52 protein-coding genes and 4 pseudogenes (2 of these 56 cut by a window edge) are annotated in these 57,671 nt (G+C 70.5%); 31 read left to right on the top strand and 25 right to left on the bottom strand.

From position 1 onward, the window contains the following. The 11 genes from LN251_RS11030 to LN251_RS10980 all read left to right on the top strand — a co-directional run. Positions 1-1,445, top strand: partial view of an MMPL family transporter gene (locus tag LN251_RS11030; RefSeq protein WP_458244274.1) — the 3' portion only. Its footprint begins 775 nt before the window's first position; only the last 1,445 of its 2,220 coding nucleotides appear in the window; its start codon lies beyond the left edge, outside the window; it ends in the stop codon at positions 1,443-1,445. Positions 1,446-1,531: 86 nt separating this feature from the next. Continuing rightward, positions 1,532-2,086 carry an isochorismatase family protein gene (locus LN251_RS11025; protein WP_458244273.1) on the top strand — a complete coding sequence of 185 codons (555 nt, stop codon included), beginning with the start codon at positions 1,532-1,534 and terminating at the stop codon, positions 2,084-2,086. Positions 2,087-2,242: 156 nt separating this feature from the next. Continuing rightward, positions 2,243-3,088 carry a helix-turn-helix domain-containing protein gene (locus tag LN251_RS11020; RefSeq protein WP_458244272.1) on the top strand — a complete coding sequence of 282 codons (846 nt, stop codon included), beginning with the start codon at positions 2,243-2,245 and terminating at the stop codon, positions 3,086-3,088. After that, the gene (locus LN251_RS11015) at positions 3,085-3,270 is read left to right on the top strand and encodes a DUF397 domain-containing protein (RefSeq protein WP_458244271.1); all 186 of its coding nucleotides are present in this window, start codon (positions 3,085-3,087) and stop codon (positions 3,268-3,270) included. Before LN251_RS11020 ends, LN251_RS11015 begins: the two co-directional genes overlap by 4 nt. Before the next feature lie 43 nt (positions 3,271-3,313). Continuing rightward, positions 3,314-3,823: a YbaK/EbsC family protein gene (locus tag LN251_RS11010; RefSeq protein WP_383673823.1), complete on the top strand. Its 510-nt coding sequence runs from the start codon at positions 3,314-3,316 to the stop codon at positions 3,821-3,823. Then, positions 3,820-4,665, top strand: coding sequence for an EamA family transporter (locus LN251_RS11005; protein WP_458244270.1), 846 nt, complete (start codon positions 3,820-3,822; stop codon positions 4,663-4,665). Before LN251_RS11010 ends, LN251_RS11005 begins: the two co-directional genes overlap by 4 nt. Before the next feature lie 116 nt (positions 4,666-4,781). Beyond that, the gene (locus LN251_RS11000; protein WP_458244269.1) at positions 4,782-5,633 is read left to right on the top strand and encodes an SCO6745 family protein; all 852 of its coding nucleotides are present in this window, start codon (positions 4,782-4,784) and stop codon (positions 5,631-5,633) included. A gap of 208 nt (positions 5,634-5,841) precedes the next feature. Then, the gene (locus LN251_RS10995; protein WP_458244268.1) at positions 5,842-6,786 is read left to right on the top strand and encodes an ABC transporter ATP-binding protein; all 945 of its coding nucleotides are present in this window, start codon (positions 5,842-5,844) and stop codon (positions 6,784-6,786) included. After that, positions 6,783-8,144, top strand: coding sequence for an ABC transporter permease (locus LN251_RS10990; RefSeq protein ID WP_458244267.1), 1,362 nt, complete (start codon positions 6,783-6,785; stop codon positions 8,142-8,144). The genes LN251_RS10995 and LN251_RS10990 overlap by 4 nt, the downstream gene beginning before the upstream one ends. Positions 8,145-8,148: 4 nt before the next feature. Next, a complete protein-coding gene (locus tag LN251_RS10985; RefSeq protein ID WP_458244266.1) occupies positions 8,149-10,905 on the top strand; it encodes a phosphoesterase in 2,757 nt (918 codons plus the stop codon). A gap of 68 nt (positions 10,906-10,973) precedes the next feature. Beyond that, positions 10,974-11,249 (top strand): DUF1876 domain-containing protein, encoded by a 276-nt coding sequence (locus LN251_RS10980; protein WP_458244265.1) that lies wholly within the window; start codon positions 10,974-10,976, stop codon positions 11,247-11,249. Positions 11,250-11,252: 3 nt separating this feature from the next. Here the strand turns inward: LN251_RS10980 and LN251_RS10975 are convergent, their stop codons facing one another. The 6 genes from LN251_RS10975 to LN251_RS10950 all read right to left on the bottom strand — a co-directional run bounded on the left by LN251_RS10975 (position 11,253) and on the right by LN251_RS10950 (position 16,196). Continuing rightward, the gene (locus LN251_RS10975; RefSeq protein ID WP_458244264.1) at positions 11,253-12,419 is read right to left on the bottom strand and encodes a serine hydrolase domain-containing protein; all 1,167 of its coding nucleotides are present in this window, start codon (positions 12,417-12,419) and stop codon (positions 11,253-11,255) included. 36 nt (positions 12,420-12,455) lie between these two features. Beyond that, a complete protein-coding gene (locus LN251_RS10970) occupies positions 12,456-12,932 on the bottom strand; it encodes an organic hydroperoxide resistance protein (protein ID WP_458246698.1) in 477 nt (158 codons plus the stop codon). Positions 12,933-13,093: 161 nt separating this feature from the next. Next, on the bottom strand, positions 13,094-13,564 hold the full coding sequence (locus LN251_RS10965) for a MarR family winged helix-turn-helix transcriptional regulator (protein ID WP_458244263.1): 471 nt from the start codon (positions 13,562-13,564) through the stop codon (positions 13,094-13,096). A 10-nt stretch (positions 13,565-13,574) separates the two neighbouring features. Beyond that, a complete protein-coding gene (locus LN251_RS10960) occupies positions 13,575-14,351 on the bottom strand; it encodes an energy-coupling factor ABC transporter ATP-binding protein (RefSeq protein WP_458244262.1) in 777 nt (258 codons plus the stop codon). Next, on the bottom strand, positions 14,339-15,109 hold the full coding sequence (gene cbiQ / locus LN251_RS10955; protein ID WP_458244261.1) for a cobalt ECF transporter T component CbiQ: 771 nt from the start codon (positions 15,107-15,109) through the stop codon (positions 14,339-14,341). The genes LN251_RS10960 and cbiQ overlap by 13 nt, the downstream gene beginning before the upstream one ends. Positions 15,110-15,137: 28 nt before the next feature. After that, positions 15,138-16,196 (bottom strand): energy-coupling factor ABC transporter permease, encoded by a 1,059-nt coding sequence (locus tag LN251_RS10950; RefSeq protein ID WP_458244260.1) that lies wholly within the window; start codon positions 16,194-16,196, stop codon positions 15,138-15,140. Between the two features lie 164 nt (positions 16,197-16,360). Here LN251_RS10950 and LN251_RS10945 point away from each other — a divergent pair, with 164 nt between their 5' ends. After that, positions 16,361-16,708 carry an SsgA family sporulation/cell division regulator gene (locus LN251_RS10945; protein ID WP_458244259.1) on the top strand — a complete coding sequence of 116 codons (348 nt, stop codon included), beginning with the start codon at positions 16,361-16,363 and terminating at the stop codon, positions 16,706-16,708. Between the two features lie 40 nt (positions 16,709-16,748). Here the strand turns inward: LN251_RS10945 and LN251_RS10940 are convergent, their stop codons facing one another. The 8 genes and pseudogenes from LN251_RS10940 to LN251_RS10905 form a co-directional block, all read right to left on the bottom strand. Further along, complete coding sequence (locus LN251_RS10940) at positions 16,749-18,419, bottom strand: penicillin-binding transpeptidase domain-containing protein (RefSeq protein ID WP_458244258.1); 1,671 nt, start codon at positions 18,417-18,419, stop codon at positions 16,749-16,751. Between the two features lie 95 nt (positions 18,420-18,514). Beyond that, positions 18,515-20,140, bottom strand: a complete 1,626-nt coding sequence (locus LN251_RS10935; RefSeq protein ID WP_458244257.1) for a penicillin-binding transpeptidase domain-containing protein — start codon at positions 20,138-20,140, stop codon at positions 18,515-18,517. Positions 20,141-20,234: 94 nt separating this feature from the next. Further along, the gene (locus tag LN251_RS10930) at positions 20,235-20,366 is read right to left on the bottom strand and encodes a hypothetical protein (protein WP_458246810.1); all 132 of its coding nucleotides are present in this window, start codon (positions 20,364-20,366) and stop codon (positions 20,235-20,237) included. Positions 20,367-20,679: 313 nt separating this feature from the next. After that, complete coding sequence (locus tag LN251_RS10925; RefSeq protein ID WP_458246809.1) at positions 20,680-20,961, bottom strand: hypothetical protein; 282 nt, start codon at positions 20,959-20,961, stop codon at positions 20,680-20,682. Between the two features lie 179 nt (positions 20,962-21,140). After that, positions 21,141-21,670: pseudogene (locus LN251_RS10920) on the bottom strand (IS5 family transposase); the annotation flags it as partial. A 747-nt stretch (positions 21,671-22,417) separates the two neighbouring features. Further along, a pseudogene (locus LN251_RS10915) lies at positions 22,418-22,693 on the bottom strand (hypothetical protein); the annotation flags it as partial. Between the two features lie 654 nt (positions 22,694-23,347). After that, positions 23,348-23,755 (bottom strand): hypothetical protein, encoded by a 408-nt coding sequence (locus LN251_RS10910; RefSeq protein WP_458244256.1) that lies wholly within the window; start codon positions 23,753-23,755, stop codon positions 23,348-23,350. A 646-nt stretch (positions 23,756-24,401) separates the two neighbouring features. Continuing rightward, on the bottom strand, positions 24,402-26,141 hold the full coding sequence (locus tag LN251_RS10905) for a dolichyl-phosphate-mannose--protein mannosyltransferase (RefSeq protein ID WP_458244255.1): 1,740 nt from the start codon (positions 26,139-26,141) through the stop codon (positions 24,402-24,404). A gap of 96 nt (positions 26,142-26,237) precedes the next feature. Here LN251_RS10905 and rsmI point away from each other — a divergent pair, with 96 nt between their 5' ends. From rsmI to LN251_RS10850, 11 genes and pseudogenes are all read left to right on the top strand, one after another. Beyond that, positions 26,238-27,098, top strand: coding sequence for a 16S rRNA (cytidine(1402)-2'-O)-methyltransferase (gene rsmI / locus LN251_RS10900; RefSeq protein ID WP_458244254.1), 861 nt, complete (start codon positions 26,238-26,240; stop codon positions 27,096-27,098). Between the two features lie 244 nt (positions 27,099-27,342). Next, complete coding sequence (locus tag LN251_RS10895) at positions 27,343-27,756, top strand: hypothetical protein (RefSeq protein WP_458244253.1); 414 nt, start codon at positions 27,343-27,345, stop codon at positions 27,754-27,756. Positions 27,757-27,802: 46 nt separating this feature from the next. Continuing rightward, a complete protein-coding gene (locus LN251_RS10890) occupies positions 27,803-28,690 on the top strand; it encodes a TatD family hydrolase (RefSeq protein WP_458244252.1) in 888 nt (295 codons plus the stop codon). Between the two features lie 117 nt (positions 28,691-28,807). Beyond that, complete coding sequence (locus tag LN251_RS10885; RefSeq protein ID WP_458244251.1) at positions 28,808-30,352, top strand: ubiquitin-like domain-containing protein; 1,545 nt, start codon at positions 28,808-28,810, stop codon at positions 30,350-30,352. Between the two features lie 44 nt (positions 30,353-30,396). Continuing rightward, positions 30,397-31,305, top strand: a complete 909-nt coding sequence (gene rsmA / locus LN251_RS10880; protein ID WP_458244250.1) for a 16S rRNA (adenine(1518)-N(6)/adenine(1519)-N(6))-dimethyltransferase RsmA — start codon at positions 30,397-30,399, stop codon at positions 31,303-31,305. Continuing rightward, complete coding sequence (locus LN251_RS10875) at positions 31,302-32,210, top strand: 4-(cytidine 5'-diphospho)-2-C-methyl-D-erythritol kinase (RefSeq protein WP_458244249.1); 909 nt, start codon at positions 31,302-31,304, stop codon at positions 32,208-32,210. The genes rsmA and LN251_RS10875 overlap by 4 nt, the downstream gene beginning before the upstream one ends. A gap of 184 nt (positions 32,211-32,394) precedes the next feature. After that, entirely contained in the window at positions 32,395-33,540 is a 1,146-nt protein-coding gene (locus tag LN251_RS10870) for a peptidoglycan recognition protein family protein (RefSeq protein WP_458244248.1), read from the top strand. Positions 33,541-33,635: 95 nt separating this feature from the next. Continuing rightward, on the top strand, positions 33,636-35,438 hold the full coding sequence (locus LN251_RS10865; protein WP_458244247.1) for an ABC-F family ATP-binding cassette domain-containing protein: 1,803 nt from the start codon (positions 33,636-33,638) through the stop codon (positions 35,436-35,438). Positions 35,439-35,628: 190 nt separating this feature from the next. Further along, positions 35,629-37,356 carry an outer membrane protein assembly factor BamB family protein gene (locus tag LN251_RS10860; RefSeq protein ID WP_458244246.1) on the top strand — a complete coding sequence of 576 codons (1,728 nt, stop codon included), beginning with the start codon at positions 35,629-35,631 and terminating at the stop codon, positions 37,354-37,356. A 59-nt stretch (positions 37,357-37,415) separates the two neighbouring features. Further along, positions 37,416-39,223 (top strand): annotated as a pseudogene (locus LN251_RS10855) (outer membrane protein assembly factor BamB family protein). Between the two features lie 208 nt (positions 39,224-39,431). After that, positions 39,432-40,142, top strand: a complete 711-nt coding sequence (locus LN251_RS10850; RefSeq protein WP_362986444.1) for a helix-turn-helix transcriptional regulator — start codon at positions 39,432-39,434, stop codon at positions 40,140-40,142. A gap of 19 nt (positions 40,143-40,161) precedes the next feature. On the opposite strand, the gene LN251_RS10845 is transcribed toward LN251_RS10850, so the two are convergent. Both LN251_RS10845 and LN251_RS10840 read right to left on the bottom strand, forming a co-directional pair. After that, a complete protein-coding gene (locus LN251_RS10845) occupies positions 40,162-40,518 on the bottom strand; it encodes a hypothetical protein (RefSeq protein WP_458244245.1) in 357 nt (118 codons plus the stop codon). A gap of 21 nt (positions 40,519-40,539) precedes the next feature. Then, the gene (locus tag LN251_RS10840) at positions 40,540-42,231 is read right to left on the bottom strand and encodes a sodium:solute symporter family protein (RefSeq protein WP_458244244.1); all 1,692 of its coding nucleotides are present in this window, start codon (positions 42,229-42,231) and stop codon (positions 40,540-40,542) included. Positions 42,232-42,421: 190 nt separating this feature from the next. On the opposite strand from LN251_RS10840, the gene galT reads away from it, so the two are divergent. From galT to galK, 3 genes are read left to right on the top strand one after another with little or no spacing between them, the layout of a single operon-like run. Beyond that, positions 42,422-43,480, top strand: a complete 1,059-nt coding sequence (gene galT, locus LN251_RS10835) for a galactose-1-phosphate uridylyltransferase (protein WP_458244243.1) — start codon at positions 42,422-42,424, stop codon at positions 43,478-43,480. Continuing rightward, entirely contained in the window at positions 43,480-44,448 is a 969-nt protein-coding gene (galE, locus tag LN251_RS10830; RefSeq protein WP_458244242.1) for a UDP-glucose 4-epimerase GalE, read from the top strand. The genes galT and galE overlap by 1 nt, the downstream gene beginning before the upstream one ends. Further along, positions 44,448-45,602, top strand: a complete 1,155-nt coding sequence (galK, locus tag LN251_RS10825) for a galactokinase (RefSeq protein ID WP_458244241.1) — start codon at positions 44,448-44,450, stop codon at positions 45,600-45,602. The genes galE and galK overlap by 1 nt, the downstream gene beginning before the upstream one ends. Here the strand turns inward: galK and LN251_RS10820 are convergent. Then, positions 45,595-46,050 carry a GNAT family N-acetyltransferase gene (locus LN251_RS10820; RefSeq protein ID WP_458246697.1) on the bottom strand — a complete coding sequence of 152 codons (456 nt, stop codon included), beginning with the start codon at positions 46,048-46,050 and terminating at the stop codon, positions 45,595-45,597. The genes galK and LN251_RS10820 overlap by 8 nt on opposite strands. Positions 46,051-46,305: 255 nt before the next feature. Between LN251_RS10820 and LN251_RS10815 the strand changes: the two genes are divergently transcribed. Then, entirely contained in the window at positions 46,306-47,073 is a 768-nt protein-coding gene (locus LN251_RS10815) for a LuxR C-terminal-related transcriptional regulator (RefSeq protein ID WP_458244240.1), read from the top strand. Here the strand turns inward: LN251_RS10815 and LN251_RS10810 are convergent. Then, a complete protein-coding gene (locus LN251_RS10810) occupies positions 47,032-47,529 on the bottom strand; it encodes a MarR family winged helix-turn-helix transcriptional regulator (protein ID WP_385240259.1) in 498 nt (165 codons plus the stop codon). The two genes, LN251_RS10815 and LN251_RS10810, sit on opposite strands and share 42 nt — an antisense overlap. Before the next feature lie 89 nt (positions 47,530-47,618). Between LN251_RS10810 and LN251_RS10805 the strand changes: the two genes are divergently transcribed. The 3 genes from LN251_RS10805 to LN251_RS10795 are packed head-to-tail and all read left to right on the top strand — an operon-like array spanning position 47,619 to position 49,039. After that, positions 47,619-48,431, top strand: coding sequence for a trans-aconitate 2-methyltransferase (locus LN251_RS10805; protein ID WP_458244239.1), 813 nt, complete (start codon positions 47,619-47,621; stop codon positions 48,429-48,431). Beyond that, positions 48,431-48,811: a VOC family protein gene (locus LN251_RS10800; protein ID WP_458244238.1), complete on the top strand. Its 381-nt coding sequence runs from the start codon at positions 48,431-48,433 to the stop codon at positions 48,809-48,811. The genes LN251_RS10805 and LN251_RS10800 overlap by 1 nt, the downstream gene beginning before the upstream one ends. A gap of 54 nt (positions 48,812-48,865) precedes the next feature. Beyond that, positions 48,866-49,039 (top strand): CsbD family protein, encoded by a 174-nt coding sequence (locus LN251_RS10795; RefSeq protein ID WP_458244237.1) that lies wholly within the window; start codon positions 48,866-48,868, stop codon positions 49,037-49,039. Positions 49,040-49,098: 59 nt separating this feature from the next. Here LN251_RS10795 and LN251_RS10790 read toward each other — a convergent pair. Further along, positions 49,099-49,777: pseudogene (locus LN251_RS10790) on the bottom strand (TetR family transcriptional regulator). Then, positions 49,774-50,781, bottom strand: a complete 1,008-nt coding sequence (locus LN251_RS10785) for an acyl-CoA desaturase (RefSeq protein ID WP_458244236.1) — start codon at positions 50,779-50,781, stop codon at positions 49,774-49,776. Before LN251_RS10785 ends, LN251_RS10790 begins: the two are co-directional and overlap by 4 nt. Positions 50,782-51,072: 291 nt before the next feature. On the opposite strand from LN251_RS10785, the gene ppc reads away from it, so the two are divergent. Beyond that, positions 51,073-53,805 (top strand): phosphoenolpyruvate carboxylase, encoded by a 2,733-nt coding sequence (ppc, locus tag LN251_RS10780; RefSeq protein WP_458244235.1) that lies wholly within the window; start codon positions 51,073-51,075, stop codon positions 53,803-53,805. 66 nt (positions 53,806-53,871) lie between these two features. Here the strand turns inward: ppc and LN251_RS10775 are convergent, their stop codons facing one another. The 5 genes from LN251_RS10775 to LN251_RS10755 all read right to left on the bottom strand — a co-directional run. Beyond that, positions 53,872-54,564: an LPXTG cell wall anchor domain-containing protein gene (locus tag LN251_RS10775; RefSeq protein ID WP_458244234.1), complete on the bottom strand. Its 693-nt coding sequence runs from the start codon at positions 54,562-54,564 to the stop codon at positions 53,872-53,874. Between the two features lie 136 nt (positions 54,565-54,700). Beyond that, positions 54,701-55,216: a hypothetical protein gene (locus tag LN251_RS10770; RefSeq protein ID WP_458244233.1), complete on the bottom strand. Its 516-nt coding sequence runs from the start codon at positions 55,214-55,216 to the stop codon at positions 54,701-54,703. Between the two features lie 42 nt (positions 55,217-55,258). After that, a complete protein-coding gene (pth, locus tag LN251_RS10765; RefSeq protein ID WP_458244232.1) occupies positions 55,259-55,861 on the bottom strand; it encodes an aminoacyl-tRNA hydrolase in 603 nt (200 codons plus the stop codon). Positions 55,862-55,931: 70 nt separating this feature from the next. Continuing rightward, a complete protein-coding gene (locus LN251_RS10760; protein WP_458244231.1) occupies positions 55,932-56,528 on the bottom strand; it encodes a 50S ribosomal protein L25/general stress protein Ctc in 597 nt (198 codons plus the stop codon). A gap of 193 nt (positions 56,529-56,721) precedes the next feature. Further along, positions 56,722-57,671, bottom strand: the 3' portion of a protein-coding gene (locus LN251_RS10755; protein WP_458244230.1) for a ribose-phosphate diphosphokinase. 31 nt of this gene lie beyond the right edge of the window; the window shows 950 of its 981 coding nt (coding positions 32-981); its start codon lies off the right edge, out of view; it ends in the stop codon at positions 56,722-56,724.

Here is a 57,671-nt window from a genome sequence, read left to right as displayed (position 1 = left end):
CCGAGGGCCGCAGCCGGGAGGAGGCGGTCGGCCGGGCGGCCGGCACGGCCGGCTCCGCGGTGGTCTTCGCCGGCCTGACGGTCATGATCGCCCTGGCGGGCCTGTCGGTCGTCGGCGTCCCGATGCTGACCAAGATGGGTCTCGCGGCGGCCGGAACCGTCCTGGTCGCCGTCCTCATCGCGCTCACCATGATCCCGGCGCTGCTCGGCTACGCGGGCCGCAGGGTCCGGCCGGCGGGCGAGAAGCGCCGCAAGAGCGAGGGCGCCCGCTCCACCAGGGCCGGCCTGGGCGAGCGCTGGGCGAGCTTCGTCGTACGGCGGCCCGCCGCCGTCCTGCTGCTCGGCGTGGTCGGCCTCGGCGCGGTCGCCGTCCCGGCCACCCAGCTCGAACTGGGCCTGCCCGACGACGGATCGCAGCCGACGTCCACCACCCAGCGCCGCGCCTACGACCTGCTGTCGGACGGCTTCGGGCCCGGCTTCAACGGCCCCCTGCTGATCGTCGTCGACGCCAAGGGCAGCGACGACCCCAAGGCGGCGGCGACCCGCGTCGGCGGCGACATCAAGGGCCTGAAGGACGTCGCGACGGTCACCCCGGCGATGTTCAACAAGGCCGGCGACACCGCGATGATCACCGTGGTCCCGGGCTCCAAGCCGTCCTCCACGCAGACCGAGGACCTGGTGCACGCGATCCGCGGCAAGGGCGCGGACGTCCGCGCCGACACCGGCGCGAAGGTCCTGGTCACCGGCACCACGGCCATGAACATCGACTTCTCGCAGAAGCTCAACGACGCGCTGGTCCCGTACCTGGGTCTGGTGGTCGGACTCGCCTTCCTGCTGCTGATCGCGGTGTTCCGCTCGATCCTGGTCCCCCTGAAGGCGGCGCTCGGCTTCCTGCTCAGTGTGCTGGCCGCGCTCGGCGCCGTGGTCGCGGTCTTCCAGTGGGGCTGGCTCGGCGGCCTGCTCGGAGTGGAGCAGACCGGCCCGATCATGTCGATGATGCCGATCTTCATGGTGGGCGTGGTCTTCGGCCTGGCCATGGACTACGAGGTGTTCCTCGTGACCCGGATGCGCGAGGCGTACGTCCACGGCGAGACACCCGGCCAGGCCGTGGTCACCGGATTCCGGCACAGCGCGCGGGTCGTGGCGGCCGCCGCCGTCATCATGATCGCCGTCTTCGGAGGCTTCATCACCTCCGGCGAGTCCATGATCAAGATGATCGGCTTCGGCCTCGCGATCGCCGTCTTCTTCGACGCGTTCGTCGTCCGCATGGCCATCGTCCCCGCGGTCCTGGCGCTGCTCGGCCGCAAGGCCTGGTGGCTGCCGAAGTGGCTGGACCGGGCGCTGCCCGACGTCGACGTCGAGGGCGAGGGACTGAAGACCCTCGATGCCGCCGACGGCGACCGGGACTCCGATCCGGACGAGGACAGGAAGCTGGTGAAGGCCTGAGGGTCCGCTGCGCGGCGGGCGGCGGTCCGCCCGCCGCGCAGCGCAGGTCACAGGCCGTTGTCAGTGGCGCCGCCTAACGTGGCGGCATGACCACACTCTCCGAACGGCCCCACACCGCCCTGCTGGTGATCGACGTCCAGCAGGGCGTCGTCGCGTCCGCCCATGAGCGGGACGCCGTCGTCGCGAACATCGTCTCCCTCGTCGACAGGGCCCGCGCCGAGGACGTCCCGGTCGTCTGGGTCCAGCACTCCGACGAGGGCCTGGAGAAGGGCAGCGACGACTGGCGGTACGTCCCCGAACTGCCGCGCCGCGACTCCGAGCCGCTGGTCCACAAGAACTACGGCGACTCCTTCGAGGCCACCGACCTGGAGCGGGTCCTCGCCGAGGCGGGCGTCGGCCACCTCGTCGTCACGGGCGCGGAGACGGACGCGTGCATCCGGTCCACGATCCACGGCGCGTTCGTACGGGGCTACGACGTCACGCTCGTCGCCGACGCGCACACCGCGAACGACCAGCGGGAGTGGGGCGCCCCGCCGCCGGAGCAGGTCATCGCCCACACGAACCTGTACTGGCGCTGGCAGGGGGCGCCGGGGCGCAGGGCCGCGGTGACGGACACGAAGGATGTGACGTTCGGCGGCTGAGACATCGGTTTCCCGGTTCCCGCAGCCCGGAGCGACCGCTTCCCCCTACCGTGACCGATGACATTGTGTGAACGGCCGGTGACTGTCCGGCGTTTGTCTCGGACTGTCCCGGCTGTCCGCGATGCCGTTCGTGTACGGGGCGCGTTGGAGGTGGTCATGAACGAGGGCGTGGACGAGGCCGGTTGGGATGTGGAACCGGGGGACGAGATCGAGCCGGTCGTGCAGGCCGTGGGGCACCTGCTGAAGGTGTGCCGCGAAGGCGCGGGCATGCGGCCTGCCGAGTTCGGCGAACTCATGGGATACGGCGAGGACATGGTCCGCAAGATGGAGCGGGGCCAGCGGATTCCGCGGCCGGAGTTCCTGGACAGGGCGGACACGGTCCTCAAGGCGCAGGGTCATCTGCGGGCGTTCATGGAGGACATGCGCAGGGCGCGGTATCCGAAGAAGGTGCGGGAGCTGGCCGGCCTGGAGGCTCGGGCGGTGGAGTTGCTGATGTACGGCAACCACAACATCCACGGGTTGTTGCAGACACCGGAGTACGCGACCGCGCTCTTCGAGATGACGCAGCCCCCACTGTCCGCGCACGTGATCGAACGTGAGGTCGCCGCACGCATGGCCCGCAAATCGATCTTCGGGCGGGAGCCCGCCCCGACGCTCAGCTTCGTCATGGAGCAGGTCACGCTGGAGCGTCCCTACGGCGGCGAGGACGTGCTGCGTCGGCAGCTCCAACATCTCCTGGAGGTCTGCCGGTTGCGGAACGTGACGATCCAGGTGATGCCGACCCACCGCAGGGAGCACGCCGGAACCCAGGGCCTGATCCAGATGCTGAAGTTCGCCGACGGCTCGGCCATCGGACGTTCCGACGGCGCATTCAACGGCCGCCCGGTCTCAAGTCCCCGAGACCTTCGTATCCTTGAGCTGCGTTACGGGATGATCCGGGCCCAGGCCCTCCCGCCGGGGGAGTCGTCGGCCTTCATCGAAGAAGTGCTGGGGAGACTATGAGCGCCATCGACCTCCACTGGTTCAAGAGCAGCTACAGCGACAGTGGCGAACCCGGCGACTGCGTCGAAGTCGCCGTCACTCCCGCCACGATCCACATCCGCGACTCCAAGGCCCCGCGGGCCGCGCGGCTCGCCGTCGCCCCCACCACCTGGACCGTCTTCCTCACCCACGTGTCGCGCTGAACTCGGTCGCGTGGCCGGTACACGCGCCGCTAGCGTGCCTTGCATGACGAGCGCTGATGCCACCGACGGTTCCGCAGTCCACCCACGGTTCGCCGACGCCCTGCGCGAGCTGGGCCTCGACGGCCTGCACGGCCGTGTCCGCCGGTTCCCGGACGCGACCCGCACCGCGGCCGAGGCCGCGGCGGCGATCGGCTGCGAGCTGAGCCAGATCTGCAAGTCGCTGATCTTCGCGGCCGACGGGGTGCCGGTGCTGGTGCTGATGGACGGGGCGTCCCGGGTGGACGTCGAGCGGGTGCGGCACGAGCTCGGCGCGGAGAAGGTGACGCGGGCGAAGGCCGACGTCGTCAGGGAGACGACCGGGTACGCCATCGGCGGCGTACCGCCCTTCGGGCACCGCACGAGGACCCGGGTGCTCGCCGACCGGTCGCTGCTCGCGCACGAGGTGGTGTGGGCGGCCGCCGGGACGCCGTACACGGTCTTCCCCATGGAGCCCAAGGAACTGATCGCCCACGCGGGCGCCACGCTGGTGGACGTGCGCGAGCCGGCCTCGTGACCCCGCTGGTCGCCACGGCGGTCCTGTTCGCCGCGGTCACGCACGCCAGCTGGAACGCGATCGCCCACCGGATCACCGACAAGCTGGTCGGGTTCACGTTGATCGCGGGCGGCGGGATGCTGATCGGGCTGGCCATGGTGCCGTTCGTGCCGGTCCCGGCGGCGGCCGCGTGGCCGTACCTGATCTTCTCGGCCGTCATCCACGCCGTGTACTACGTGCTGCTGATGAAGTCCTTCCGGCTCGGTGACTTCGGGCAGGCGTACCCGATCGCACGCGGGACCGCGCCGCTGGTGGTCACCGTCCTCGCCGCGGTCTTCGCGCACGAGGTGCCCGACGGATGGGCGGCGGCCGGGATCGCCCTGTCCTGCGCGGGGCTGACCGGGGTCGCCCTGTGGGGGCTGCGCGGGCGCCGGCCGAACTGGGCGGCGATCGGCGCGGCTCTCGCGACCGGGCTGACCATCGCGGGGTACACGGTCGTGGACGGGCTGGGCGTGCGGGCCTCGGGGTCCTCCCTCGGGTACATCGCCTGGCTGATGGCGGTGGAGGGCGTGGCGATCCCGGCGTACGCGCTGACCCGCCTGCGCGGGGACTTCCTCACCGTCCTGCGGCCGTTCGCCGCCGTGGGCCTGCTGGGCGCCGCCCTGTCCGTCCTGGCCTACGGGCTCGTCCTGTGGGCCCAGACCAAGGCGGAGCTCGCACCGATCGCGGCCCTGCGCGAGTCGTCGATCATCGTCGGCGCGGCGATCGGCGCGGTGTTCTTCAAGGAACGCTTCGGAGCCCCCCGCATCATGGCCGCCGGCCTCCTGGTGGCGGGCATCGGGCTGATGCTGCACGCGAGTTAGGTGACGGCGCAGCTCATACCCGCCCGACACCCATCCGCACCGCTTCCCTTCGGGTGCCGATGAGTTTCGGTCTGCTGGGCGGTCCAAGTCGGCACACCTGACAGAGGGAGAACCCGATGGCCACGTCGCGCCCGGAGCCGAGGACTCACGTCGCCCGCCGCATGTTCGAGCTCCTGGAGCCGATCTGCCTGGTCACCTACTTGGCCGACGAGTGCAACGAGGAAATGGCCGCACTCGGCCACCGCACCTACTGGGACGGCTACTTCGCCGGCCGCGCCGCCCCCCTGGGACGGGTGCCGGCCCAAGTCGTGCACGCGGCCTTCTACAACTTCGCCGACGGGGAAGCCGCACGGCACATCCCCAGCGCCTGGGAGACGATTCCGCCCGCCGCCTCCGTCGCCGCGCGGGAGCGGGGCAGCGCGGCCTCCCTGCGGCGCATCCTCGGCGACGGGCTGGCCGGCTCCTCGGGCCTGGTGCGCGCCGCGGACCTCACCACCAAGGCCGCGACGAGCGCCCCCACCGAAGGCCGGGTGATGTACGCCGGGATGCGCACCCTCGAGGTACCCGGCGACCCCGTCGCCCGGCTGTGGCATTCCGCGACCATGCTGCGCGAGCACCGCGGCGACGGCCACATCGCCGCTCTCGTCGGTGCGCGCATCGGCGGCACGGAGGCCCACGTGCTCTCCGCCCTGGAACAGGGCATCCACCCCCCGGAGTCGTTCGGACGCATCCACCACCTGCCGAAAGAGCGCCTGACCGCGGTCATGGACGGCCTGCGCGAACGCGGACTCGTCGACACCGACGGCCACTTCACCGACGCCGGCCGTGCGACCAAACAACGCATCGAAACGCTCACCGACGAACTCGCCGCCCCGCCCTACGACGCCCTGTCCCCCGCCGAACTCGACGAACTGATCACCGAACTCGAACCCATCACCGCGACCTTGGTGGCCGCAGGCTCGCAGTGACGCCGCCCGCTCCCGCCCTTCTCCGGGACCCGGCAACGTTGTCCGGAACGTATCGCCAAGCGTTGGCCAAGCGCGCCTCCGCATCTGGTTGTCGTGCACACGATTTGTCGATGCCTTGACGATCCGTTCCACCAACGTTCAGCCGGCCGTCTGTGCCTGGGTTGTGTGCCGTCCCTAGGGTCCCGACGGATTCCGGAAGAGGGGACTCATGGACACACTCCACGCGGTCCGGGCCCGCGCGGTCACCAAGTGCTTCGGCGAGGTCGTCGCACTCGACGCCGTCGACCTGGATGTGACGCAGGGCCGAATCCACGGCCTGGTCGGTCCGAACGGCGCCGGCAAGACGACGCTGCTCGGCCTGCTGCTGGGCCTGACCGTCGCCGACGCGGGCGGCCTCGAGATCCTCGGCATGCCGGTCGGACGGGCGTTCGGCGTGCCCGACGGCGTCGCCGGGTTCGTGGACGGGCCCGGCCTCTACCCCTCCCTGACCGCCCGGCAGAACCTCGCCGCTTTGGCCCGGCTGCGCGGCGAGGACACGCCAACGGCCCGCGTCGAGGAAGCTCTCGACCAGGTCGGACTCACCGACGTCGCCGACGACAAGGCCCGCGGCTTCTCCCTCGGCATGCGCCAGCGGCTCGGCCTCGCCGCCGCCCTGCTCACCAGGCCCCGCCTGCTGGTCCTCGACGAGCCCGCCAACGGCCTCGATCCGGCCGGCAAGCGGCATGTGCACGGCGTCCTCACCCGGCTCGCCGCGGACGGCACCGCCGTCGTGCTCTCCAGCCACCGTATGGACGACCTGGAGGCCCTGTGCTCCGAGGTCACCCTCCTCGCCACCGGCCGGGTCGTCTTCTCCGGCCCGCCGGCCAAGCTCGCGGCCGAGGACCGCGAACTCGACTACCGGCTGCGCACCTCCGACCCGCAGGCCGCGCGCCGGCTGGCCGCGGAGACGGCCGGCATCCGGATCGTCGACGAGCCGGGGACGCGGCAGGACACGGACGTGCTCGTCCTGCGCGCGCTCGTACCCGCCCTAGACGAACTCGTGGCCGCGGTCGTCCGCTCGGGCATCGCGGTCCGTGAACTGGCCCCCGTGGTCTCGCCGTTGGAGGCCGCGTTCCTCGCCCTCACCGACCAGCGCGAGGAGGCCGGCCGATGAGCACCGCCACCGTCGCCGACGACAAGGCCGTCGGCGCCGGGCCCGTCGCCGTCGCGCGCGGCTACCGCTTCGAACTGGTCAAACTGGTCTCGCAGTGGCGCATCCGCCTGCTGGTGCTGGCCTGCTGGATCGCGCCGGGCCTCTTCGTGGCCGGAGTCGCCCAGCAGAGCACCCTGCCCTCCGACACCCTCTTCGGCCGCTGGATGCACGCCACCGGCTGGGCCGGGCCGCTGGTGATGCTCGGCTTCGCCGGCACCTGGGCGCTCCCGCTGCTGACCTCCCTGGTCGCGGGCGACGTCTTCGCCTCCGAGGACCGGCTCGGCACCTGGCGGCACCTGCTGGTCGCCGTCCGCTCACCCCGCCGGATCTTCGTCGCGAAGACCCTGGCCAGCCTCACCGTCATCCTGCTCCTGGTGGCCGGGCTGGCCCTCTCCAGCACGGCCGGCGGGCTCGCCGCGGTCGGCGGCCGGCCCCTGGTCGGCCTCGACGGCCACCGGCTGGCGTCCGCCGACGCCGCCGTACGCGTCCTGCTCGCCTGGGCCGCCGCCCTGGCCCCCACCCTGGCCCTCGCCGCCATCGGCCTGCTCGGCTCGGTCGCGCTGGGCAGGTCACCGACCGGCCTGCTGCTGCCTCCGCTCGTCGCCCTCGGCATGCAGGTCGCCCAGATGCTGCCGCTGCCGGTCGCCGTACGCCTCGCCCTGCCCGGCTACGCCTTCCTCTCCTGGAACGGCCTGTTCACCGCCCCGGCCCAGCTCGCCCCGCTCCTGATCGGCGTCACCGTGAGCCTCGTGTGGGCGGTGCTCGCGACCGCGCTGGCGTATCTGCTGTTCCTGCGCCGGGACTTCACCAATGTCGCCTACGACGGCGCCGGGCGCCGCGCGATCACCCTCGGGCTGCTGCCCCTGGCCGGCCTGACCGCCCTCACCGTCGCCGTGGTCGCCGTGTCGACGCCGTCCACCGGCTCGGGCATCACGCAGGACAAGGTGCAGCGGTCGACGGCCACCGCGTTCGCGCACCTTTACCGCCTGCAGACCGAACAGCTCCACCGCCCCGCCGTCACCGAGGCCCGGCTGCGGACCACCGCGGCCTGCACCAAGAGCGACGGCCAGGGCGCGCAGCGCGGCGCGGGCAACGACTGGCGCTGCGTCGTCACCTGGCGTCTGCCCGGCGTGCCGGTGCCGGGCCAGGCCGTCTACCAGCTCGACGTCACCTCGGACGGGCGGTTCGTCGCCGACGGCGACGGGCCGAAGGAGGTCAACGGCTACTTCCTGCTGCGCACCCCGGCAGGCGACACGCCGAACCCGCTGTGGCAGTTCGACGGCAACGTCGAGCTGCTCGACACCACCTCGAAGGGATAGGCCCATGCAGGTAACACGGCAGCGCCGGGTCAACGAGAAGGAGCAGGTCAACCTCTTCGGCAGACGCGTCGGCCGCCGCGCCGCGCTGGTCACGGCGGGCATCGCCGTCGCCCTCGGCGTCACGGGCACGGCGGTCGCCTCGACGTGGCAGTTCGGCAGCCGGCAGGTCGCCGAGGACACCCCGGAGGGACAGGTCGTCTCCAGCGACCAGTTCCTCAAGCCGTACGGCAGCCGCACGGTCGTCGACGACGGCAAGATCATGTCGTCGACGGTCAGCCCCGACGGCGGCCACCTCGCCGCCTCCGTCGCCGACGGCGACGCCTCCCTGGTCATCATGGATCTCAGCACCGGCCAGGTGATCCAGAAGGTCGGCACCAACAAGGCGGACGACCTGCGCATCAAGAGCGCCTCGGTCGGCCAGGAGGGCCCCGTCTACTCGCCCGACGGCACCCAGCTGTGGCTCGGCCAGACCGACGGCTACACCCGGTTCACCGTCGGCTCCGACGGCACCCTGTCCCAGCCCGTGGCCGTCCCGATCCCGGCCGACGGCGCCAAGCACGCCCTCGTGGCCGCCGCCGTGTTCTCCGCCGACGGCTCCACCGTGTACGCGGCCGTCAACGGCCAGAACCGCGTCGTCGCCCTCGACGCGGCCACCGGAACCGTCCAGCACAGCTGGGCCGTCGGCAACGCCCCGCGCGGCCTCGCCCTGGCCGACGGCAAGCTCTACGTCAGCAACGAGGGCGGCCGGCCCGCCAAGGACGGCGACACCACCATCAACTCGTACGGCACCGACGTACCGGCGAACCCCGACACCGGCGCCACCACCACCGGCACCGTCAGCGTCATCGACACCACCGACCCGTCCGCCGCCGTCGGCTCCATCGACGTCGGACTGCACCCCACCGCCGTCCACGCCGCGAAGGGCGCGGTGTTCGTCACCAACACGGCCGACAACAACGTCTCGGTCATCGACACCCGCAAGGACAAGGTCGTCCAGACCATCGCGACCCAGCCCTGGCCGGAGGCGAAGGTCGGCTACGAGCCGAACGCGGTCACCCTCACCGACGACGGCCGCCTGCTGGTCACCCTCGGCCGCGCGAACGCCGTCGCCGTCTACCACTACAAGTCCCCGCAGGAACCCGCCAGTTACGTCGGCCTGCTGCCCACCGACTACTTCCCCTCGCAGATCACCACCGTCGGCGACGACATCGTCGTCTCCAACACCCGCGGCATCGACGCCCGCCGCCCCACCGCCGCCGCCGGCCACGGCACCCACGACACCACGTCCAGCATCACGCGGTTCACGCTGCCCGACGACCACATCGTCCGGGCCCAGACCGCCAAGGTCTTCCGGCAGAACGGCTGGACGCCCGGCTCGGTCGTCACCTCGAACGGCAAGAGCCACGTTCCCGCGCTCCCCGTCCCGCTGCGCCTGGGCGACCCCTCGACGATCAAGCACGTCTTCCTGCTGGTGAAGGAGAACCGCACCTACGACCAGGTCTACGGCGACCTGCCCCAGGGCGACGGCGACTCCTCGCTGACGACGTTCGGCGAGAACGTCACCCCCAACCAGCACGCCATGGCCGACCAGTTCGGGCTCTACGACAACTTCTACGACGTCGGCACGAACTCCGCCGAGGGCCACAACTGGCTGATGCAGTCGGACAACCCGGAGTACACCGAGTCCTCCGCCGGCGAGTACCAGCGCAGCTACGACACTGAGAACGACGCCCTCGGCCACCAGAAGTCCGGCTTCATCTGGAGCGGCGCGCAGGCGGCCGGCAGGTCCGTCAAGGACTTCGGCGAGTTCCAGTCCCTGGAGAGCAAGCCGGCCGGCGCGACCTGGCAGAACCTGTACTGCGACAGCAAGAACATGGAGGCCACCGGCGCGCAGACCCAGTACCCCATCCAGACCGGCTCGGCGATCCCCTCGCTGAACAAGGTGTCCGTGCAGGGCTTCCCGATGTTCGACCTCGACGTCCCGGACATCTACAAGGAACAGATCTGGAAGCAGGACTTCGAGAAGAACGGCCCGGCGAACCTCAACATGTTCTGGTTCTCCAACGACCACACCGGCGGCCCGGCCAACGCCGCCGCCGAGGTCGCCGACAACGACCTCGCCGTCGGCCGCATGGTCGACGAGATCTCCCACAGCAGGTACTGGAAGGACTCGGCGATCTTCATCGTCGAGGACGACTCCCAGAACGGCCTCGACCACGTCGACGGCCACCGCGCCCCGGTCCAGATCATCAGCCCCTGGGCGCAGCGCGACACGGTCGACAGCCACTACTACTCGCAGATCACGATGATGCGCACCATCGAGCAGATCCTCGGGATCCACCCGATGAACCAGAAGGACAGCGCCGCCACCCCGATGTACGGCGCCTTCACCCTGAAGCCCGACGGCACGCCGTTCACGGCCGTCCCCAACCGCACCTCCCTGACCCTCGGCGTCAGCCCCCAGCCGCCCTGCGGCTCCGACACCCCGGCGCCGCAGGACCCCTCGGCCGCCGCCGCCCCGACGTCCGCCGCGGTCCCGGAGGCCAAGCAGGCGCTCGCGGACGCCTGGAAGACCTGGGCCTCCCACCAGCGCCTGACCGGCCCGCACGCCGTGCCCGACTACGCCAACAACGAGCAGATGAACCGCTACACCTGGTACCAGACCCACAACTGGACCAAGCCCTACCCCGGCGACAAGAAGGTCTACACACCGAACGACGTGCCCGGCGCCTACCTCCCGTCGGCGGAGTCCGACGGCTGACCCGGCACCCCTCGCGCGAAACAGCCCCCGGGAGCACTCTGGAAGCAGGTGTTCCGGAGGTGATCGTCATGATGCACACCGCTGTGGGATGGCACGTGGAGATGGAGTTCAGCGAGGACGAGACGCACACACGCGCCGTCGCGATGGTTCGCCTGCCCGACGGGTCCGAGGTACGGGCCCACGGGCACGCGAGCCGCCACCACACCGACTCCAATCAGCCGAGGGTCGGCGAGGAGATCGCCGGCGCGCGGGCGCTGAACGAACTCGCCATGCAACTGCTCACCAAGGCGCACGGCGAGATCGACTCGGCCTCCGGCCGGACCTCCCACCCGATCCACGTCTGAGCGTCAGGCGGATCCTAGGGACACGCGCAGCGCCCGGACGAGGGCCTGCGCCCTCGGGTCCGCCGTCACGCTCTTCCTGAAACCGTTGGTCACATACCCGAAGGCGACGCCCGACTCGGGGTCGGCGAAGCCGAGGGCGCCGCCGCGCCCAGGGTGGCCGAAGGAGGTGGGGGACAGCAGCGGGGAAGCCGCTCCGTGCAGCATGTAGCCCAGGCCGTACCGGGTCGCCACGACCAGCACGCGGTCCGGCCCGGCGCTGCGCTCCGCGCGGGCCAGCTCGACCGTCTCCGGCGTGAACAGGCGGCCGCCGCCGTCCACTTCGCCGATCAGCGAGGCGTAGAAGCGGGCCAGTCCGTCCGCCGTCGCGACGCCGTTGGAGGCGGGCAGGGCCGCGGCCCGGTAGGCGGGGTCGTTCTCGTCGGGCAGCGGCGTGATCGCGGCGAAGGCACGGCGGGTGAGCGAACCGGGGTCGGCGTAGGCGTCGGAGACCTCCCGCTTGGGGCGGAGCCTGAGACCGCGCGGCTCGGCCGGGGGATCGATCTGCGCCACCCGGCCCGCGCGCGCCCGCTCACCCTCGGGCAGCCCGAGCCACAGGTCCGCGCCGACCGGGCCCGCGATCTCCTCGGCGATCCACGCGCCGATCTCCCGCCCGGTCACCCGCCGCACCAGCTCGCCGGTCAGCCAGCTGTACGTCTGCGCGTGGTAGCCGTGGTCCGTCCCCGGCTCCCACACCGGCGCCTGGGCCGCGACCGCCTCGGCGCCGAGGAACGGGTCGGCGGCCTGCTCGGGCGTGAGCGGGGTGTCCAGCACGGGCACGCCGGCCCGGTGCGCGAGCAGGTGCCACACCCGCGTCCGCTCCTTGCCGGCCGCCTTGAACTCCGGCCAGTACGTGCCGACCGGCGCGTCCAGATCCAGCTCTCCGCGCTGGTGCAGCAGCAGGAGTACGGCGGCGGCGACGCCCTTGGTCGCCGAGCGCACGATCTGCGCGGTGCCGCGCCGCCAGGGCTCGGTGCCGTCGACGTCCCTGGTCCCGCCCCACAGGTCCACGACCTTGCGCCCGTCGCGGTAGACGGACACGGCCGCGCCCCGGTCCCCGAGCACCTCGAAGTTCTTCACGAACGCTTCCCTGACCGGCTCGAAGCCCTCGGCCACCGCACCGTTCACGTCCACGTCCGTACTCCTCCTCGCGCCGTTCCGCTCTCCTACTCAACCAAGCAGAATCGTCACGTCGATGTTCCCGCGGGTCGCGTTCGAGTACGGGCACACCTCGTGCGCCGCGTCCACCAGCTTCGCCGCGACGTCGGGGTCCAGGACCGGCAGGGAGACGCTGAGGGCGACCGCCAGGCCGTAGCCGCGGGTCCTGTTCGGGCCGATGCCGACCTTGGCGGCGACGGTCGAGCCGGTCAGGTCGTAGCCCTCGCGGTTGCCGACGAGGATCAGGGCGTTGTGGAAGCAGGAGCTGTAGCCGGCCGCGAAGAGCTGCTCGGGGTTGGTGCCGTCGCCGTCGCCGCCGAGCTGCGGCGGCATCGCCACCTTGAGCTGGATGTGGCCGTCCTGGCTGGTGACGAAGCCGTTCCGGCCGCCGTGCGCGGTCGCCTCGGCGACATACATGATCTTCGTCGGACGGGTGTCCGTGCCGGTGCCCGTGCCGGTCTCGGTGTCGACGGTGAGGTCGTCGCTCATGGCGCTCATGGATGGCCCCCCAGAACGAGTGCGCGCGAGTACATCGTGCACAAGGTACTGGCCGGTAGGTCGGTGTGAGGGGCCGGGGGCCTGCAACCGGGGGTAACGGGAGGTGGGGCGCGTTGTGGAGGTGCGTTGTGGAGGTGTGCGGCGCGCGCCCGTCAGGAGGGGCGCTCGGCCGCACCGTGCGCCCTTTCCGTGAGCCGCCACAACTCGTCGCGCAACCGCGCGACCTCTTCGGCGCCGAGCCCCGTCGCCGTGAGCAGGGCGCCCGGCACGCACGCCGCACGCTCCCGCAGTTCCTCTCCGCGCCCCGTGCACGCGACGAGCACCGAGCGCTCGTCGTGGGCCGCGCGCTCCCGGCGCACCACCCCGGCGCTCTCCAGCCGCTTGAGCAACGGCGACACCGTGCCGTAGTCGAGCCGCAGGGCGGCGGCGAGCTCCTTCACCGTCGTCTCGCCGCGCTCCCACAGGACGAGCAGCACCAGGTACTGGGGGTAGGTGAGGCCGAGTTCCTCCAGCACCGGGCGGTAGGCGGCGGTCACCGCGCGCTGCGCCGCGTACAGCGCGAAGCAGAGCTGGTCGTCGAGCAGGGGCGAGGGCGCGGCCGGCGTGGGGTGCTCGTTCGTCACGCGCCCATTGTCACGGACGGGCCGTGCCCGCCGTCACCGAACGGGGATCGAAGCCGTAGGGAAGCTCCAGCCGGTGGGCGCGCATGAGGGCGTCGTCGGAGAGGAGGTCGCCCGTCGCGCCGTCCGCGGCGATCACCCCGTCGCTGAGGATCAGGGAGCGTGGGCACAGCTCCAGGGCGTACGGCAGGTCATGGGTGACCATCAGGACCGTCACGTCCAGGGAGCGCAGGATGTCGGCCAGTTCGCGGCGCGAGGCCGGGTCGAGGTTGGAGGAGGGCTCGTCCAGGACGAGGATCTCCGGCTCCATGGCGAGGACGGTGGCGACGGCGACGCGGCGCCGCTGCCCGAAGGAGAGGTGGTGCGGGGGACGCTCCTTGAACTCCGCCATGCCGACCTGCGCGAGCGCCCGGTCGACCCGCTCCTCCAGTTCCGCGCCCCTGAGCCCGGCCGCCGCCGGCCCGAACGCCACGTCCTCGCGCACCGTCGGCATGAACAGCTGGTCGTCCGGGTCCTGGAAGACGATCCCGACCCGGCGCCGGATCTCCGCCATGTGCCGCTTGCCTACGGGCAGCCCGGCGACGGTCACCGTCCCCGCGCCGCCGGTCAGGATGCCGTTGAGGTGGAGCACGAGGGTCGTCTTGCCCGCACCGTTCGGGCCGAGCAGCGCGACCCGTTCGCCGCGCTCGATGCGGAAGTCCACGCCGAACAGCGCCTGGTGGCCGTCCGGGTAGGCGAAGGCCAGTCCGGCCACGTCCAGAGAAGGCGTCTCGACAGTCACAGGGTCCATCCCAGCAGGCAGACGACAAAGGCGGTGAGAGGGAGGGCGAGGGCGTACGACCACTGGGCCCGGGACGCGGTCACCTCGTCGATGACCGGCATCGAACCGGCGTACCCGCGGCTGACCATGGCCAGGTGCACGCGCTCCCCGCGCTCGTAGGAGCGGATGAACAGGGCGCCCGCGCTCTTCGCGAGCACCCCCCAGTGCCGCACGCCCCGCGCCTCGAACCCGCGCGACTCCCGCGCGATCCGCATGCGCCGCATCTCGTCGGTGATGACGTCGCCGTAGCGGATCATGAAGGAGGCGATCTGGACGAGCAGCGGCGGGAGCTTCAACCGCTGCAGGCCCAGCAGCAGTTCGCGCAGTTCGGTGGTGGAGGCCAGCAGGACCGAGGTGGCGACGCCGAGCGTGCCCTTGGCGAGCACGTTCCACGCCCCCCACAGGCCGTTGACGCTCAGGGACACCCCCAGGACGTCGACCCGCTCGCCCTCCGCGACGAACGGCATCAGCACCGCGAACGCCACGAACGGCACCTCGATCAGCAGCCGCTTGAGGACGAAGCCCGCGGGCACGCGCGCGCGGTGCGCGACGGCGCCCAGGAGGACGGCGTACAGACCGAACGCCCACATCGCCTCCCGCGGGGTCGAGACGACGACCACCACGAAGGCGAAGGCTGCGGCGAGCTTGGTGTGGGGAGGCAGGGCGTGCACGGGGGAGTGCCCGTGCCGGTAGAGCTTGTGCGCTCCCCCACGCTCGAATTCGCTCACGCGGGAGGTACCCCCATCCGCGCCCATGTCAGGCGGCGCTCGTGCTCGTCGGCGAGACGTCTGGCGTACGCCTGCGGCGCACGACCCAGAACACCGCGCTCCCCGCGACCACCGTCACACCGACGCCGATCACGCCCGCCAGCCCCCCGGACAGGCGGGCGTCCTCGACGTCCTTGACGCCGTAGTCGGCCAGCGGCGAGTCGGCCGAGTGGTGCCGCTGGGCCTTCTTGTCGATGCCCTTGTCGTGCGCGACCTTCTCCAGTCCGTCGGGGCTGGAGGAGGCGTAGAAGCTGACGAAGCCGGCCAGGACCAGGGAGGTCGCGAGACCGGTGATCCACAGCGCGCGGCGGGAGGTGCGCGCCGCGACGGGCGCCGTGCGCGCCTCGTCGGGCGCCGGTACGTCCACGAGCGCGCCGTTCACGCGCAGTTTCAGGCGCTGGCGCAGGCCGCGCGCGCCGTGCACGAGATCCGGGCGCACGGCGATCACCGCGCCCACCGTCAGCGCAGTGATCACCGCCTCCCCGAGCCCGATGAGCACGTGCACGCCGATCATCGCGGTGGCGACCTTGCCGAGGGAGACGTCGGTCGTCCCGCCGACGGCGTAGATGAACGTGAACGCCACCGCGGCGGCCGGCACCGACAGCAGCGCGGCGGCGAAGGAGGCGACGGTGACCGAGCGCCGCCCGCGCGGCAGCGCCTTCACCAGGAGGCGGAAGACGGCGTAGGAGACGACCGTCGTGACGATCGCCATGTCCGTGATGTTCACGCCGAGCGCGGTCAGTCCGCCGTCCGCGAAGAGGATCCCCTGCATGAGCAGGACCACGGAGACGCAGAGCACCCCGGTGTACGGGCCGACGAGGATCGCCGCCAGCGCCCCGCCGAGCAGGTGCCCGCTGGTACCGGCCGCGACGGGGAAGTTGAGCATCTGCACCGCGAAGATGAACGCCGCGACCAGACCGGCCAACGGGGCGGTGCGTTCGTCCAGTTCGCGTCGCGCGCCGCGCAGGCTCACGGCGACGGCGGCGGCGGCGACCACGCCGGTCGCGGCCGAGGTGGGCGCGTTGATGAATCCGTCAGGCACATGCACCGTTCGATGATAGTGCCTTGTTGCGAACCTCTTGCAAGAGCGAGTCAGTCGTATCTCAGCCCGATGCCCATCCGTCAAGAGGCGTGAATCAGAAAATATGGGACATTGGAAAGGGGTGGACGCACAGATTCCACACAGGTCACGCAGCGTGAGAGGGCATCACGATGTCTGTAGTCGAACAGTACGCGCGAGCCCATATCGTCTCCGACGACGCGATACCGATCGACGAGGCGGTCCCCGTCGTCCTGCGCTACGACCCCGAGACCGACCCGCGCACGGTGCGGTTCGACCTGCCGGGCACCCGTGAATGGACCTGCTCCCGCTCACTCCTCGAACAAGGCCTGCGCGCCCCCGTCGGCACCGGACCGGTCCGCGTGTGGCCGTGCGGCCGCGTGCAGGCGGTCGTCGAGTTCCACTCGGCGCAGGGCGTCTCGGTCGTGCAGTTCGAGACGAAGGCACTGCTCAGGTTCCTGCGCCGCACGTACCTGGCGGGGGCGCCCGTCAGCCGCTGACCGGCACCGCCCGCGCCCCCGGCGCCCGGAACGCCGTCGCTCAGCCCATCTTCAGCAGCGCCGCCACGATCGGGCCGGCCGTGTCGCCTCCGTGACCGCCCGCCTGGACCACACCGGCCGCCGCGAGGTCGCCCCGGTAGGCGGTGAACCAGCCGTTCGGCTTCTTCTGGCCGTCGACCTCCGCCGAGCCCGTCTTCGCGCCGACGTCACCGCTCACCCCGGACATCGCCTTGGCCGCCGTACCGTAGCCCGCCGTGTACCGCATGACCTCCTTCAGCCAGCCCTGCGTCTGCGACGACATCGTCCGGGAGGCCTTCGCCAGCGTGCGGTGGTCCACGTCGGGCGAGACCAGGTACGGCTGGCGGAAGACGCCGGACTCCACGGTCGCCGACACCGACGCCATGTTCAGCGGGTTCATGCGCACCCCGCCCTGGCCGATCAGCGAGGCACCCATCTGCGCGCCGCTCTGCACCGGGACCGAGCCGTCGAAGGTCGGGACGCCGATGGCCCAGTTGTTCATGCCGAGGCCGTAGACCTGCTGGGCCTCCGTCGTCAGGTCGCTGTTCGACAGCTTCGGGGCGAAGTTGATGAAGGCGTTGTTGCAGGAGGCGCCGAAGGCCAGCTTGAAGCTGCCGTGCTTGATCTCGGAGTTGTCGTCGTTGTGGAAGGTCCAGCCCGCGAGCTTGTACTTCTTGGGGCAGGGGTGCGACTGGTCCGGTTTGACGAGCCCCTTCTCGAACAGCATCGTCGACGTCACGACCTTCATCGTGGAGCCGGGGGCCAGGGAGCCCTGGAAGGCCACGTTGAAGCCGGGGTTGTGATTCGCCACGGCCAGGATCTCGCCCGTCGACGGACGCACGACCACGACCGAGGACCGGTCCTTCGCGGCGACCTGCCGTTCGGCCGCCGCCTGGAAGGCGGGGTTCAGCGTCGTCGTCACCTTGCCGGGGGTGCCCTTGGTCAGCGTCAGCAGGGTCTTGTCGGACAGCTTGGCCTTCTGCGAGGCCTTGCCGCGCACGACGTCCAGCTCGATCCCCGCCTTGCCGCCGGCGATCTTGCCGTACTTCTCGCGCAGGCCGTCCAGGACCGGGCCGAGCGACGGGTACTTGGCGGTCGTCAGCTCGCCGCCGTCACGGTCGTAGGCCTTGACCGGTGGCGTGCCCGCCTCGCCGGTGACCAGCTTGTCGCCGTCCTTCAGATCCGGGTGGACGACGGAGGAGTGCCAGTCGACCAGCGGCTTGCCGGTCTCCTTGTCGCGTACGACGGTCAGCGAACTGGCGTACGTCAGCGACGTGCTGATGCCCTTGTACGCGACGGTGCCCTTGACCGAGAAGGGGACCTTGTCGCCGGTCCGGGTGCCCGGGGTGAGGGTGACGCCCATGATGTGGGCGTCCTTGGTGTAGCCGGTGAGCAGGGAGCCGGCCGCCGTCGGGTCGTTCGTGACGGCGGCGGCCTGAGCAGCCTTGCCCGCCTTCCACGACGTCAGGAACTTCGTCGCGGCGGTCTGCACCTCGGTGGCCGACAGCGGGCCGGTCTTGACGTGCTTGTGGTCGCCCGCGGACGCCGAGGTGCTCCCGTCGTCGGCCGAGGCCCCGTGGCCGTAGAGCGCGTAGGCGCCGAGGCCGGCGCCGCCGACGACCACGGCGATCATCCCGCCGATGACGGCGGGCCCGCTCTTCCGTCGCTCGGCGACGCGCCTTCTGTTGCCCACAGTTCCCGTTCCTCCGCTGTATCCCCAGGGTCCCCGTTGCCCTCAACCATCCCAACGACTGCAACAGCCTAGAGTCCCCAAGCGGAGGGGAAACTTCAGCCTGCCGTCCGTAGCACAGCTGCGACAATCGGGCCCGCCGCCGTGCCGCCGTGGCCGCCCTCCTCGGTCATGGCCGCGGCCGCCATGTCGTCGCGGAAACCGGTGAACCAGCTGTTGGACACGGCCTGCCCGTCGACCTCCGCCGAACCGGTCTTGGCGCCGATGTCCCCGCGGAGCCCGGCCATGGCGTTCACCGCCGTCCCCTGGGTCGCGGTGAGCCGCATCATCTGCCTCAGCTGGGCGGACGTGCTCGCCGACAGCCCCTTCGCGGTGGCCAGTTCGCGGTCGTCCAGGCTCGGCGGGACCAGGTACGGCTGGCGGAAGCTGCCGGTGATGGCGGTCGCGGTGACCGACGCCATGTTCAGCGGGCTCATCTGCACCTGACCCTGGCCGATCGCGTTGGCGGCGCGGTCCGGGCCGCTGACCGCGGGGACCTTGCCGTCGAAGGAGGTGATGCCGGTCTTCCAGTCGTCCCGGCCGAGCCCGAAGCGGTCCTGGGCCTCCTGTGTGAGCGAGGAGTCGGTGAGCGGCTTCTCGTCGATGAGCTTGATGAAGGCGGTGTTGCAGGAACGCAGGAAGCTGTTGGCGAGCGTGGCGTTCTCGTTGGGCGGCATGTTCTTGAGGTTGGTGAAGGTCTGGCTCTGCCAGGTGGCGCTCGGCGGACAGGGCGCCGGGCCGTTCATCGAGGTCACGCCGTTGTCGATGAGCATCGCGGCAGTGATGATCTTCATCGTCGAGCCGGGCGCGACCTCGCCCTCGAAGGCCGCGTTGAACTGGTCCCTGCGGTTGTTGGCCACCGCCAGCACCTCACCGGTGCTGGGCTTGACGGCCACCACCGACGACTGGTCGAACTTCTTCACCGCCGTCTCGGCCGCCGCCTGCGCGCTCGCGCTGATCGTGGTCCGCAGCCGGCCCGCCTTTCCCTTGGCGAGGGTCACCAGCGAGGTGTCGGCCACCCCCTCCGCCTGGTGGTGGACGGCCAGCTCGATCCCGGGAGTGCCGCCCGCCTGGTCGCCGTAGCGCTGGCGCAGGGTGTCGATGACGGGCCCGAGCGAGGGGTATTTCTCCTTGGTCAGCACGGCCCCGTCGCGGTCCACGGCCTCGATCTCGGGGCTCGCCGACTCCCCGGTGACCAGCGTGTCGCCCGTCTTGAGCTGCGGATGGACGACCGACGGCCGCCAGTCCACCAGCGCCCGCCCGGTGGTCCTGCCCCGCACGACCGTCAACTGGCTCTTGTACGTCAGCGGCTTGGACCTGCCGTCGTACGACACCGTCGCCCTGACCGTGAAGGGCACCGTCGCCCCGCTCGCAGCGCCCGGGGTGATCTTCACCTTCTTGATGTGCGCGCTCTCGCCGTAGGCCGTCAGCAGCGGCTCGGCGCCCGCGTCGTCGTTCGTGTACGTCGCCGCTCTGGCCGCCTCCCCCTTCGACCAGGCGGCCAGGAACTTCGCCGACGTCTCCTCGATCTCGTCCTTGCTCGGCGGCCCCGTCTTCACGGACGCCGCTCCGCCGTCGCCGTCACCGTTCAGCGCCGACACGATGTTGAAGGCGCCGTACCCGGCGCCGCCCACCATCACGGCGAACACGCTGCCTATGACGGCGACCTTGACCCCCTTGGCCATCTCTCTCCCCGTTCCCCATACATCGATCCTCCGCACTGTAGGCGGCGGGAGGGGGAGGGGTGAGGGAAGTTGCCCATGTTGGCGAGGAAACCGGCTACACCCAGGTATCCAGCCACATACGTGAACGCCAGTTGTCGATCGGAATCGCGGTGCCGGTGTACAGGGCCAGAGTAGTTGGATTGACCAGCCCGCCATGCGGGATGCTGCTGAACAGGTCGTATGTCACTGGTAGAAGCTGCGAGGGAGCAGCGGGGCCGTCTGTGGGCCGTGATGTTGAACGGGCGGACGCTCGGGATGGTTGGCCCGCTCGGGAGCTCTCGTTGGGTGGTGTGCCCCTGCGCCTGAGCGCGTGCATGCCGTCCTCGGGGGCCGACGCATACCCTTCGCCGCGCTCAGGCTCCGTGATGACCGCTGCGGCCGCCAGAGCGAGTTTCCAGTGGTGTGCGTTGAAGTTGCTCACGCGGACGTGATTGCCTCCGACCCCGCTGAACAAGAGCACTTCGTCACCGGCGGGCCGTCTGACGTACGCCAGGGAAGTGTCACGTCCATCGGGGCGAATTCCTTGGAGGGTCCTGCAGGGCGGCGGCCGCAGCCTTAGGGAGAGGCACGTCACGGACCTTGCCGCCCTTCGGCAGGGCAAACACGTACTTCCCGCGAATGCGCTTGAGCTGGTGGCCGAGTGTCAACCATCCGCCCTCATAGTTGAGTTCATCGACCGACAGATCGAAGATCTCACCCTGTCGTAGGCCGCATCCTGCTCCGGGGTTCACGGTGGCCCGGAAGCGCGGTTCGAGGGCGGCCCGTACGTTGAATACCTGCACAGCCGTCCAGGGGACCACACGGGGCTTGCCGAGCTTCGGGAGTTGCACCGTGCGGGCCCGGCACGGGTTCTTGCTGAGTAGTCCGTCGTCGACCGCCGCGCTCGGCGCGGCTGAGACGGTGCCGACGACGATGCGACTCTGCAGGCACGGTGGCTTCTAGGGCGGCGATACAGGCCCACGGCGACATGGTCCAGGAGCTGGGTGCCGGAGATGGAGTCCTGCACGCTTGCCGCGGTGACCAGCACGGCGAGCAGAAGACAGATGGTGTCGGTGACGATGCTCCGTTTCCGTCCGACGATCTTCTTGCCGGCGTCGATGCCCTGGCTGGTGGCGAGCACACTGGTGGAGGTTTTCACGCTCTGCGCGTCGATCACGCAGGTTGACGGTTCGGCCTCCCGGCCCTCCCTCTGTCGTAAGAGTTGCCTGAGCAGGCCGTTGAGCTGGGTGAATACGCCTTCCTGCTGCCACCTGGCGAAGTAGCCGTAGACCGTGTTCCAGTGCGGGAAGGCGTGTGGGAGGTGGGCCATTGGACGCCGGTGCGGTCCACATACAAGATCGCGTCCATGATGTCGCGCAGGTCATGCTCGGGCGGCCGGCCGAAGTCCAGAGCTCTGCCACGGCGCTCGAAGCGCCAGGCCGCCAGGACCGGCTCGACCAACTCCCAGCGGGCATCGGACAGATCGCTTGGATAAGGACGTCGACTGGGCATGCCTCCCGCGTACCGCTGCTCAACGAGTGCGCCCAGGCGCACAGCGACAACGACGGAAGCACGCAGCCTGGGAAGCCAGGCATCCTGGGATGAGACAGGAACGAGTAGCACTCCGTCCCAACAGTCACACCTCAAGGCCCATCGACCCCAATCACACCGGCGGCCTCCTTCGCATCGCATCCTCAGCCATCGAGAATCCGTCGATAAACAGGCAAGAGAGATGAAAACGACCTCTGAGTCGGCGGTAGCCGGACAGCCACGAGGTTGGGTCGGCCGCGCGGCCATGTGGCTGCCGTGGCAACTCCTTTTTCTCGCGTCCTCCCGCCGAACCGGGCTTGACGCTTTCGCTATCACTCGGCTCTCCAGTGATCACGGCGTGAATGATCTGGCCGCCTGTGCATCGTGGATGCGGTCGTGGCAGGTGTCGCAGGCCACGACTGTTTTGGGGCGCCGGTCGAGCATGACGCGCCCGGTCGGACGGCGGCCATCCGGCGTGAGCGAGGTCGGTAAGGGCGCGGATGTGATGCACCGTGACATCACCAGCGCTCCCGCAGATCTCGCAGGTGCCGCCGAGAGCCGCGTGATCAGCTCTCTGTGCGGGATAGTCTACCCAGACAGGCCGGCGGTCCAAAATCTTCGCCAGACCGCTGTCGATAGAGGGAGTCCTCCGAAACGTGCCACCAGCGGCTTCCTATGCTCCCGCTCGATTCGGGCCTTGAAACAAATTCGGAGACCGTGGTCCATGTCTCCCAATCCTTCGCTTGACTCGATACCTTTGCGGGCGATACGCACGCCGATACGTTTGCGATCGAGTCGGTTTACCCCGCCTCACGCAGTCGGCCCACACTCCAGACCGCGACCAGATCAGGAACCGGCGCAGCGCATAGATGATCACCGCGAACAGCGTCTTATCAGGCTTGTCCTGCGTTCCGCTTCCTGGTGGCCGCACCTGTGACGGGAGATCAGCGCCTCGGAGATCTCCCGCAATCCGTGCGGAACAATCCAACTCCACGCGCCCCCCATATCGCGTCAACGTTCGACTCGCCACGTAGGACACGGTCTTAGTGCGCATCCAGAACAGGCTGGCGATCCCGGGCCGGCTGAGCCCCAGGCCCAGATTGCCGACACAAAAGCTCTTTGGGTGCTCGCAGAAGAACGGACGGGGCGGGTAACCATAAGGGCGCCCGCAAACTCCACGAAGCAGCGGCCGATGCCGGCAGCTTCCCAGCTCTCTTCGCTTGATGCGGGTCCGCGAAAGGTTGGTGACCTCGCCGGTGCGGAGGCGTTCGCCCCGCGCGCCGGCGACGCCGACGGCGGACAGAGCGCGTAGATAGGGGCAAGAGCGTCGGTGTGGGACGCTCCATCGTCCGTGCAGTGGTGCGCGCCCATGACGGAAGAGCGACGGTTGTGCCACGCGCGGCGGCGGCCTGGAAGTCGCGGTCCGGTTGCCGGCCTCACACAACGCGACCCTCGACCGGGAGGATTATTAAGGCTGGCGTTGAGCGAAGACCGCGCCCGCGGGATGGGTTCACAAACAGCGATACGTTCCTTGCGCTGCGAGGCGGAGGAGAAAGGGCGGAGGCTCCTGGCCGGGGGGATTCGGTGCTGAGCGGCCAGAAGTCTCTCTGCCTGGTGGAGGCGAACTGAGCGCCTAAGACACCCTGCTCTCCTTAAGGCTTAGCATTGGTTCAGCGTGCCGCTATCCCAGGAGACATCCGGGTCGTATACCCAGCCCTTAGTTTGCGTGCCCGCGATCCGGCCGAAAATCCATTTATTTCCGTAGTTGTTGATGACGTAGCACCAGTAGTAGAACTTTGTTCCCGAGACGAAGGTTCCCTCGTTGCCGCACGCAGCGTACGGCTTGACTCGAAGGTTAGTGGCTCCTTGGAAGGTGCCTTCGCCACTCGAGTTGTTTCGGATTATGTATGTGATGTCGCAGTTGTCAATGGCGCTAGCGCTTGTTGAGGTGACCCCGACGAGTGACCCCGCCAGGAGTGCGGCGGCCCCAAGTAACGATGCGACGCCCTTCTTGAACTTCACGTCTTTCCCTCCAGGAATGGCAGAACGCGCGAACGACGCGCGCATGACATCTACGATTCTTACGGATCTCCTCTAGACCTTGTGGATCACTAGCTGGTCCTGTTATCGGATCGAAACCTTTGAGCTGCGGCGACAGGGGCAGAGATTTCCCGTCCGAACAGAGGAGGGCCAAAGCCTTATGAAGCGGCTGGTCCGTGCTGCGAGCTCGAAGATGAGATGGTCGGAGGAGGTGAGCGGCCGGGCCGCAGGCTCGGAGCGGCATCTTCTGCTCCATCTGTCGAGGTGGAGCAGGCTCGCGGCGATTTTGAGGCCGTCCTCGCCCGCAAGCGTGCCGTCCTCGGCGGGACCCACCCGAGCACTCTCACCCGGCGCAGCCTCGCAGCGTCTCAGTCCTCTGTCACGGTCGACTGATTGGTCAGAGTTGATGCCTGACCGACGCTTGGCGTGGAGGGAGGCAGGGCCGACGTAGAGAACCTCCGGTCCACCAGGTGTTCCCCGACACTGTTGCGGCGTGAAGAAACCGCCGTTGGGGAAAGGTGGACGAAGCCCGCTGTAAATCTGCCGTAGGGCCCCTCTGGGCGTGTCTGGGCGTGTCTGGGCCGTTCGAGGGCGGTCAGCAGTGACCGCTAGCAACCAACAACGACCAAGAGGGCGCGGCCGCCGGCCGGGCCCTCTTGGTATATCCGCCCAGCTACACCCACGTATCCAGCCACATACGTGAACGCCAGTTGTCGATCGGAATCGCGGTGCCGGTGTACAGGGGCCAGAAGTAGATGAAGTTCCAGGCGATCAGCAGCACCAGGACGCCCGCCCCGGTCGCCCCGGCCACCCGCCGCGTGTCGCTGGAGCCGGGCGGGCCGATGACCGCGCCCAGCAGCATCGCCACCGCCAGGCACAGGAACGGCACGAAGACGACGGCGTAGAAGAAGAAGATCGTCCGCTCCTGGTACATGAACCAGGGCAGGTAACCCGCCGCCACACCGCAGGCGATGGCCCCGGCCCGCCAGTCGCGGCGGAACAGCCAGCGCCACAGGACGTACAGGACCGCGAAGCAGGCCACCCACCACAGCAGCGGCGTGCCGATCGCGAGGACCTCCCGGGCGCACTTCTGGCCCGCGTCGGCGGCGCAGCCGTCCGCGCCGGGCGAGGGGGACTCGTAGAAGTACGACACCGGCCGGCCGTCGACGATCCAGCTCCACGGGTTGGACATGTACGTGTGCGGCGAGGACAGGCCGATGTGGAACTTGTACACCTCGTGCTCGTAGTGCCACAGGCTGCGCAGCCAGTCCGGCAGGAAGGTGAAGTGGCCGCCCCGGCCGTCGGTCGCGGCCCAGTTGCGGAAGTAGCCGCCGGTGCCGTCGGCGGGAGAGAGGATCCAGCGGATCCAGGAGAGCAGGTAGACGGTGACCGCGACGACGGACATCACCACCCACGACACGACCGACTCGGCGGCCCAGATCAGCGTGATCCGGTGGCGGGCGCCCGCCGTCCGGCGCGCCCCGACGTCCCACAGCGCGGCCATCAGGGCGAAGGCGGCCAGGAAGTACAGGCCGTTCCACTTCGTGCCGATCGCGAGTCCGAGCAGCACGGCCGCCGCCCAGCGCCAGGGCCGCAGGCCCAGCCAGGTGGTCTCGGCGACGTGCGCGTCGGGCCGCACCAGCCCGTCCGGGCCCGTCGGCAGCGCGGCCGCGAGTCTGGCGCGCGCTCGGTCCCGGTCGATCACCAGGCACCCGAACGCGGCCAGCACGAAGAACATCAGCACGCCGTCCAGCAGCGCGGTGCGGCTCATCACGAAGTGCAGCCCGTCCACCGCCATCAGCGCGCCGGCCAGGCAGCCGAGGAAGGTGGAGCGGAAGATCCGGCGGCCGATACGGCACAGCATCAGCACCGACAGCGTGCCGAGCACGGCGGTCATGAACCGCCAGCCGAACGGGTCGAACCCGAACATCAGCTCGCCCAGCCCGATCACGTACTTGCCGACCGGCGGATGCACGACATAGGCCGCGTCCGACGGGATCTTGACGTGTCCGTGGGAGGAGATGATCAGGTCATTGGCGTTCTTGTCCCAGTTGACCTCGAAGCCGCGGTGGACGATCGCCCAGGCGTCCTTGGCGTAGTACGTCTCGTCGAATATCACCGCCTTCGGGCTGCCCAGGTGCCAGAACCGCATGACGCCCGCCAGCAGCGTCACCAGCAGCGGACCGCCCCAGCCCGACCAGCGCGCGATCCGGGCCGCGAGCGCCGGCCGCACGCCCAGCACCTGCCACAGACGCGGGCTCGGCTCGACGAACGGCGGCACCAGACGCTCACGGACGTCGCTTCTGGACCCGGCCGAGTATCCGAAGCGGCGCAGCCGCAGCTGCCAGGCCGGCCGCTCGTCTTCGGGGGTCTGGCCTTGCCGGGTGTCCGGGGAGGACGCGGTACTGGTCACCGCGCCATCGTAGGGAACGGTTCTGTGTGAGTCCCGTGCATGGCAGGTAAGGGTTCGAATGCGTTCGCTTCCGTCCCTCCCTGGGAGGATGGGGGCGTGACCGGAATCCTCGTACTCGCAGGCACCCCCATCGGCGACGTCGCGGACGCGCCCCCGCGGCTCGCCCAGGAACTCGCCGATGCCGACGTCGTCGCCGCCGAGGACACCCGGCGGCTCCGGCGGCTGACGCAGGCGCTGGGCGTCACCCCCAAGGGGCGCGTGGTGTCCTACTTCGAGGGCAACGAGTCCGCCCGCACCCCCGAACTGGTCGAGGAACTCGTGGGCGGCGCGCGCGTGCTGCTCGTCACGGACGCCGGCATGCCCTCCGTGTCCGACCCCGGCTACCGGCTGGTCGCCGCCGCCGTCGAGAAGGACATCCGGGTCACCGCCGTGCCGGGCCCGTCCGCCGTGCTCACCGCGCTCGCCCTGTCCGGGCTGCCCGTGGACCGGTTCTGCTTCGAGGGGTTCCTGCCCCGCAAGGCGGGGGAGCGGCTGACGCGCCTGAAGGAGGTCGCCGAGGAGCGGCGCACGCTCGTCTACTTCGAGGCCCCGCACCGGCTCGACGACACCCTCGCCGCGATGGCCGAGGCGTTCGGCGCCGACCGGCGGGCGGCCGTGTGCCGGGAGCTGACCAAGACGTACGAGGAGGTCAGGCGCGGTCCTCTGGCGGAGCTCGCGGAGTGGGCGGCCGACGGGGTGCGCGGTGAGATCACCGTGGTCGTGGAGGGGGCGCCCGAGCGGGGCGCGCAGGACCTGAGCGCCGAGGAGCTCGTGCGCCGTGTGCGCCTGCGCGAGGAGGCCGGGGAGCGCCGCAAGGAGGCGATCGCGGCCGTCGCGGTCCAGGCCGGGCTGCCCAAACGCCAGGTCTTCGACGCGGTTGTGGCCGCGAAGAACGCACCTTCGGCGAGTGGTTCGTGAGGCTTTCGTAAACTGCGCCACACCCCCTCTGAGCAGGGCGCATCTCGCCTGAGCGAGCGCCCCACGGACAGGCAAAGGGCTGTCGTCGAAGGCAAAGCCCCAGGGCGTGAGCGGGGGCGCTATGGCAAGGAAAGTCCAAATCGGCTCCAACACTCGACAGCCCTGCTGCAATCGCGCCGCCGGAGGCGTCCACTGGTCGAAGGGACGCACCCGTCCCTTTGTCCAGCGGACAAGAGGAGCTGGCATGAGCGAGATCGAAGGACTGACCGCCCTGCGCGGCGCGGCCACCGCAGTCGTCCACGAGTCGTACTCCTTCGCCTGTATGCGCTGCGGGCACGGCTGGGAGCAGTCCTACGAGATAGAGCACCACAGGGACGGCGACGGCCACGAGTTCGTGATGTACGTGGCGAACGGGCAGATCGTCCCCTCCCCGCTGTCCAGGCCCACGTGCAAGAACTGCGACGCCCACGTCGTGCGGATCATGCGGCCGGGCCGGGTCTCCGCCGCGCACGACGCCGCGCACCGGTCCCACCGGGCCGCCCCGCAGGCCGGGCCCGTTGAGGCGCCGGAGCCGGTCGCCGACGGCGCGGAGCCGAAGGAACACCACCACTGGCATCTGTCCGATCTCCTGCACCCCTTTCAGCGCAAGGCGGGCTGACAGCTCCCTGGGCCGGGAGGGCATGCCCCTTTCGTAGGATCGGGACATGCCTTCCTCCAGCGAGAAGACCGGCGACAAGAGCGCGCCGCCGCTCCCGGCGCCCCTCGGGGTGCCCGTCGCCGACTCCCACACCCACCTCGACATGCAGTCCGGCACGGTGGAGGAGGGGCTCGCCAAGGCCGCGTCGGTGGGCGTGACCACCGTCGTCCAGGTCGGCTGCGACGTACGCGGCTCGCAGTGGGCGGCCGAGACCGCGGCGGCGTACGACGCCGTCCACGCCACCGTCGCCCTGCACCCGAACGAGGCGCCCCGCATCGTGCACGGCGACCCCGACGGCTGGTCCCGCCAGGGCGCGCGCCAACCGGGGGGCGCCACGGCGCTCGACGAGGCGCTCGCCGAGATCGACCGCCTGGCCGCGCTCCCCCACGTCAAGGGCGTCGGCGAGACCGGCCTCGACTACTTCCGCACCGGGCCCGAGGGCAAGGAGGCGCAGGAGCGCTCCTTCCGCGCCCACATCGAGATCGCCAAGCGGCACGGCAAGGCGCTCGTCATCCACGACCGCGACGCCCACGCGGACGTGCTGCGCGTGCTGAAGGAGGAGGGCGCGCCCGAGCGCACCGTCTTCCACTGCTACTCCGGCGACGCCGAGATGGCCGAGGTGTGCGCCGCCGCCGGCTACTTCATGTCCTTCGCCGGCAACGTCACCTTCAAGAACGCCCAGAACCTGCGCGACGCGCTGGCGGTGGCCCCGGCGGAGCTGCTCCTGGTGGAGACCGACGCGCCCTTCCTCACCCCGGTGCCGTACCGCGGACGGCCCAACGCCCCGTATCTCATTCCGGTCACGGTGCGCGCCATGGCCGCCGTCCGGGGTGTCCACGAGGACGTCCTGGCGACGGCACTCGCCTCGAACACGGCCCGCGCCTTCGGTTACTGACCCATAACGCACGACTGTGCGTAGCCGAGTCGCTTTGGAGAGTGACGGTCGCTCCGCTAGGTTCTGTGGGCCCGATCCGGACCCCGCTGGACCCAACGGCCCCTGGAGCGTGTCGGCGTGAGCAACTCGCAGTACGAGACGTATGAGACGTACGGCCCGGCCGCGCCGGCCGAGTCCTACCCACTGCCGGGGTACGACGGCTTCGGCGCCGACTTCGGTGACGGCTTCGGTGACGCCTTCGACGACGGCTTCGGCGACCGCTTCCATGAGGACCTCGGCGGGGACTTCGACCCCGGTTTCGACGTGCACGGCGCGCTGACCCTTCCGGCGGCGCACGTGATGCCGGAGGCGATGGTGGTGTCCGGTTCGCTCGGGGCGTACGGAGACTCGTACGCGCCTGCGTACGAGGTGCACGGAAGCGGTGCCGACGGGGCGCGCGAGCCCTACGAGACGGCGCTGCCGCGCCAGACGGGGCGCGCGGTGAGCGAGGGGGCGCCCGCCGCGGTTGCGCGCGCCGTCGCGGGCGGGCGCGGTGCGCGCCGGCGCAAGGTGCGCTCCATCGAGCGCTCCGACAGCTCCGTGCGCCGCCTGCTGCCGCAAGCCCTGGTCGTCGCCTTCCTTGCCGGCGGCACCTCCGCGTTCGTCGCCAACGACAAGGCGATCGAGCTGACCGTCGACGGCAAGCCCCGCACCCTGCACACCTTCGCCGACGACGTGACGGAACTCCTCGCGCAGGAGGGCGTCGCCGTCGGGGCGCACGACGTGGTCGCGCCCGCCCCCGGCACCGCGCTCGCCAGCGGCGACGAGGTGGCGGTGCACTACGGCCGCCCCGTGCGGCTCACGCTCGACGGCCACCGGCGCGAGGTGTGGACGACGGCGCACACCGTGCAAGGGGCGCTCGACCAACTGGGCGTGCGCGCGAAGGGCGCGTACATGTCCGTCTCGCGCTCCCAGCCCATCGGACGCGCCGGCCTCGCCCTCGACGTCCGCACCGAGCGCGTCGTGACGATCATGGCCGACGGCCGCGCCCGCACCGTCCGCACGAACGCGGCGACCGTGCGCGAGGCGGTCGAGGAGGCCGGCGTCACCCTGCGCGGCGAGGACACGACGTCCGTCCCGGGCGACAGCTTCCCGCGCGACGGGCAGACGGTGACCGTGCTGCGCGTGACGGGGAGCGAGCAGGTCCGCGAGGAGCCGATCCCGTTCGAGACGGAGCGCAGGAACGACCCCACCCTGTTCAAGGGCACGGAGGTCGTCGAGCAGACCGGGCAGCCGGGACTGCGGCGCGACACCTACGCCCTGCGGACCGTCAACGGCGTCCGGCAGAAGCCGCGCAGGACCGACTCCGACGTGGTGCGCGCGCCGCGCAAGCAGATCGTGCGCATGGGCACCAAGCCGCTGCCGGCGTCCGTGCACGGGGCGGACGGCCTCGACTGGCACGGGCTGGCGGCGTGCGAGTCGGGCGGCCGGCCGGACGCGGTCGACCCCTCGGGGACGTACGGGGGCCTGTACCAGTTCGACACCCACACCTGGCACAGCCTCGGCGGCAGCGGGCGGCCGCAGGACGCGACGGCGCAGGAGCAGACGTTCCGGGCGAAGAAGCTGTACGTGCGGCGCGGGACCAGTCCCTGGCCGCACTGCGGGACGCGCCTGCACGGGTGAGCCGCGCGGACGGGGGCGCGGCGGCGCCCCCGTAGTCTTGTCCCGTGAGCAGCAGCCCCGCCCCAGACGCCCTCCTCGGGCCCGCCGACGTACGTGAACTCGCGGCAGCCCTCGGTGTGCGTCCCACCAAGCAGCGCGGTCAGAACTTCGTGATCGACGCGAACACGGTCCGCCGAATCGTCCGCATCGCCGAGGTCCGGCCCGACGACGTGGTGGTGGAGGTCGGCCCCGGGCTCGGCTCGCTCACGCTCGCGCTGCTGGAGGCCGCCGACCACGTCACCGCCGTGGAGATCGACGACGTCCTGGCCGCCGCGCTGCCCGCGACCGTCGCGGCCCGCATGCCGGAGCGCGCCGGCCGTTTCGCGCTGGTCCACTCCGACGCGATGCACGTCGCCGAGCTGCCCGGCCCGGCCCCGACCGCGCTGGTGGCGAACCTGCCGTACAACGTCGCCGTACCGGTCCTGCTGCACATGCTCGACACCTTTCCGAGCATCGAGCGCACCCTGGTCATGGTGCAGTCCGAGGTCGCCGACCGCCTCGCCGCCGGGCCCGGTTCGAAGGTGTACGGCGTGCCGTCCGTGAAGGCCAACTGGTACGCCGACGTGAAGCGGGCCGGGGCCATCGGACGGAACGTCTTCTGGCCCGCGCCGAACGTCGACAGCGGCCTCGTGGCGCTCACCCGGCGCACCGAGCCGGTCAGGACCACCGCCTCCAAGGCCGAGGTGTTCGCCGTGGTCGACGCCGCCTTCGCGCAGCGCCGCAAGACGCTGCGGGCGGCGCTCGCCGGATGGGCCGGGTCGGCCGCGGCGGCGGAGGCGGCACTGGTCGCCGCCGGGGTGTCGCCGCAGGCGCGCGGCGAGGCGCTCACCGTCGAGGAGTTCGCGCGTATCGCAGAGAACAAGGGGGCCGGCGCCGCCGGGCCCTTCGACCACAAGGAGCCCCGTCCCCAGTGAGCGTCACCGTCCGCGTCCCCGCCAAGGTCAACGTGCAGCTCGCGGTGGGTGCCGCCCGACCCGACGGCTTCCACGACCTGGCCAACGTCTTCCTCGCGGTCGGCCTCTACGACGAGGTGACCGTGACGCCGGCCGAGGAACTGCGCGTGACCTGCGAGGGCGCCGACGCCGAGCAGGTCCCGCTGGACCGTACGAACCTCGCCGCGCGGGCCGCGATCGCCCTCGCCGAACGGCGCGGCATCGAGCCGGCCGTGCACCTCCACATCGCCAAGGACATCCCGGTCGCCGGCGGCATGGCGGGCGGCAGCGCGGACGGCGCGGGCGCGCTGCTGGCCTGCGACGCGCTGTGGCGTACGGGCGCCTCGCGGGCGGAACTGCTCGCGATCTGCGCCGAGTTGGGCAGCGATGTGCCGTTCAGCCTGGTCGGCGGGGCGGCGCTGGGCATCGGGCGCGGCGAGCAGCTGACCGCGCTGGAGGTGGGCGGCGTCTTCCACTGGGTGTTCGCGATGGCCGGGCGGGGCCTGTCGACGCCGGCCGTGTTCCGGGAGTTCGACCGGCTCACGGCCGGCCTCGACGTCCCCGAGCCGGTCGCCTCGCAGGAACTGCTCGACGCCCTCGCGAAGGGCGACGCGGACGCGCTCGCCGCCGCCGTCTCCAACGACCTGCAGCCCGCCGCCCTCTCGCTCTTCCCGGAGCTCGCCGACACCCTGGCCACGGGCCGGGCGGCCGGCGCCCTCGCCGCGCTCGTCTCCGGATCGGGGCCGACGACGGCGTTCCTCGCCCGGGACGCCCGGTCGGCGGCGAAGGTGGCCGAGGCGCTGGAGGCCTCGGGCACGTGCCGCACGGTGCGGACGACGTCGGGCCCGGCGCCGGGCGCGACGGTGCTCGGGGGCGCGTCGGCGTAGGGGCGCGGCGGTGTTCAAGGGCGACTCGAGGTAGGGGCGCGCCCGCGCGGCGATCTTCGCCCGATCTCCACAGCGGCCTCCCACGCCCGCGGTACGGGTGGGGTGCGTGCGGCCGATAGGGTCCGTTGACACTTCAAGCGCTGCTGTTGCGCGTCACGACCTCTGCACAGCCGAAGGATCACTCGTGCCCGAGCCCGAACCCCCCACCCCCGCACCCGCCTCGCACCGCCGCAAGCGGTCCCTGTCCCGTCGCGGCGCGCTCGGCGCCGGAGTGGCCGTGGCCGGGGCCGCCGTCCTGACGCCGGCCGTCTTCGCGGCCACCGAGTCCGACCCCGCTTCCGCGCCGGACGCCGGTGCCCGTTCCGGGGCCGCCTCCGGGGGCGCCCCCGCCACCACGCCGCAAAGGTTCCCGGCCACCCGCTCGGCCGCCGCCACCGGTGCCGGCACCGCCACCACCCCCTTCGCCGCCTCCTGGGTCGGCGTGCGCTGGAACGGCGACCCGGGCGGCGCGGACATCCGCTTCCCCGGCCACACCGGGTTCCGGCCGCTCACCGGCGGCTGCGCGACCGTCGACGGCGGCGGCACGGCCCTGGTGGCGGCCGGCGACGCCAGGACGTACGAGGTGCGGGCGGAGGAAGGCACGACGGACGTGCGCTCGCTCGCGATCGACACCGCCCACGGGCCGGCCCGCACCGTCCAGGTGCCCTCGCAGCCCACGCGCGTGCGTGGCGTGCGCTACCTGTCACGGCCGGCGTGGGGCGCCGACGAGTCCAAGCGGTACAAGGACGGGAAGGTCAACTCCCCGGAGAAGTACTACGCGCTGCAGTCGGTCACGGTCCACCACACGGACACCCCGAACGGCGACGCCGACCCGGCGGCGACCGTGCGCGCGATCTACGAGTACCACGCGGTCACCCTGGACTGGGGCGACATCGGCTACCACTTCCTGATCGACGAGGCCGGCGACGTCTACGAGGGCCGCTACTCCGGTGACGACGGCATCCCCGCGTTCAACGCCGACGGAGACCTGGTCACCGCCTTCCACACCGCCGGCTACAACTCCGGCAACCTCGGCATCGCCCTCCTCGGCACCTTGACCGACCAGGGTCCCACCGACGCGGCCAAAGCCTCGCTGACCCGCCTGATCAAGGTGATCGCCCGCTTCAAGGGCCTCGACCCGAAGGCGCAGATCAGCTACACCAACCCGGTCAACGGCGTCACCAAGACGGTCACGACGGTCGGCGGTCACCGCGACTGGCTCCAGACCGAATGCCCCGGCCAGACGATGTACGACCTCCTGACCGAGGTCCGCGCGGCCGCCTCCCGCTGATCCCGGGTTTTCCACAGGCCAACCGGCTCGGGATCGGTCGGCCACCGGCGCGCATTACGCTGGGAGGCTGATCGATCCCCCCGGGCAGGAGAGAAATGGCCGTGAATCTGGTCAATGTCGAGAACGTCAGCAAGGTGTACGGCACTCGTGCCCTCCTCGACGGCGTGTCCCTCGGCGTCTCCGAAGGCGACCGGATCGGGGTCGTGGGGCGCAACGGCGACGGCAAGACCACGCTCATCCGCATGCTGGCCAAGCTGGAGGAGGCCGACACCGGGCGCGTCACCCACTCCGGAGGGCTGCGCCTGGGGGTGCTCACCCAGCACGACTCCCTGGACCCGAACGCCACCGTGCGGCACGAGGTCATCCGGGACATGGCCGACCACGAGTGGGCGGGCAACGCCAAGATCCGCGACGTGCTCACCGGGTTGTTCGGCGGACTGGATCTGCCCGGTTTCCCCCAGGGCCTCGACACCGTCATTGCGCCCCTCTCCGGCGGCGAGCGCCGCCGCATCGCCCTCGCCAAGCTGCTCATCGAGGAACAGGACCTGATCGTCCTCGACGAGCCGACCAACCACCTGGACGTCGAGGGCATCGCCTGGCTCGCCCGCCACCTGCGCGAGCGCCGCTCCGCGCTGGTCTGCGTCACGCACGACCGCTGGTTCCTGGACCAGGTGTGCACGCGCATGTGGGACGTGCAGAAGGGCGACGTCTACGAGTACGAGGGCGGCTACTCCGACTACGTCTTCGCGCGCGCCGAGCGCGAGCGCATCGCCGCCACCGAGGAGGCCAAGCGGCAGAACCTCGTCCGCAAGGAGCTGGCCTGGCTGCGCCGCGGAGCGCCCGCCCGCACCTCCAAGCCGCGCTTCCGCGTCGAGGCGGCCAACGAGCTGATCAGGGACGTGCCGCCGCCCCGGGACAGCTCCGAGCTGATGAAGTTCGCCTCCTCGCGGCTCGGCAAGACGGTCTTCGACCTGGAGGACGTGACCGTCCAGGCCGGCCCCAAGCTGCTGCTCAAGCACGTCACCTGGCAGCTCGGCCCCGGCGACCGCATCGGCCTGGTCGGCGTGAACGGCGCCGGCAAGACCTCCCTGCTGCGGGCGATGGCACAGGCGGCCCGCAGCGAGGGCGAGACCCAGCCCGCCGGCGGCCGGATCGCCGTCGGCAAGACGGTCAAACTCGCCTATCTCTCCCAGGAGGTGGCCGAACTGGACCCGAACCTGCGGGTCTTGGAAGCGGTCCAGGAGGTGCGTGAGCGCGTCGACCTCGGCAAGGGGCGCGAGATGACCGCCGGGCAGCTGTGCGAGACGTTCGGCTTCAACAAGGAGAAGCAGTGGACGCCGGTCGGCGACCTCTCCGGCGGTGAGCGCCGCCGGCTCCAGCTGCTGCGGCTGCTCATGGACGAACCCAACGTCCTCTTCCTCGACGAGCCCACCAACGACCTCGACATCGAGACGCTGACCCAGCTGGAGGACCTCCTCGACGGCTGGCCCGGCTCGATGATCGTCATCTCCCACGACCGGTTCTTCGTCGAGCGCACCACCGACCGCGTCTTCGCGCTGCTGGGCGACGCCACGCTGCGGATGCTGCCGCGCGGCATCGACGAGTACCTGGAGCGGCGCCGGCGGATGGAGGAGGCGGTCGCCGCGGCCGCGCCCGTCGCGGTCAGGCCCGTCGCCGAGAAGAGCTCCGCCGACCAGCGCGCCGCCAAGAAGGAACTGCAGAAGGTCGAGCGGCAGTTGGACAAGATCTCCGAGCGGGAGACCAAGCTGCACGCCCAGATCGCCGAGAACGCCACGGACTTCGCGAAGGTGGCCGAACTGGACGCGGAGCTGCGGGACTTGGCCGGTCAGCGAGAGGAACTGGAGCTGCGCTGGCTCGAACTCGCCGAGGACGCGTGAAGCTCGCGTGAAGGCGTAACAGCGGCATCACGGGCCGGTCGTCCCTTGGGAACAGCGGACGAACCGGCCCGGTGCGTTGTCGGTGCCGAGTGATAGAAAGGGCCGTCTGGGAACTGTCTGCGTACGAATCCGGCTCATCAAGCGCCTCGGGCGTGGCTGGAAATCAGTGATCGAACGGGGGAAAGCGCTGATGACACAGCCACCGCAGGAAGGTTTCGGACCGCCGCAGGACCCGCCGCCCCAGGGCGGCTTCGGGGCCCCGCCGCCTCCGCAGTCCCCGCCGCCCCAGCAGCCCGGCTACGGCTACCCGCAGCCCCCTCAGCAGCCGGCGCAGCCATCCCAGCAGCCGGGCCCGTACGCCCAGCAGCCCGGTCCGTACGCGCAGCCCAACCCGTACGGCCAGCCCGGCCCCTACGGCCAGCCGCAGCAGCCCGGCCCGTACGGAGCGCAGCCCGGCTACGGCTATCCGCAGGCCCCGTACCCGGGCGGTCCCGGCATCCCGCCGACCGGCCCCCGCAAGGGCAGGACCGCGCTGATCGCCGTGGCGGTCGTCGCCGCGCTGGCCGTCATCGGCGGCGTCGCGTACGCGGTGACCCGCGACGACGGCAAGAAGCCGGTCGCCGGGAAGAGCGACGACCCCAAGCCCACCGCGACCGGCACCTCGGGCGGCGCCGGCGGGACGAAGGGCTCCGACCCCGAGGACCTCAACGCGGACCGCCAGGACGGCGAGGCGAAGGTCCTCTGGTACAAGTCGCCGCCGGACGCCCCCGGTTCGGGCGCCGACGCCCCCGGCATGTGGATCACCGGCAAGACGGTGGTGAAGGCGGCGTACAAGCAGGTCTTCGCCTACGGCGTGGCCGACGGCGCGACCGCCTGGGGCCCGCTGGCCTTCCCGGAGAAGATCTGCTCGGTCACCCCGCAGAAGTCCGTCGACGACAAGGTCGTGGTGGCGTACGAGAGCGGCACCGGCGAGCGCGCCAAGTGCAACAAGCTCCAGCAGCTCGACCTGAACACCGGCGCGAAGGGCTGGAGCGGCACGCTCGGCGACGGCGCCCTGTTCGACAACACCATCAACGTCTCGCTGTCCATCACCGGCAAGACGGTGATGGCGGGCCGCGCCCAGTCCGGGGTGGCCTTCGACATCGACAGCGGCAAGAAGCTGTTCGACAAGACGAAGTACGGCAGCGCCTGCTTCCCGACCGCGTTCGCGGGCGGCGCCCGGCTGATCTCCGTCGCCTCCTGCGACGCCTCCGAGGCGAACCAGCACGAGGAGATCCAGGAGCTCGACCCGAAGACCGGCAAGGCCAAGTGGACGCAGAAGTTCGACAAGGGCTGGACCGTCTCCCGGACTTACTCGGTCGACCCGCTCGTCGTCTACAGCACGAACCAGGACAAGAAGGCCTGGAACATCTCCACGTTCGACGCCAAGGGCCGCTTCCGTTCCCAGGTCGGTTTCGACGAGAACTTCGCCCCGCAGTGCGGCTGGCAGATCCTCGACCGCGACCTGCAGGGCTGTGAGGGCGTGGCGGCCGACGCGGACACGCTCTACCTGCCGACCAAGGCGACCACCGGGCCGAACGAGATCGTCGCGATCAACCTCGCCAACGGCAAGGAGAAGTGGCGGGTGAAGTCCCCGGCGGACGAGTCGATGCTGCCGATGAAGGTGGAGAGCGGCAAGCTCATCGCCTACGTCGAGCCGTCGTACGACGCCGGCGGCCAGGTCGTGTCGATCGCGACGGGCGGCTCGGACCACAAGCCGGCGAAGCTGCTGCGCAACCCGGCGGGCACGGCCGACCTGGAGAACGGCTTCTACTCCAAGGCCTACGACTGGGTGGACGGCCGCTTCTACCTCTCCTCGACCCGGCTGACCGGCAACGACGACTCGAAGGGGAAGCTGATTCTCGCCTTCGGCAACTGACGCCGTCCCACGGCCCCCACGTCCCCGTCGCCCTGCCGTCCGCCCCGAGGTAGCCCGCCATGAGCCAGCCCCCGCCCCCGCCGAACCAGCCCCCGAACCAGCCCCCGCAGCAGCCCGGCTTCGGCCCGCCCCAGGGCCAGCAGCCGCCCCAGCCGCCGCAGACACCTCCGCAGCAGCCGGGCTTCGGCGCCCCGCAGACCCCGCCGCAGCCGCAGCCGCCCTACGGCGCCCCGCAGCCACCCACGCAGCCGGGCTACGGCTACCCCAGGCCCCCCAGCCCCCGCAGCAGCCCGGTTACGGCTATCCGACGCAGCCGCAGCCGCCGTACGGCCAGCCGCCCAACCCCTACGGCCGGCAGCCCGGGTACGGCTACCCGCAACAGCCCGTGCCGCCGCACCCGCAGGCCGGCGGGCGGAAGAACAACACGCCGCTGATCGTCGTCGCGGCGGTCGCCGCGCTCGCGCTGGTCGTCGGCGGCATCTGGTACTTCGCGTCCGCCGGTGGCGACGGCAAGAAGGACCAGACCGCGAACTCCACCGGCGGCACCGGCGGCACCGGCGGCGACGGCGGTGGCGGTGACACCGGCAAGGGCGGCGTCGACGGCAAGGGCGAGGAGAAGGTGCCCGCCGACACCGCCTCCAAGCTGCTGTACAAGCTCCCCTCGCCCAAGGTCGACGACACCACCGTGGTGTCCGGCTCCTGGCTGACCGACAAGGCGTACGTCAAGAGCGGTGTCGCCGAGATCAGCGCGTACGACCTCGACAAGGGCACCAAGCAGTGGACGATCAAGCTGCCGGGCCCGGTCTGCACGGTCAGCCAGCACACCACCGACGACCACCGCACGGCCGTCCTCTTCCAGCCGAAGATGCCCGCGAAGAACAGGTCGGCCGGATGCAGCCAGGTCGCGGCGATCGACCTGGACGCCGGCAAGAAGCTGTGGACGAAGTCGGTCGGTGACGGCGCCGGCGGGACGATTACGTTCAGCAACGTCACCGTCAGCGCGAACACGGTCGCCGCGGGCGGCCTGCAGGGAGGCGCCGCCTTCGACGTCGCCGACGGCAAGCCGCTGTGGGCCCCGAAGGCCGACGACACCTGCTACGACGCCGGGTACGGCGGCGGCGAGAAGCTGGTCGCGGTCCTCAAGTGCGGCCAGTACGGCGAGCGCCTGCTGCACATCCAGACCATCGACCCGCGCACGGGGAAGGTGATCTCGGACTACAAGATGGCCAAGGGCATCGAGTACGCCTCCGTCGTGTCGACGAACCCGCTGGTCGTGGCGGCCGACGCGGGCGACAGCGCCGGTGACGGCAGCGAGATCTCGGACTTCTACTCCATCGACAACAAGACCGGCAAGCTCAACAACCGGATCTCGGCGCCGGGCAAGCAGTACGCCGCGCGCTGCGACGGCATCACGAAGATCGAGGGCTGCACCGGCCTCGCCGTCGGCAACGACCGGCTGTACGTCCCCACCGAGGAGCACAGCGGCACCAAGGACTACAGCCAGACCAACGAGATCGTCGCCTTCGACCTCGCCACCGGCAAGCAGACCGGCCAGCGTGCCGACGCCGGCGACGGCTACACGATCACGCCGCTGCGCATGGACAAGGGCAACGTGATCGCGTACAAGCGCCCGCCGTACGACAAGGGCGGCCAGATCGTCAGCATCGACGGCGGCTCCTTCAAGGAGACGACACTGCTGGAGAACCCGGCGGCGGGGGCGGCGCGGTCGGCGGAGTCCACGATGTCACCGGACTACTCCGAGATCCTCTACTCCCAGGGACACCTGTTCATGGCCTCGCAGTTCGCCGACAAGTCCTCGTCGGCGGGGGACAAGTACCTGGCTCTGGCGTTCGGTACGAGTAGCTGAATCACCCATGTATGAGAGAAAAACAAGATATTCCGTCGATCCGGGGTAGTTCTCACCGGTAGGGGGAGCGCAACGTCGAACAAGCGTGTAGCTTCCGGGGGCATGAGGAGCGGGGGAGCCGGAGGGGGGCTCCTGTCCGCGCGGACCGGTGGGCATCCATGGTGGGGCATGCCTGGGGATCCACTGGGGGGAGTGGGGGGTTTGCTCGATGGGAGTGCGGCTCATGGTGGTCGACGACCACCGACTGCTGGCCGAGGCGCTGGCCTCGGCGCTGAAGCTGCGGGGGCACCGGGTGCTGGCGGCGGCGGCGCCGGCCGCGGGCGCGGCGGAGCTGGTGATCACACGCGCGCCGGAGGTGTGCCTGCTGGGGACGGCGACACCGGCGGAGCCGGGCATGTTCGACCCGGTGGTGCGGATCAAGCGGGAGCGTCCGCAGGTGGCGGTGCTGGTGCTGGGTCCGGTGCCCAGTCCGCGCGGGATAGCCGCGGCCTTCGCCGCGGGCGCCTCGGGCTACGTACGCCATGACGAGCGCATCGAGGGCGTCGAGCGGGCGATCATGAAAGCGCGGGCGGGTGAGGCGGCGGTCGCTCCGCAGCTGCTCCAGGGGGCCTTCAGCGAGTTGCTCAACCCGGCCGCCCAGCCCGACGACGAGGGCCAGCGTCTGCTGCAGATGCTCACGCCCAGGGAGGTCGAGGTGCTGGTCCGGGTCGCCGACGGCGAGGACACCCGGCTGATCGCGGCCGGCATGGGCATCGCCCCGTCGACCGCGCGCACCCATGTGCAGCGCGTGCTGATGAAACTGGGCGTCGGCTCCCGTCTGGAGGCGGCGGCCCTGGCGGCCCGCACGGGCCTGCTGGACCGGGCGGGGCCGCTGTCGCATCCGGCGCCGGACGCGGGAGCGGGGCCGGAGGCCTCGTAGCCTCGCGGCCCCGCGGCCGTCATTCGGCGGGCCGGTCCGGCAGGTCCTCGGCCGTGACCTCGGGGACCGTCGGCGGGGTGGGCCGCAGCTTCAGCCAGACCAGGAAGAAGATGCCCAGCAGCAGCATCCCGATCCCGGTCCACAGGTTGATGTTGATGCCCTGGGCCTTGTCGATGGCGGCCTGGTCGTCGGTGATGCCGGCGATGGTGACCATCACGCCGTAGAGGACGAACAGGCCGCCGATGATGCGGCGCAGGTCGAAGATGCGGGCCGCGGTGGCCGACTTCTTCTGCAGTTCGGAGACCTCGCGCTGCACGTCCTGCTCGGAGTACGCGTGCGGCTCGGGGTGCTCGGAGGGGCTGGGAAACTCGGACATGGTCTCTCGATCCTCCCGCGATCAGAACGAGAACGGGATGTAGCAGGCGGCGGCGATGATGACCGCGCCCCAGCCCAGCAGGGCCGGCCTGCGGTACCAGGCGTCGTCGCCGGGGGCGGGGGGCTCGGTCATGCCGGGGGAGGTGGTGCCGTAGACCAGGCCCTGGAGCTCCTCGGCCGGCTTGGGCTTGGTGAACAGGGAGACGGCGACCATCACCACGGCGCCGGCGGCGAAGCCGACCATGGCGGAGACGAAGTTGGCTCCCTGGTCGGAGGGGATGTCGACGACGCCCTGCTTGTAGATCACGAAGTAGTTCACCATCGCGGAGACGGTGCCCGCGAGCAGGCCCCAGAAGCCGGACCTGGTGGAGGCGCGCTTCCAGAACATGCCGATGATGAAGACGACGAACATCGGCACGTTGAAGAAGGAGAACAGCGTCTGCAGGTAGCTCATGATGTTCGAGAAGGACGAGGCCAGGAAGGCCGTGCCGATCGACGCGCAGACCCCGATCACGGTGATCAGCCGGCCGAAGCGGACGTAGTACTCGTCCTCACGGCCCTTGACGACGTACCGGCCCCAGATGTCGTTGGTGAACACCGTGTTGAAGGACGACACGTTGGCCGCCATGCCGGCCATGAAGGCGGCGAGCAGGCCGGTGATCGCGATGCCGAGGACACCGTTGGGCAGCAGCTCGTGCATCAGGTACAGGACGGCGTCGTTGTACTGGTAGCCCGACTTGGCGGTGCCGAAGCCCGGGACCAGGGCCGCGGCGACGAGGCCGGGGATCATCACCAGGAAGACGATGAAGATCTTCGGGTACGCGGCGATCAGCGGGGTGCGCTGGGCGGCGGAGAGGTTCTTCGCGGACAGGGCGCGCTGCACCTCGGCGAAGTTCGTCGTCCAGTAGCCGAAGGAGAGCACGAAGCCGAGGCCCAGGACGATGGTCAGCCAGTTGGCGCCGAGCGGGTTGGAGCTGCCGATGCCGGTGCCGCCCCAGGCGGTGGTGAAGTTGGCGCCGTGCTGCGCGGTGAGCTTGTCGGTCAGGCCGCCCCAGCCGCCGACCTTCTTCAGGCTCAGGATGACGATCGGGATGAGCGCCGCGAGGATCACGAAGAACTGCAGCACCTCGTTGTAGATCGCGGACGACAGACCGCCGAGGGTGATGTAGGCGAGCACGAAGGCGCCGGCGACCACGATGGCGACCCACTGCGGCCAGCCCAGCAGCGCCTCGACGACGAGGGCGAGGGAGTAGAGGTTCACACCGGCGATCAGGATGGCCGCGACGGCGAACAGGATCGAACTCAGCAGATGTGCCCATTTGTCGAAGCGCAGCAGCAGCATCTCGGGAACCGAGCGGACCTTGCTGCCGTAGTAGAAGGGCATCATCACCAGGCCGAGGAAGACCATGGCCGGGATGGCGCCGATCCAGTACCAGTGCACGGTGTACGCGCCGTACTGCGCGCTGTTGGCCGCCATGCCGAGGATCTCGGTGGCGGCCAGGTTGGCGGAGATGAAGGCGAGGCCCGTGATCCAGGCGGGCAGGGAGCGTCCGGAGAGAAAGAAGTCGAGGCTGGTCTTCACCGATCTGCGGGCGGCGAAGCCGATGCCCAGAACGACGACGAAGTAGATGCCGAGGATCGTGTAGTCGAGCCAGGACGTGGGGAGTCGTAGCTCGGCGGCGAGGGGGACAGCCATGTTTGTGGGGGTTTGCATGAGAACTCGCTTCGTTGCGTGAACTGATCCAGACCGGAACCTATGCCTCCGTGTTCAGTGATTGAACACTTCGGTTGATGCTCTTTGTTGGATTGTGATGTTGACGACTCTGGGTGATCGTGTTCCAATGTGTTTGGTTATGTTTGATGGCTGTGCAGCTGAGTGAGTGGCTCGGAATAGGGAGTCCGCAGTGAAGAAGACCTCGACCCGACTGGCCGACGGTCGCGAGCTGATCTACTACGACCTGCGCGACGACGTCGTGCGGGACGCGGTGGACAAGCGACCCCTGGAGCGGACCCACACCACCTCCGAGATCCGCCGCGACCCGCTGCTCGGCGACAGCGTCGCCATCGCCTCGCACCGCCAGGGCCGCACCTACCACCCGCCGGCCGACGAGTGCCCCCTGTGCCCCTCCCAGGACGGACGGCTCAGCGAGATCCCCGACTCGTCGTACGACGTCGTGGTCTTCGAGAACCGTTTCCCCTCGCTCGCCGGGGACTCGGGCCGCTGCGAGGTCGTCTGCTTCACCTCCGACCACAACGCGTCCTTCGCCGACCTCACCGAGGAGCAGGCCGCCCTGGTGCTGGACGCTTGGACGGACCGCACGTCGGAGTTGTCGCATCTGGCCTCCGTGGAGCAGGTGTTCTGCTTCGAGAACAGGGGTGCCGAGATCGGCGTGACTCTGGGTCACCCGCACGGCCAGATCTACGCCTACCCCTTCACCACCCCGCGCACCGCACTGATGCTCCGCCAACTCGCCCAGCACAAGGAGGCGACCGGCGGGGAGAACCTCTTCGATCACGTTCTCGAGCGTGAACTCGCCGGCGAGCGGGTCGTCCTGGAGGGTGAACACTGGGTGGCGTTCGTGCCGTACGCGGCGCACTGGCCGTACGAGGTGCACCTGTATCCCAAGCGACGGGTGCCGGACCTGCTCGGCCTGGACGAGGCGGCGCGCACAGAGTTCCCCAAGGTCTACCTGGAACTGTTGAGGCGCTTCGACCGGATCTTCGGTGAGAACGAGCCGCCGACGCCCTACATCGCGGGCTGGCACCAGGCCCCGTTCGGCCAGCTCGCGGACTTCGAGGGCGTCAACCGCGACGACTTCGCGCTGCACCTCGAGCTTTTCACCATTCGCCGAACCTCCGGCAAGCTGAAGTTCCTCGCGGGTTCCGAGTCCGGCATGAACGTGTTCATCAACGACGTGCCGCCGGAGCGCGCGGCCGAGCGACTGCGAGAGGTAGCGAGTTGATGAGCGGCAAGTATCTGGTCACCGGTGGCGCGGGTTATGTCGGCAGCGTGGTCGCCCAGCACCTGCTGGAGGCGGGTCACGAGGTCACCGTCCTCGACAACCTGACCACCGGGTTCCGCGAGGGGGTCCCGGCGGGCGCCGCCTTCGTCGAGGGCGACATCCGCGACGCCGCCAAGTGGCTGGACTCCTCCTACGAGGCCGTCCTGCACTTCGCCGCCTTCTCGCAGGTCGGCGAGTCGGTCGTGAAGCCCGAGAAGTACTGGGACAACAACGTCGGCGGCACCATGGCGCTGCTCGGCGCGATGCGCGAGGCCGGCGTGCACAAGCTCGTCTTCTCCTCCACCGCGGCCACCTACGGCGAGCCGGAGCAGGTCCCGATCGTGGAGACCGCCCCGACGAAGCCGACCAACCCCTACGGTGCCACCAAGCTCGCCGTCGACCACATGATCACCGGTGAGGCGGCCGCCCACGGCCTGGGCGCGGTCTCCCTGCGCTACTTCAACGTGGCGGGCGCCTACGGCGCGTGCGGAGAGCGGCACGACCCCGAGTCGCACCTGATCCCCCTCGTCCTGCAGGTCGCCCAGGGCCGGCGCGAGGCCATCTCGGTGTACGGCGACGACTACCCGACGCCCGACGGCACCTGCGTGCGCGACTACATCCACGTCGCGGACCTCGCCGAGGCCCACCTGCTCGCGCTGAAGGCCGCCACCTCCGGCGAGCACCTGATCTGCAACCTCGGCAACGGCGAGGGCTTCTCGGTCCGCCAGGTCATCGAGACCGTCCGCCAGGTCACCGGCCACCCGATCCCCGAGGTCGTGGCCCCGCGCCGCGGCGGCGACCCGGCGGTCCTGGTGGCCTCCGCGCGAAGTGCCCGCGAGAAGCTGGGCTGGAACCCGTCCCGCGCGGATCTCGCGGGAATCGTCGCGGACGCGTGGGAGTTCGCGCAGAACATCTCCAGGGAGCAGTAGTGGGTGCACAGCAGGTCCGGGAAGGCTTCGCCGCGCTGTACGGGGCCGCACCGGAGGGTGTCTGGTCGGCGCCGGGCCGCGTCAACCTCATCGGTGAGCACACCGACTACAACGACGGCTTCGTGATGCCCTTCGCGCTGCCGCACACCGCGGTCGCGGCCCTCTCGCGCCGCACCGACGGCGTGCTGCGCCTGCACTCGGCGGACGTCGAGGGCGGCGTGGTGGAGCTGCGGCTGGACGACCTGGCCCCGGAGAGCGACCGGAACTGGACGGCGTACCCGGCGGGTGTCGTCTGGGCGCTGCGCGAGGCCGGTCACGCGGTGACCGGCGCCGACGTGCACCTGGCGTCGACGGTCCCCTCCGGCGCGGGCCTGTCCTCCTCGGCGGCGCTGGAGGTCGTGATCGCCCTGGCGCTCAACGACCTGTTCGCCCTGGGCCTGCAGCGCTGGCAGCTGGCCCGCCTGTGCCAGCGCGCCGAGAACGTCTACGTCGGCGCGCCCACCGGCATCATGGACCAGACGGCCTCGGCCTGCTGCGAGGAGGGGCACGCCCTGTTCCTCGACACCCGGGACCTGTCCCAGCGGCAGATCCCCTTCGACCTCGCGGCCGAGGGCATGCGCCTGCTGGTGGTGGACACCCAGGTCAAGCACGCCCACAGCGAGGGCGAGTACGGCAAGCGCCGTGCGGGCTGCGAGCGGGGAGCGGCGCTGCTCGGCGTCGACGCCCTGCGGGACGTCCCGTACGCCGAACTCGACGACGCGCTCGCGCGGTTGGGCGACGACGAGGAGGCGGTCCGCCTGGTGCGGCACGTCGTCACCGAGGACGAGCGGGTGGAGAAGGTCGTCGCCCTGCTCGAGTCGGGCGACACGCGCGCCATCGGCCCGGTGCTGGTCGCCGGTCACGCGTCCCTGCGCGACGACTTCCGCATCTCCTGCCCGGAGCTGGACCTCGCGGTCGACACGGCGCTCGCGGCCGGCGCCCTGGGCGCGCGGATGACGGGCGGCGGCTTCGGCGGCTCGGCGATCGTCCTGGCGGAGGCCGCAGACGTCGAGACCATCACCAAGGCGGTCGAAGAGGCCTTCGCGACGGCGGAGTTCACCGCCCCGCGGGTCTTCGAGGCGGTCCCGGCGGCCGGCGCCCGCAGGCTCAGCTGAGCCGCTTGGTCAGGGTGTACTCGGTGATCCCCGGCGGATAGTCGGGGATCACGCACACCACGTCGTACCCCTGCTTCCGGTAGAAGTCCGGCGCCTGGAAGTCCCAGGTCTCCAGGCGTGCGGAAGCACAGCCCCGCTCCCGCTTCGCGATGCGCTCCGCCGTCGCGAGCAGTTGCGAACCCAGCCCCGCTCCGCGGTGGCGCGCGTCGACCCACAGATAGGTCACGTGCAGCCAGGTCGTCCAGGTGTGGCCGACCAGTCCGCCCGCGAGCGCGCCGGTGTCGTCCAACGCCCATACGTGGAGCGGAAGTTCCCGTTCACCTGGGGTTCCGCGCAGGGCGCGCAGCACGGGGGAGGACGCCGTGTTGGTCTCGCGCAGGCGGGTTCGGAGAAGATCGCGCCGGGTCCTGTCGACTTCTGTCTCAAGACGAAACATGCGGCTCACGATAAACGCGTCGGACCGCCAGTTCTGCAAATAACCTTCCCCTCCCGGCCCCCAGCCGTACCCTGATGAGCAGCACCGGTGGGGGCCGGTGCCGATCAGGGGGCGAGACAGTCGGGTACGACACCCGAAGTGGGGGTAGCAGTTTCCGCACGGCGGCGGCCGTGCCGGGCCATCGCGCCGGGCGTCGTACCCGCGCCCGTACCGTCTCCCGAACAAAGGGGTCCCCTGCTCTTCAAAGAGCCTGGGGAAGGGGGTTTCGTGGTTCGCATCCGAGTCCTGGTCGTCGACGACCACCGGATCTTCGCCGAGTCGCTCGCCGCAGCCCTTGCGGCCGAGCCCGACGTCGACGTCTCCGCGGCGGGCAGCGGTCCCGCCGCGCTGCGCAGCCTGGAGCGGGCGGCGGCCGAGGGGCGCCGCTTCGACGTGCTGCTCGTCGACGCCGACCTGGGCGGCAACCTGCCCGGCGTGCGGCCCGCCGTGCCCGTGCAGGAGGTGGGGGAGGACGGTCTCGTCGACGGGATCTCGTTGGTCGCCGGGGTGCGCACCGCGCAGCCGGGCGTACGGATCGTCGTCCTCGCCGAGAAGGACGATCCGCGGCGCGCCGCGCTCGCCCTGCAGGCCGGGGCCTCGGGCTGGGTCGCCAAGGACTGCTCGCTGTCGAGACTCCTGAGCGTCATCCGGGGCGTCCTGCGCGACGAGACCCATCTGCCGCCCGCCCTGCTCACGGGCGTGCTCAGGGAGCTGACGGCGGCGCGCAAGCACCGCACCGAGAGCGAGCGGCTGGTGGAGTCCCTCACGCCGAGGGAGCGCGAGGTGCTGCGCTGCATGGTGGCCGGGCTCGGCCGCAAGGCGGTCGCCGAGCGGCTGTTCCTCTCCCCGCACACCGTGCGCACCCATATGCAGAACGTCCTGGGCAAGCTGGGCGTGCACAGCACGCTGGCCGCCGTCGCCCTGGCCCGCCGGGCCGGCGTCGGGCCGGTGGACCTAGCCGGGGATGTTGTCGAACGGGGCGGTCAGCTGGCGTAGCAGCCCGGCGAGTTCACCGCGCTGGGCGCGGGAGAGCTCGGCGAGGATCGCCCGCTCCTGGTCGAGCAGGCCGGCCAGGGCCTGGTCCGCGCGGTCCTGGCCCTCGGCCGTCAGCCGCACCAGCACACCGCGCCGGTCGCTGGGGTCCGGCAACCGCTCCACCAGGCCCTTCTTCGTGAGCCGGTCGATGCGGTTGGTCATCGTGCCGGAGGTGACCAGGGTCTGCGTCAGCAGCTGCCCGGGCGAGAGCTGGTACGGCGTCCCCGCGCGCCGGAGCGCGGTCAGCACGTCGAACTCCCAGGGCTCCAGGCTGTGCTCGGCGAACGCCAGCCTGCGGGCCCGGTCCAGGTGCCTGGCCAGTCTGCTCACCCGGCTGAGCACCTCGAGCGGTTCCACGTCGAGGTCCGGGCGCTCCCGGCGCCACGCAGCGACCAGCCGATCGACCTCGTCCTCCATGGCGATCAGTGTAGTGGTTGTGTCGACGTGAAGTCTCTTGATGTCGAGCCTCTTGACATCAAGAGAAGATGGCGGGGAAGGTGGCATGCATGAGCAGCCCCGCCTGGGATCCCGCCCAGTACCTCCGCCACGCCGGCCACCGCGCCCGCCCCTTCACCGACCTCCTCGCGCGCGTGCCGGACCCGCCGTCCACCGCGCCGGCCGTCGCGGACCTCGGCTGCGGCCCCGGCAACGTCACCGTCCTGCTCGCCGAACGCTGGCCCACCGCGCACATCACCGGCTACGACAACTCGCCCGAGATGCTCGACCGGGCCGTCACCGAGCACGCGGGACCCACACCGGGCGGCGGGCGCCTCGACTTCGCCCCCGCCGACGTCCGCACCTGGGCGCCCGAACGGCCGTACGACCTGATCGTCAGCAACGCCACCCTGCAGTGGGTCCCCGGGCACGCGGAGCGGTTCGGCGAGTGGATCGCGGGGCTCGCCCCGGGCGGCACCTTCGCCTTCCAGGTGCCCGGCAACTTCTCCGCCCCCAGCCACCGGCTGATGCGCGAGATCGCCCGCTCCCCCCGCTTCGAAGACCGCCTCGCCGACCTCCTGCGGCACGACGACGCCGTCCTCGCCCCCGAGACCTACCTGGAGCGGCTGACCTCCCTGGGCTGTGCGGCCGACGTGTGGGAGACGACCTACCTGCATCTGCTGACCGGCGAGGACCCGGTGCTGGACTGGGTGAAGGGGACCGGCCTGCGGCCCGTCCTGACCGCTCTCGCCGACGACCCCGAGGCCCGCGAGGACTTCCTCGCCGAGTACCGCGCGGCCCTGCGCGCGGCCTACCCGGCCACCGCCCACGGCACCCCGTTCCCCTTCCGCCGCATCTTCGCCGTCGCCCGCAAGGAGGCCTGATGCTCACCGCCGTCGACCACGTCCAGCTCGCCGCCCCCGCCGGCTCCGAGGACCTGCTGCGCGCCTACTACACGGACGTCCTCGGCATGACCGAGGTCCCCAAGCCGCCGGTGCTCGCCGCGCGCGGCGGCTGCTGGTTCCAGGCCGGTGCCGTCCAGCTGCACCTGGGGGTGGAGGAGAACTTCCGGCCCGCGAGGAAGGCGCATCCCGGGCTGCGGGTCACCGGCATCGAGGCGTACGCCGCCCGGCTGGAGGCCAAGGGGGCGCAGGTCGTGTGGGACGGGAACCTGCCGGGGCACCGGCGCTTCTACTCCGAGGACCCGGTGGGCAACCGGCTGGAGTTCCTGGAGCCCGACGGGGACGTTTGCCCGGCCCCCTGAGGGTTACCAGGTGTGTCAAGGAATGACGTCTCGCGTCACTGGGAGTGATGACTGATGGCCGGCGATCAGAAGGCCAAGGGCAAGACGGAACAGGCCAAGGGCAAGGTCAAGGAGACGGTGGGCCGCGCCGTCGGCAACGAGAGCATGGAGGCCGAGGGCCGCGCCGAGCAGTCCAAGGGCGACGCCCGCCAGGCCAAGGAGAAGGCCAAGGACGTCTTCAAGCACTGATCAGCGCAGACCTGCGCTGACGCGCACCCGTCGGGAGCGTCGCTCCCGACGGGTGCGCGTCAGCTCTTGCGGTGCCCGATGAGCCGCGGCTTCTGCTCCAGCCCGTCCAGCCCGTGCCACGCCAGGTTCACCAGGTGGGCCGCGACCTCCGCCTTCTTCGGGCGGCGCACGTCCAGCCACCACTGACCGGTCAGCGCCACCATGCCGACCAGGGCCTGCGCGTACAGGGGGGCGAGCTTGGGGTCGAAGCCGCGGCTCTTGAACTCCCGCCCCAGGATGTCCTCCACCTGGGTGGCGATGTCCGAGATCAGCGAGGCGAAGGTGCCCGTCGACTGCGGGATGGGGGAGTCGCGGACCAGGATGCGGAAGCCGTCCGTGTACTCCTCGATGTAGTCCAGCAGCGCGAACGCGGGCCTGCTCGCACAGCTCACGCGGATGACCGGCGGTCAGCGAACCGGTCACCATGTCCAGCAGCCGCCGCATCTCACGGTCCACCACCACCGCGTACAGCCCCTCCTTGCCGCCGAAGTGCTCGTAGACCACCGGCTTGGACACCCCGGCCTTCGCCGCGATCTCCTCCACCGACGTGCCCTCGAAGCCCTTCGCGGCGAACAGGGTGCGTCCGATCTCCAGCAGCTGCTGACGGCGCTCGGCGCCGGTCATGCGGGTGCGCCGCGCGCGCCGCGGCTTGTCGGTGCTCTCGGTGCTGCTGGAGTCGGTCGCCACGGCGTCAATCATGCCGTCTCGGCGGTCGCCTTCCGGCGCCGAGACCCTTCTTCGCCGGTGTTACGGCGTGAATCGATACGTGAGCGTGACGGCCAGCGCACGTCGTACGCCCAGCCGAACGCCTCGAACCAGCGGATCAGACGGGCACTGGAGTCCAGCTGCCCGCGCTGCACACCGTGCCGCGCCGAGGTCGGGTCGGCGTGGTGCAGGTTGTGCCAGGACTCGCCGCACGACAGCACGGCCAGCCACCACACGTTGCCCGAACGGTCCCGCGACTTGAACGGCCGCTTGCCGACCGCGTGACAGATCGAGTTGATCGACCAGGTGACGTGGTGCAGCAGAGCCACCCGAACGAGTGAGCCCCAGAAGAACCCCGTGAACGCGCCCCACCACGACCAGGTGACCAGACCGCCGATCAGCGGCGGCAGGGCCAGCGACAGCATCGTCCAGAACACGAACTGGCGGGAGATCGCGCGGATGGCCGGGTCCTTGATCAGATCCGGCGCGTACTTGTCCTGCGGGGTCTGCTCCTCGTCGAACATCCAGGCGATGTGCGCCCACCACAGGCCCTTGATCAGTGCCGGGAGCGTCTCCCCGAAACGCCACGGGGAGTGCGGGTCGCCCTCCGCGTCGGAGAACTTGTGGTGCTTGCGGTGGTCCGCCACCCAGCGGACCAGCGGGCCCTCGACCGCCATCGACCCCATGATCGCCAGGGCGATCCGCAGGGGCCGCTTGGCCTTGAAGGAACCGTGCGTGAAATAGCGGTGAAAACCGATGGTGATGCCGTGGCAGCCCAGGTAGTAGAAGAAGACCAGCAGACCGAGGTCCAGCCAGCTCACCCCCCAGCCCCACGCCAGCGGAACCGCGGCAAGCAGCGCGAGGAAGGGCACGGTGATGAACAGCAGCAGGGTGATCTGCTCGATCGACCGCTTCTGCTCACCGCCCAGCGTGGCCGAGGGAGTTGCGGTGTCGGTCCCCTTCGGGGCGTCTGGGAGCACATCGGAGCTCGTGGTCATGGGCGTCCCCTGTGGGGTCGAGGGTTGAGAAAGATGCCGGGCGGCGAAAAACGTGCACGCCTTCCTACGGTTCCGTAACCTACGGCGTCGTAAGTATGGCAGCGCGTCGCCCGGCGGCAAGAGCCCGAGAGTCTGCGCGTCCGCATGGACACCTATCCTTGGAGTCGGTCGGACAGCGCGGTCCGCTCTGATTCCTTCCCGGATGTCAGGGCCGTACGCGGCGCCCGCCGCGCGGTCCCGGCCGCCGGGTTCCCTCCCAGACGAGCTTCAACACTGCAAGGAGCCGCACCTGTGAGCAGTGCCGACGACCAGACCACGACGACCAGCACCGAGCTGCGCGCCGACATCCGCCGGCTGGGCGACCTTCTGGGCGAGACCCTCGTCCGCCAGGAGGGCCCCGAGCTTCTGGAACTCGTCGAAAAGGTCCGCCGCCTCACGCGCGAGGACGGAGAGGCCGCCGCCGAACTGCTGCGCGGCACCGAACTGGAGACCGCGGCCAAGCTGGTCCGCGCCTTCTCCACCTACTTCCACCTGGCCAACGTCACCGAACAGGTGCACCGCGGCCGCGAGCTGCGCGCCCGCCGCGCCGCCGAGGGCGGCCTGCTGGCCCGCACCGCCGACCGCCTCAAGGACGCCGACCCCGAGCACCTGCGGCAGACGGTCGCCCACCTCAACGTCCGCCCGGTCTTCACCGCCCACCCCACCGAGGCCGCCCGCCGCTCGGTCCTCAACAAGCTGCGGCGCATCGCCGCACTCCTGGAGACCCCGGTCATCGCCTCCGACCGGCGCCGTCTCGACACCCGGCTGGCCGAGAACATCGACCTGGTGTGGCAGACCGACGAACTGCGCGTCGTACGGCCCGAGCCCGCCGACGAGGCCCGCAACGCCATCTACTACCTCGACGAACTCCACGCCGGCGCCGTCGGCGACGTCCTCGAGGACCTGACGGCCGAGCTGGAACGCGTCGGCCTGAAGCTGCCCGACGACAGCCGGCCCCTGACCTTCGGCACCTGGATCGGCGGCGACCGCGACGGCAACCCGAACGTCACCCCCCAGGTCACCTGGGACGTCCTCATCCTCCAGCACGAGCACGGCATCAACGACGCCCTGGAGATGATCGACGAGCTGCGCGGCTTCCTGTCCAACTCCATCCGCTACACCGGCGCCACCGAGGAACTGCTGCAGTCCCTCCAGGCCGACCTCGACCGCCTCCCCGAGATCAGCCCCCGCTACAAGCGCCTCAACGCCGAGGAGCCCTACCGCCTCAAGGCCACCTGCATCCGGCAGAAGCTGGAGAACACCAAGCAGCGCCTCGCCAAGGGCACCCCGCACGAGGACGGCCGCGACTACCTCGGCACCTCCCAGCTGCTCGCCGACCTCACCCTCGTGCAGAACTCCCTGCGCGCCCACCGCGGCGACCTCTTCGCCGACGGCCGCATGGACCGCACCATCCGCACGCTGGCCGCCTTCGGCCTCCAGCTCGCCACCATGGACGTCCGCGAACACGCCGACGCCCACCACCACGCCCTCGGCCAGCTCTTCGACCGCCTCGGCGAGGAGTCCTGGCGGTACGTCGACATGCCCCGCGAGTACCGCGCCCGGCTGCTCGCCAAGGAACTGCGCTCCAGAAGGCCGCTCGCCCCGACCCCGGCACCCGTCGACGCCGCCGGCGCCAAGACCCTCGGCGTGTTCGAGACGATCAAGCGGGCCCTCGCCGTCTTCGGACCCGAGGTCATCGAGTCGTACATCATCTCCATGTGCCAGGGCGCCGACGACGTCTTCGCCGCCGCCGTCCTCGCCCGCGAGGCCGGCCTGATCGACCTGCACGCCGGCTGGGCGAAGATCGGCATCGTCCCGCTGCTGGAGACCACCGACGAGCTCAAGGCCGCCGACACGATCCTGGAGGACATGCTCTCCGACCCGTCCTACCGGCGCCTGGTGGCGCTGCGCGGCGACGTCCAGGAGGTCATGCTCGGCTACTCCGACTCCTCCAAGTTCGGCGGCATCACCACCTCGCAGTGGGAGATCCACCGCGCCCAGCGCCGGCTGCGCGACGTCGCCCACCGCTACGGCGTGCGCCTGCGCCTCTTCCACGGCCGCGGCGGCACCGTCGGCCGCGGCGGCGGCCCCTCCCACGACGCGATCCTCGCCCAGCCCTGGGGCACCCTGGAGGGCGAGATCAAGGTCACCGAACAGGGCGAGGTCATCTCCGACAAGTACCTCATCCCCTCCCTGGCCCGGGAGAACCTGGAACTGACGGTCGCGGCCACCCTGCAGGCCTCCGCCCTGCACACCGCGCCCCGCCAGTCCGACGAGGCCCTCGCCCGCTGGGACGCGGCCATGGACGTCGTCTCGGACGCCGCCCACGCCGCCTACCGCCGCCTCGTCGAGGACCCGGACCTGCCGACGTACTTCCTCGCGTCGACGCCGGTGGACCAGCTCGCCGACCTGCACCTGGGCTCCCGGCCCTCCCGCCGCCCCGGCTCGGGCGTCTCGCTCGACGGCCTGCGCGCCATCCCGTGGGTCTTCGGCTGGACCCAGTCCCGCCAGATCGTCCCCGGCTGGTTCGGCGTCGGCTCCGGCCTGAAGGCGCTGCGCGAGGCCGGACTGGACACCGTGCTCGACGAGATGCACGAGCAGTGGCACTTCTTCCGCAACTTCATCTCCAACGTCGAGATGACGCTCGCCAAGACCGATCTCAGGATCGCCGCCCACTACGTGGACACCCTCGTCCCGGACGAGCTCAAGCACGTCTTCGACACCATCCGCGCCGAACACGAACTGACCGTCCGCGAGGTCCTGCGGGTGACCGGCGAGAACGAACTCCTCGACGCCACCCCGGTCCTGAAGCAGACCTTCGCCATCCGCGACGCCTACCTGGACCCCATCTCCTACCTCCAGGTGGCCCTCCTCAAGCGGCAGCGTGACGCCGCCGCCGCAGGCGAGGAAGCAGACCCGCTGCTCTCCCGCGCCCTGCTCCTCACCGTCAACGGTGTGGCGGCAGGCCTGCGCAACACCGGCTGAGCCACGCAGAAACGGCGGTGCCCCCGAGTGTCGTACTCGGGGGCACCGCCGTTTCTGCGTGGGACGTCAGGCCCGGCGCCGCCGGACCACCAGGTAACCGCCGGCCGCCACCAGCGCCGCCGCGAGGCCCGACAGCAGCCCGACCGGCGCGCCGTTGCCCGTCTCGGCCAGGTCGCCCGAGCCGCTGCCCTGCGCGGACGGCGACGAGGACGCGGACACGCCCCCGGACGACGACGCGCTCGGGGAGGCGGAGGAGCCGGCCGAGGGCGAGGCGGACGCGGACGCCGAGGCGGAATCCGACGCCGACGGGGATGCCGACGAGGACGGGGTGGAACCGCCGCCGCCGTTGTCCTTGCAGTCCGTCCAGAACACCTTGTGCTTCGCGGCACCCTTCTCGCCGTCGAAGTTCCAGAACAGCTTGTAGTGCCCGTCGGGCAGCGACAGGTCCTCGGTACGGCCGTGGCCCTTCGCGTCGAGCGTGATCGCGCCCGTCTTCACCGTCTCGCCCTTGCTGTTGGCGGTCGGCGCCCAGGCCTCGATGTGCCAGTCGACCTTCTGGACACGGTCGAAACCGAAGGCGTCCAGGTAGAACGTGCAGACGTGCGGCTCGTTGCGGTTGAGCTCCTCGCCGGTCTTGGCGTCGTGGATCTTCACCGTCCCGTTGTCCCCGGGAGCGGTGGCATGGGCGGCGACGGGCGCGGAGAACAGCGCGGCCGCGGCGACGGCGGACAGAGCGCCGGCGCGAGAGAGGGTACGCATGGGGCAAATCCATCTTCGAGTGGTGGACGGGAAGATGTGGAGGGGGCGGCTCAGCATCCAGTCCCACCTGACCCAAGGTCAATCACGAACAGACAACGCTTACGTGCTCCACAGGCATGGAGAACGCGAAAAGACCTCACATCGTCACGAAAGCCGCCGTGAGCAAGGCCACACCCGACCCCGCCAGCACCCACGCCACCCGCGTCCGCCGCAGCCCCCCGGCCACCACCACCGACGCCAGCAACAACGCCCCGCCCAGCGGAACCCACGCGTACAGCACCCCGGCCGGCCCCGACCGCACCACCTCGTCGCCGCCGGGCAGCACCACCACCGTGTACGACCGCCCCTTCCGCACGGCGGCCGTCCTCTCGATGACCATCCGCGGATGCGCCGGCGCACCCTGAGCCAACGGCGTGAACGGCCCCGTACAGGCCCGCCCGTCGCACCGCGTCACCTCGATCGTGCCGCGCTCGCGCCCCTTGGTGAGCATCACGTACGGAGCGGTCCGCCACGACCCCCACACCCCGGCGACGACGATCAGCACCGCCACCACGCCCATCACCGCCACCCGCCCGAACCGCAACGCGGAACCGGAGACCTGACGGGCCTGACGGGAGGACGGGGCGGCAGTGGCGGGCATGGCCGGGATCATTGGCCATGCCTGAACGCCCGGTCAACTCGGACGGGGGACAAGTCAGGAGTTGTACGTGCTTTGCGCCCGCTCCAGCCCCTCGATCACCAGGGCCTCCACCGCGTCCGCCGCCCGGTCCACGAAGTAGTCCAGCTCCTTGCGCTCCGCGGAGGAGAAGTCCTTCAGCACGAAGTCCGCGACCTGCATACGACCCGGCGGCCGCCCGATCCCGAACCGCACCCGGTGATAGTCCGCCCCGAACGCCTTCGTCATCGACTTCAGCCCGTTGTGCCCGTTGTCCCCACCACCGAGCTTCAGCCGCAACGTGCCGTAGTCGATGTCCAGTTCGTCATGGACGGCCACGACGTTCGCGACGGGCACCTTGTAGAAGTCCCGCAGAGCGTTGACCGGACCACCCGACAGATTCATGTACGACGTCGGCTTGACCAGGATCACCCGGCGGCCCGCCGGCCCCGGAGGACCGATCCGCCCCTCCACGACCTGGGCCTGCGCCTTGCCCGCCCGCTTGAACTTCCCCCCGATCCGCTCGGCCAGCAGATCGGCCACCATGAAACCCACGTTGTGCCGGTTGCCGGCGTACTCCGGCCCCGGATTGCCGAGCCCGACGACCAGCCAGGGGGCGTTGGAGGGGGTGGTCACGTCCATGTCTCCTCGATACGCGCCAGCCGCTGCCCCGTACGGGAACAGCGGCTGACGAAACGACGATCCGTTCGGATCAGGCCTCGGCGACGGCCTCTTCGCCCTCGGACTCCTCGCCCTCGGACTCCTCCGCCTGCGCGGCCAGGACCTGAAGGACGACCGCGTCCTCCTCGACGGCCAGCGTGGTGCCGTTCGGCAGCGTGATGTCCTTGGCGAGGACGGAGGCACCGGCCTCCAGGCCCTCGACGGAGACCGTCACGGACTCGGGGATGTGCGTGGCCTCGGCCTCGACCGGCAGCGCGTTCAGGACGTGCTCCAGCAGGTTGCCGCCCGGGGCCAGCTCGCCCTCGGTGTGGACCGGGATCTCGACCGTGACCTTCTCGCCACGCTTGACCAGCTGCAGGTCGACGTGCTCCAGGAAGCCCTTGATCGCGTCACGCTGAACGGCCTTCGGAATCGCCAGCTCGCTGCTCTTGCCGTCGATGTCCAGGGAGATCAGGACGTTCGGCGTACGCAGCGCCAGCAGCAGGTCGTGGCCCGGAAGGGTCAGGTGCAGCGGGTCAGAGCCGTGGCCGTACAGCACACCGGGAACCTTGTTGTCACGGCGGATACGGCGGGCGGCACCCTTGCCGAACTCGGTGCGCGTCTCGACGCTCAGCTTCACCTCGGACATGCGGATCACTCCTCGTACAGGTAGATACGGACGTGGTCACCCGGCCACGAACGGCCTGCTACGAAGAGCGCGTCGATAACGGACCGCCGAACCCCTGGAAAACGGGAACGGCCTCCCTCGCCGAGCAACTGGAGCAGTCTACTCAGCAAGGAAGGCCGGAGAAAAATCGATCATGCAGAAGCGTTTTTACAGCTCACTGCTCGTCGAACAGGCTCGTCACCGAACCGTCCTCGAACACCTCACGCACCGCACTCGCGATCGTCGGCGCGATCGACAGCACCGTGATCTTGTCCAGCTCCCGGTTCAGCTCACCCGGCGTCGGCAGCGTGTTCGTGAACACGAACTCACTCACCCGCGAGTTCTTCAACCGGTCCGCCGCCGGACCCGACAGCACACCGTGCGTCGCCGTCACGATGACGTCCTCCGCACCATGCGCGAACAGGGCGTCCGCCGCCGCGCAGATCGTGCCACCCGTGTCGATCATGTCGTCCACCAGCACACAGACCCGGCCCTTGACCTCACCCACGACCTCGTGGACGGTCACCTGGTTCGCCACGTCCTTGTCACGCCGCTTGTGCACGATCGCCAGCGGCGCACCCAGCCGGTCGCACCAGCGGTCCGCAACCCGCACCCGACCCGCGTCCGGCGAGACCACCGTCAGTTTGTCCTTGTCGACCTTCCGGCCCACGTAGTCCGCCAGCAGCGGCAGCGCGAACAGGTGGTCCACCGGACCGTCGAAGAAGCCCTGGATCTGGTCCGTGTGCAGATCCACGGTCAGAATCCGGTCCGCACCCGCCGTCTTCATCAGATCGGCGATCAGCCGCGCCGAGATCGGCTCACGGCCACGGTGCTTCTTGTCCTGCCGCGCATAGCCGTAGAACGGCACGATCACCGTGATCGACCGCGCCGAAGCCCGCTTCAACGCGTCGATCATGATCAACTGCTCCATGATCCACTTGTTGATCGGAGCCGTGTGGCTCTGGATCAGGAAGCAGTCCGCACCACGAGCCGACTCCTGGTACCGCACATAGATCTCGCCATTGGCGAAGTCGAAGGCCTTCGTCGGGACGACCCCGACACCCAGCTGCTCGGCGACCTCCTCGGCAAGCTCGGGGTGGGCGCGGCCGGAGAAGAACATCATCT

It is taken from the genome of Streptomyces sp. MAI_2237, from assembly GCF_054189285.1.
Note: the sequence above shows the minus strand (reverse complement) of the source record. Positions and strands in the feature narration are given on the sequence as shown.

Excerpts from the sequence above, each read along its gene's own strand:
- LN251_RS11025 (WP_458244273.1), top strand. The coding sequence starts at position 1,532 with ATGACCACACTCTCCGAACGGCCCCACACCGCCCTGCTGGTGATCGAC.
- LN251_RS11020 (WP_458244272.1), top strand. The coding sequence starts at position 2,243 with ATGAACGAGGGCGTGGACGAGGCCGGTTGGGATGTGGAACCGGGGGAC.
- LN251_RS11015 (WP_458244271.1), top strand. The coding sequence starts at position 3,085 with ATGAGCGCCATCGACCTCCACTGGTTCAAGAGCAGCTACAGCGACAGT.
- LN251_RS11010 (WP_383673823.1), top strand. The coding sequence starts at position 3,314 with ATGACGAGCGCTGATGCCACCGACGGTTCCGCAGTCCACCCACGGTTC.
- LN251_RS11000 (WP_458244269.1), top strand. The coding sequence starts at position 4,782 with ATGGCCACGTCGCGCCCGGAGCCGAGGACTCACGTCGCCCGCCGCATG.
- LN251_RS10995 (WP_458244268.1), top strand. The coding sequence starts at position 5,842 with ATGGACACACTCCACGCGGTCCGGGCCCGCGCGGTCACCAAGTGCTTC.
- LN251_RS10990 (WP_458244267.1), top strand. The coding sequence starts at position 6,783 with ATGAGCACCGCCACCGTCGCCGACGACAAGGCCGTCGGCGCCGGGCCC.
- LN251_RS10985 (WP_458244266.1), top strand. The coding sequence starts at position 8,149 with ATGCAGGTAACACGGCAGCGCCGGGTCAACGAGAAGGAGCAGGTCAAC.
- LN251_RS10980 (WP_458244265.1), top strand. The coding sequence starts at position 10,974 with ATGATGCACACCGCTGTGGGATGGCACGTGGAGATGGAGTTCAGCGAG.
- LN251_RS10970 (WP_458246698.1), bottom strand. The coding sequence starts at position 12,932 with ATGAGCGACGACCTCACCGTCGACACCGAGACCGGCACGGGCACCGGC.
- LN251_RS10960 (WP_458244262.1), bottom strand. The coding sequence starts at position 14,351 with ATGGACCCTGTGACTGTCGAGACGCCTTCTCTGGACGTGGCCGGACTG.
- LN251_RS10945 (WP_458244259.1), top strand. The coding sequence starts at position 16,361 with ATGTCTGTAGTCGAACAGTACGCGCGAGCCCATATCGTCTCCGACGAC.
- LN251_RS10935 (WP_458244257.1), bottom strand. The coding sequence starts at position 20,140 with ATGGCCAAGGGGGTCAAGGTCGCCGTCATAGGCAGCGTGTTCGCCGTG.
- LN251_RS10910 (WP_458244256.1), bottom strand. The coding sequence starts at position 23,755 with ATGCGCGCGTCGTTCGCGCGTTCTGCCATTCCTGGAGGGAAAGACGTG.
- LN251_RS10895 (WP_458244253.1), top strand. The coding sequence starts at position 27,343 with ATGAGCGAGATCGAAGGACTGACCGCCCTGCGCGGCGCGGCCACCGCA.
- LN251_RS10890 (WP_458244252.1), top strand. The coding sequence starts at position 27,803 with ATGCCTTCCTCCAGCGAGAAGACCGGCGACAAGAGCGCGCCGCCGCTC.
- LN251_RS10865 (WP_458244247.1), top strand. The coding sequence starts at position 33,636 with ATGGCCGTGAATCTGGTCAATGTCGAGAACGTCAGCAAGGTGTACGGC.
- LN251_RS10860 (WP_458244246.1), top strand. The coding sequence starts at position 35,629 with ATGACACAGCCACCGCAGGAAGGTTTCGGACCGCCGCAGGACCCGCCG.
- LN251_RS10850 (WP_362986444.1), top strand. The coding sequence starts at position 39,432 with ATGGGAGTGCGGCTCATGGTGGTCGACGACCACCGACTGCTGGCCGAG.
- LN251_RS10845 (WP_458244245.1), bottom strand. The coding sequence starts at position 40,518 with ATGTCCGAGTTTCCCAGCCCCTCCGAGCACCCCGAGCCGCACGCGTAC.
- LN251_RS10840 (WP_458244244.1), bottom strand. The coding sequence starts at position 42,231 with ATGCAAACCCCCACAAACATGGCTGTCCCCCTCGCCGCCGAGCTACGA.
- galE (WP_458244242.1), top strand. The coding sequence starts at position 43,480 with ATGAGCGGCAAGTATCTGGTCACCGGTGGCGCGGGTTATGTCGGCAGC.
- LN251_RS10810 (WP_385240259.1), bottom strand. The coding sequence starts at position 47,529 with ATGGAGGACGAGGTCGATCGGCTGGTCGCTGCGTGGCGCCGGGAGCGC.
- LN251_RS10805 (WP_458244239.1), top strand. The coding sequence starts at position 47,619 with ATGAGCAGCCCCGCCTGGGATCCCGCCCAGTACCTCCGCCACGCCGGC.
- LN251_RS10800 (WP_458244238.1), top strand. The coding sequence starts at position 48,431 with ATGCTCACCGCCGTCGACCACGTCCAGCTCGCCGCCCCCGCCGGCTCC.
- LN251_RS10795 (WP_458244237.1), top strand. The coding sequence starts at position 48,866 with ATGGCCGGCGATCAGAAGGCCAAGGGCAAGACGGAACAGGCCAAGGGC.
- LN251_RS10785 (WP_458244236.1), bottom strand. The coding sequence starts at position 50,781 with ATGACCACGAGCTCCGATGTGCTCCCAGACGCCCCGAAGGGGACCGAC.
- LN251_RS10775 (WP_458244234.1), bottom strand. The coding sequence starts at position 54,564 with ATGCGTACCCTCTCTCGCGCCGGCGCTCTGTCCGCCGTCGCCGCGGCC.
- LN251_RS10770 (WP_458244233.1), bottom strand. The coding sequence starts at position 55,216 with ATGATCCCGGCCATGCCCGCCACTGCCGCCCCGTCCTCCCGTCAGGCC.
- pth (WP_458244232.1), bottom strand. The coding sequence starts at position 55,861 with ATGGACGTGACCACCCCCTCCAACGCCCCCTGGCTGGTCGTCGGGCTC.
- LN251_RS10760 (WP_458244231.1), bottom strand. The coding sequence starts at position 56,528 with ATGTCCGAGGTGAAGCTGAGCGTCGAGACGCGCACCGAGTTCGGCAAG.